General features: G+C 42.0%; 60 protein-coding genes, 3 tRNA genes and 1 other RNA gene (2 of these 64 only partly in view). 2 read left to right on the plus strand and 62 right to left on the minus strand.

Features of this window, described 5'->3' with window-relative positions; genetic code table 11:
- From rplV to TT13_RS00445, 25 genes are all read right to left on the minus strand, one after another.
- On the minus strand, positions 1-45 hold the start of the coding sequence (rplV, locus tag TT13_RS00325) for a 50S ribosomal protein L22 (protein WP_027698125.1). Its footprint begins 303 nt before the window's first position; the window shows 45 of its 348 coding nt (coding positions 1-45); the start codon lies at positions 43-45; its stop codon lies beyond the left edge, outside the window.
- A gap of 17 nt (positions 46-62) precedes the next feature.
- Positions 63-344 carry a 30S ribosomal protein S19 gene (gene rpsS, locus TT13_RS00330; protein ID WP_027698126.1) on the minus strand — a complete coding sequence of 94 codons (282 nt, stop codon included), beginning with the start codon at positions 342-344 and terminating at the stop codon, positions 63-65.
- 60 nt (positions 345-404) lie between these two features.
- Entirely contained in the window at positions 405-1238 is an 834-nt protein-coding gene (rplB, locus tag TT13_RS00335; protein ID WP_027698127.1) for a 50S ribosomal protein L2, read from the minus strand.
- 15 nt (positions 1239-1253) lie between these two features.
- Entirely contained in the window at positions 1254-1541 is a 288-nt protein-coding gene (gene rplW, locus TT13_RS00340; RefSeq protein ID WP_027698128.1) for a 50S ribosomal protein L23, read from the minus strand.
- Entirely contained in the window at positions 1541-2164 is a 624-nt protein-coding gene (gene rplD / locus TT13_RS00345; RefSeq protein WP_027698129.1) for a 50S ribosomal protein L4, read from the minus strand. Before rplD ends, rplW begins: the two co-directional genes overlap by 1 nt.
- 23 nt (positions 2165-2187) lie before the next feature.
- On the minus strand, positions 2188-2814 hold the full coding sequence (gene rplC, locus TT13_RS00350) for a 50S ribosomal protein L3 (protein ID WP_027698130.1): 627 nt from the start codon (positions 2812-2814) through the stop codon (positions 2188-2190).
- A gap of 89 nt (positions 2815-2903) precedes the next feature.
- Positions 2904-3212, minus strand: coding sequence for a 30S ribosomal protein S10 (gene rpsJ, locus TT13_RS00355; protein WP_027698131.1), 309 nt, complete (start codon positions 3210-3212; stop codon positions 2904-2906).
- Positions 3213-3675: 463 nt separating this feature from the next.
- Complete coding sequence (locus TT13_RS00360) at positions 3676-4548, minus strand: DUF975 family protein (RefSeq protein ID WP_082816148.1); 873 nt, start codon at positions 4546-4548, stop codon at positions 3676-3678.
- A gap of 196 nt (positions 4549-4744) precedes the next feature.
- Positions 4745-5770, minus strand: a complete 1026-nt coding sequence (gene tsaD / locus TT13_RS00365; protein ID WP_027698132.1) for a tRNA (adenosine(37)-N6)-threonylcarbamoyltransferase complex transferase subunit TsaD — start codon at positions 5768-5770, stop codon at positions 4745-4747.
- A gap of 4 nt (positions 5771-5774) precedes the next feature.
- Positions 5775-6230, minus strand: a complete 456-nt coding sequence (rimI, locus tag TT13_RS00370) for a ribosomal protein S18-alanine N-acetyltransferase (protein ID WP_045476257.1) — start codon at positions 6228-6230, stop codon at positions 5775-5777.
- The gene (rimI, locus tag TT13_RS00375; RefSeq protein ID WP_242868499.1) at positions 6190-6804 is read right to left on the minus strand and encodes a ribosomal protein S18-alanine N-acetyltransferase; all 615 of its coding nucleotides are present in this window, start codon (positions 6802-6804) and stop codon (positions 6190-6192) included. Before rimI (TT13_RS00375) ends, rimI (TT13_RS00370) begins: the two co-directional genes overlap by 41 nt.
- Positions 6782-7504 (minus strand): tRNA (adenosine(37)-N6)-threonylcarbamoyltransferase complex dimerization subunit type 1 TsaB, encoded by a 723-nt coding sequence (gene tsaB / locus TT13_RS00380; protein WP_027698135.1) that lies wholly within the window; start codon positions 7502-7504, stop codon positions 6782-6784. Before tsaB ends, rimI (TT13_RS00375) begins: the two co-directional genes overlap by 23 nt.
- A 162-nt stretch (positions 7505-7666) precedes the next feature.
- Positions 7667-8659: a UDP-glucose 4-epimerase GalE gene (gene galE / locus TT13_RS00385; RefSeq protein WP_027698136.1), complete on the minus strand. Its 993-nt coding sequence runs from the start codon at positions 8657-8659 to the stop codon at positions 7667-7669.
- An 86-nt stretch (positions 8660-8745) separates the two neighbouring features.
- Complete coding sequence (locus TT13_RS00390) at positions 8746-9489, minus strand: acyl-[acyl-carrier-protein] thioesterase (RefSeq protein ID WP_027698137.1); 744 nt, start codon at positions 9487-9489, stop codon at positions 8746-8748.
- Entirely contained in the window at positions 9489-10367 is an 879-nt protein-coding gene (rsmI, locus tag TT13_RS00395) for a 16S rRNA (cytidine(1402)-2'-O)-methyltransferase (protein WP_027698138.1), read from the minus strand. The genes TT13_RS00390 and rsmI overlap by 1 nt, the downstream gene beginning before the upstream one ends.
- Before the next feature lie 5 nt (positions 10368-10372).
- Positions 10373-11383, minus strand: coding sequence for a DNA polymerase III subunit delta' (gene holB, locus TT13_RS00400; RefSeq protein WP_045476260.1), 1011 nt, complete (start codon positions 11381-11383; stop codon positions 10373-10375).
- A 17-nt stretch (positions 11384-11400) separates the two neighbouring features.
- The gene (locus TT13_RS00405) at positions 11401-11724 is read right to left on the minus strand and encodes a cyclic-di-AMP receptor (protein ID WP_027698140.1); all 324 of its coding nucleotides are present in this window, start codon (positions 11722-11724) and stop codon (positions 11401-11403) included.
- Positions 11721-12389: a dTMP kinase gene (gene tmk, locus TT13_RS00410; RefSeq protein ID WP_027698141.1), complete on the minus strand. Its 669-nt coding sequence runs from the start codon at positions 12387-12389 to the stop codon at positions 11721-11723. Before tmk ends, TT13_RS00405 begins: the two co-directional genes overlap by 4 nt.
- 11 nt (positions 12390-12400) lie before the next feature.
- Complete coding sequence (locus TT13_RS00415; protein WP_027698142.1) at positions 12401-12673, minus strand: DUF2508 family protein; 273 nt, start codon at positions 12671-12673, stop codon at positions 12401-12403.
- Complete coding sequence (gene recR, locus TT13_RS00420) at positions 12673-13272, minus strand: recombination mediator RecR (protein ID WP_027698143.1); 600 nt, start codon at positions 13270-13272, stop codon at positions 12673-12675. The genes TT13_RS00415 and recR overlap by 1 nt, the downstream gene beginning before the upstream one ends.
- Before the next feature lie 18 nt (positions 13273-13290).
- The gene (locus TT13_RS00425; RefSeq protein WP_027698144.1) at positions 13291-13599 is read right to left on the minus strand and encodes a YbaB/EbfC family nucleoid-associated protein; all 309 of its coding nucleotides are present in this window, start codon (positions 13597-13599) and stop codon (positions 13291-13293) included.
- Positions 13600-13611: 12 nt separating this feature from the next.
- Complete coding sequence (dnaX, locus tag TT13_RS00430) at positions 13612-15414, minus strand: DNA polymerase III subunit gamma/tau (protein WP_027698145.1); 1803 nt, start codon at positions 15412-15414, stop codon at positions 13612-13614.
- 133 nt (positions 15415-15547) lie between these two features.
- An RNA gene (gene ffs / locus TT13_RS00435) (signal recognition particle sRNA small type) lies at positions 15548-15629 on the minus strand.
- 51 nt (positions 15630-15680) lie between these two features.
- Complete coding sequence (locus TT13_RS00440; protein WP_278279329.1) at positions 15681-16190, minus strand: nucleoside deaminase; 510 nt, start codon at positions 16188-16190, stop codon at positions 15681-15683.
- Positions 16180-16794, minus strand: coding sequence for a class I SAM-dependent methyltransferase (locus TT13_RS00445; RefSeq protein ID WP_027698147.1), 615 nt, complete (start codon positions 16792-16794; stop codon positions 16180-16182). The genes TT13_RS00440 and TT13_RS00445 overlap by 11 nt, the downstream gene beginning before the upstream one ends.
- A 98-nt stretch (positions 16795-16892) precedes the next feature.
- On the opposite strand from TT13_RS00445, the gene TT13_RS00450 reads away from it, so the two are divergent.
- The gene (locus TT13_RS00450; protein ID WP_027698148.1) at positions 16893-17459 is read left to right on the plus strand and encodes an LOG family protein; all 567 of its coding nucleotides are present in this window, start codon (positions 16893-16895) and stop codon (positions 17457-17459) included.
- 76 nt (positions 17460-17535) lie between these two features.
- On the opposite strand, the gene TT13_RS00455 is transcribed toward TT13_RS00450, so the two are convergent.
- The 3 genes from TT13_RS00455 to TT13_RS00465 all read right to left on the minus strand — a co-directional run bounded on the left by TT13_RS00455 (position 17536) and on the right by TT13_RS00465 (position 19255).
- Positions 17536-17934, minus strand: a complete 399-nt coding sequence (locus tag TT13_RS00455) for a type II toxin-antitoxin system death-on-curing family toxin (protein WP_278279330.1) — start codon at positions 17932-17934, stop codon at positions 17536-17538.
- 6 nt (positions 17935-17940) lie between these two features.
- Entirely contained in the window at positions 17941-18156 is a 216-nt protein-coding gene (locus TT13_RS00460; protein WP_027698150.1) for a hypothetical protein, read from the minus strand.
- Between the two features lie 133 nt (positions 18157-18289).
- Positions 18290-19255, minus strand: a complete 966-nt coding sequence (locus tag TT13_RS00465; RefSeq protein WP_340147916.1) for an alpha/beta hydrolase — start codon at positions 19253-19255, stop codon at positions 18290-18292.
- 134 nt (positions 19256-19389) lie between these two features.
- On the opposite strand from TT13_RS00465, the gene TT13_RS00470 reads away from it, so the two are divergent.
- Entirely contained in the window at positions 19390-21186 is a 1797-nt protein-coding gene (locus TT13_RS00470) for a M3 family oligoendopeptidase (RefSeq protein ID WP_027698152.1), read from the plus strand.
- A 51-nt stretch (positions 21187-21237) separates the two neighbouring features.
- On the opposite strand, the gene TT13_RS00475 is transcribed toward TT13_RS00470, so the two are convergent.
- The 34 genes from TT13_RS00475 to prfA all read right to left on the minus strand — a co-directional run.
- Positions 21238-22083 carry a hypothetical protein gene (locus TT13_RS00475; RefSeq protein WP_027698153.1) on the minus strand — a complete coding sequence of 282 codons (846 nt, stop codon included), beginning with the start codon at positions 22081-22083 and terminating at the stop codon, positions 21238-21240.
- A gap of 1 nt (position 22084) precedes the next feature.
- Positions 22085-22495 (minus strand): helix-turn-helix domain-containing protein, encoded by a 411-nt coding sequence (locus TT13_RS00480; RefSeq protein ID WP_027698154.1) that lies wholly within the window; start codon positions 22493-22495, stop codon positions 22085-22087.
- A gap of 117 nt (positions 22496-22612) precedes the next feature.
- Positions 22613-23458: a methyltransferase domain-containing protein gene (locus TT13_RS00485; protein WP_027698155.1), complete on the minus strand. Its 846-nt coding sequence runs from the start codon at positions 23456-23458 to the stop codon at positions 22613-22615.
- Between the two features lie 99 nt (positions 23459-23557).
- On the minus strand, positions 23558-24535 hold the full coding sequence (locus tag TT13_RS00490; RefSeq protein WP_027698156.1) for a Ppx/GppA family phosphatase: 978 nt from the start codon (positions 24533-24535) through the stop codon (positions 23558-23560).
- 13 nt (positions 24536-24548) lie between these two features.
- Positions 24549-26651 carry an RNA degradosome polyphosphate kinase gene (locus TT13_RS00495; protein ID WP_027698157.1) on the minus strand — a complete coding sequence of 701 codons (2103 nt, stop codon included), beginning with the start codon at positions 26649-26651 and terminating at the stop codon, positions 24549-24551.
- Positions 26651-28138: an HD domain-containing protein gene (locus tag TT13_RS00500; RefSeq protein WP_027698158.1), complete on the minus strand. Its 1488-nt coding sequence runs from the start codon at positions 28136-28138 to the stop codon at positions 26651-26653. Before TT13_RS00500 ends, TT13_RS00495 begins: the two co-directional genes overlap by 1 nt.
- A gap of 157 nt (positions 28139-28295) precedes the next feature.
- On the minus strand, positions 28296-31928 hold the full coding sequence (gene rpoC / locus TT13_RS00505) for a DNA-directed RNA polymerase subunit beta' (protein ID WP_045476354.1): 3633 nt from the start codon (positions 31926-31928) through the stop codon (positions 28296-28298).
- A 160-nt stretch (positions 31929-32088) separates the two neighbouring features.
- Positions 32089-35667, minus strand: coding sequence for a DNA-directed RNA polymerase subunit beta (gene rpoB / locus TT13_RS00510; RefSeq protein ID WP_027698160.1), 3579 nt, complete (start codon positions 35665-35667; stop codon positions 32089-32091).
- A gap of 267 nt (positions 35668-35934) precedes the next feature.
- Positions 35935-38424: an ATP-dependent Clp protease ATP-binding subunit gene (locus tag TT13_RS00515; protein WP_027698161.1), complete on the minus strand. Its 2490-nt coding sequence runs from the start codon at positions 38422-38424 to the stop codon at positions 35935-35937.
- Position 38425: 1 nt separating this feature from the next.
- Entirely contained in the window at positions 38426-38902 is a 477-nt protein-coding gene (locus TT13_RS00520; protein ID WP_027698162.1) for a CtsR family transcriptional regulator, read from the minus strand.
- A 153-nt stretch (positions 38903-39055) separates the two neighbouring features.
- Positions 39056-39129 (minus strand) — tRNA-Arg (locus TT13_RS00525).
- A gap of 33 nt (positions 39130-39162) precedes the next feature.
- Positions 39163-39235, minus strand: a tRNA-Thr gene (locus TT13_RS00530).
- Positions 39236-39239: 4 nt separating this feature from the next.
- Positions 39240-39321: transfer RNA gene (locus TT13_RS00535), tRNA-Leu, on the minus strand.
- Between the two features lie 131 nt (positions 39322-39452).
- Positions 39453-40901: a cardiolipin synthase gene (cls, locus tag TT13_RS00540; RefSeq protein WP_027698163.1), complete on the minus strand. Its 1449-nt coding sequence runs from the start codon at positions 40899-40901 to the stop codon at positions 39453-39455.
- Positions 40902-41056: 155 nt separating this feature from the next.
- Entirely contained in the window at positions 41057-42340 is a 1284-nt protein-coding gene (gene serS / locus TT13_RS00545; RefSeq protein WP_027698164.1) for a serine--tRNA ligase, read from the minus strand.
- Between the two features lie 11 nt (positions 42341-42351).
- Complete coding sequence (locus TT13_RS00550) at positions 42352-42999, minus strand: deoxynucleoside kinase (protein ID WP_027698165.1); 648 nt, start codon at positions 42997-42999, stop codon at positions 42352-42354.
- 129 nt (positions 43000-43128) lie between these two features.
- Complete coding sequence (locus TT13_RS00555) at positions 43129-43500, minus strand: class A sortase (RefSeq protein WP_052348496.1); 372 nt, start codon at positions 43498-43500, stop codon at positions 43129-43131.
- A complete protein-coding gene (locus tag TT13_RS00560; RefSeq protein WP_052348497.1) occupies positions 43497-43808 on the minus strand; it encodes a hypothetical protein in 312 nt (103 codons plus the stop codon). The genes TT13_RS00555 and TT13_RS00560 overlap by 4 nt, the downstream gene beginning before the upstream one ends.
- Before the next feature lie 225 nt (positions 43809-44033).
- On the minus strand, positions 44034-44459 hold the full coding sequence (locus TT13_RS00565; protein WP_027698166.1) for a F0F1 ATP synthase subunit epsilon: 426 nt from the start codon (positions 44457-44459) through the stop codon (positions 44034-44036).
- A gap of 12 nt (positions 44460-44471) precedes the next feature.
- Positions 44472-45869, minus strand: a complete 1398-nt coding sequence (gene atpD / locus TT13_RS00570; RefSeq protein WP_027698167.1) for a F0F1 ATP synthase subunit beta — start codon at positions 45867-45869, stop codon at positions 44472-44474.
- A gap of 47 nt (positions 45870-45916) precedes the next feature.
- Complete coding sequence (locus TT13_RS00575; protein ID WP_027698168.1) at positions 45917-46789, minus strand: F0F1 ATP synthase subunit gamma; 873 nt, start codon at positions 46787-46789, stop codon at positions 45917-45919.
- Positions 46790-46804: 15 nt separating this feature from the next.
- Positions 46805-48316, minus strand: coding sequence for a F0F1 ATP synthase subunit alpha (atpA, locus tag TT13_RS00580; RefSeq protein ID WP_027698169.1), 1512 nt, complete (start codon positions 48314-48316; stop codon positions 46805-46807).
- A gap of 64 nt (positions 48317-48380) precedes the next feature.
- A complete protein-coding gene (gene atpH / locus TT13_RS00585; protein WP_027698170.1) occupies positions 48381-48923 on the minus strand; it encodes an ATP synthase F1 subunit delta in 543 nt (180 codons plus the stop codon).
- A complete protein-coding gene (gene atpF, locus TT13_RS00590) occupies positions 48923-49438 on the minus strand; it encodes a F0F1 ATP synthase subunit B (protein ID WP_027698171.1) in 516 nt (171 codons plus the stop codon). The genes atpH and atpF overlap by 1 nt, the downstream gene beginning before the upstream one ends.
- A 16-nt stretch (positions 49439-49454) precedes the next feature.
- The gene (atpE, locus tag TT13_RS00595; protein ID WP_027698172.1) at positions 49455-49679 is read right to left on the minus strand and encodes a F0F1 ATP synthase subunit C; all 225 of its coding nucleotides are present in this window, start codon (positions 49677-49679) and stop codon (positions 49455-49457) included.
- A 50-nt stretch (positions 49680-49729) separates the two neighbouring features.
- Positions 49730-49954 (minus strand): F0F1 ATP synthase subunit C, encoded by a 225-nt coding sequence (atpE, locus tag TT13_RS00600; protein ID WP_027698173.1) that lies wholly within the window; start codon positions 49952-49954, stop codon positions 49730-49732.
- 33 nt (positions 49955-49987) lie between these two features.
- Positions 49988-50704, minus strand: a complete 717-nt coding sequence (gene atpB, locus TT13_RS00605) for a F0F1 ATP synthase subunit A (RefSeq protein WP_027698174.1) — start codon at positions 50702-50704, stop codon at positions 49988-49990.
- A 364-nt stretch (positions 50705-51068) separates the two neighbouring features.
- Complete coding sequence (locus tag TT13_RS00610; protein WP_027698175.1) at positions 51069-52349, minus strand: solute carrier family 23 protein; 1281 nt, start codon at positions 52347-52349, stop codon at positions 51069-51071.
- Between the two features lie 208 nt (positions 52350-52557).
- Complete coding sequence (locus TT13_RS00615; RefSeq protein WP_242868501.1) at positions 52558-53160, minus strand: NAD(P)H-binding protein; 603 nt, start codon at positions 53158-53160, stop codon at positions 52558-52560.
- Positions 53161-53266: 106 nt separating this feature from the next.
- Positions 53267-53896, minus strand: coding sequence for a uracil phosphoribosyltransferase (gene upp, locus TT13_RS00620; RefSeq protein ID WP_027698176.1), 630 nt, complete (start codon positions 53894-53896; stop codon positions 53267-53269).
- 188 nt (positions 53897-54084) lie between these two features.
- Entirely contained in the window at positions 54085-55335 is a 1251-nt protein-coding gene (gene glyA, locus TT13_RS00625) for a serine hydroxymethyltransferase (RefSeq protein WP_027698177.1), read from the minus strand.
- 20 nt (positions 55336-55355) lie between these two features.
- Positions 55356-56381: an L-threonylcarbamoyladenylate synthase gene (locus tag TT13_RS00630; protein WP_027698178.1), complete on the minus strand. Its 1026-nt coding sequence runs from the start codon at positions 56379-56381 to the stop codon at positions 55356-55358.
- A 2-nt stretch (positions 56382-56383) separates the two neighbouring features.
- A complete protein-coding gene (gene prmC, locus TT13_RS00635; protein ID WP_027698179.1) occupies positions 56384-57241 on the minus strand; it encodes a peptide chain release factor N(5)-glutamine methyltransferase in 858 nt (285 codons plus the stop codon).
- Between the two features lie 4 nt (positions 57242-57245).
- On the minus strand, positions 57246-57671 hold the 3' portion of the coding sequence (prfA, locus tag TT13_RS00640; protein WP_027698180.1) for a peptide chain release factor 1. 660 nt of this gene lie beyond the right edge of the window; only the last 426 of its 1086 coding nucleotides appear in the window; its start codon lies off the right edge, out of view — the gene reads right to left on this strand; its stop codon occupies positions 57246-57248.

The raw sequence follows: 57671 nt of genomic DNA on the forward strand, positions 1-57671 counted from the left end.
AACGATTTTCGCTGTGGCGCGTGCTGACGTGATTTGTTCAGCCATTCTTAGTGCCTCCTAAATTACTTACGCTTAGTCTTTTTGTCATCCGCTGCGTGACCATGGAATGTACGCGTAGGGACGAACTCACCAAGCTTGTGACCAACCATGTCTTCTTGAACTAGAACTGGTACGTGCTTACGACCATCGTAAACTGCAAAAGTCAATCCAATAAAGGTAGGGAAAATCGTTGAACGACGTGACCATGTTTTAATTACTTCTTGCTTACTTGAAGCGTTGGCTTCTTCAACCTTCTTCAACAAGTGAGCGTCAGCAAATGGTCCCTTCTTCAGGCTGCGACCCATAATTGAGTCCTCCTCTCGTTTGCTTGTGTGTTATACACTAAATTACTTGTTTAGACCAGACTACTTGCTCTTACGACCACGAACGATAAACTTCGTTGAACGAGCCTTAACGTTACGAGTCTTCTTACCAGCAGTCTTCTTACCCCATGGTGACATTGGAGATGGACGACCAACTGGGGCCTTTCCTTCACCACCACCGTGTGGGTGATCGTTAGGGTTCATTACAGATCCACGAACGTGTGGACGTTGACCCTTCCAACGCTTACGACCAGCCTTACCCCAGTTGATCAATGAGTGTTGTTCATTTCCAACAACTCCAACTGTGGCGCGGTTGACAGCAAGGATCATACGAACTTCGCCTGATGCCAAGCGAACAAGAACGTACTTTCCTTCCTTACCCAACAATTGAGCTGAAGTTCCAGCAGAACGGACTAATTGTCCACCCTTACCAGGCTTCAATTCGATATTGTGGATTTGAGTTCCATCAGGAATGTTTGCCAATGGCAAAGCGTTTCCGACCTTGATGTCGGCTTCAGGACCAGATTGAACAGTCATTCCGACCTCAAGTCCCTTAGGCGCCAAGATATATGCCTTAACACCATCAGTATATTGCAACAAAGCAATATTTGCTGAACGGTTTGGATCGTATTCGATTGAAACGACTTTGGCTGTAACTTCATCCTTAGTCCGCTTGAAATCGATGATACGGTATTGGCGCTTGTGTCCACCACCACGATGGCGAACAGTCATGTGTCCGTAAGAGTTACGGGCACCAGTGTTTGACTTTGATTCCAACAAGCTCTTTTCGGGCGTCGTCTTTGTGATCTCAGCAAAATCTGAGCCAGTCATGTTACGACGACCGTTAGAGGTTGGCTTATACTTCTTGATAGCCACGCTAATGTCCTCCTATTAGTTTTCGTTGAACAACTGAATGTCCTTTGAAGCGGCAGTCAATTGAACAATTGCCTTCTTACGCTTCTTAGTGTAACCAGAGAAGCGACCTTGGCGCTTCAACTTACCACGTACGTTTGCTGTGTTGATCTTTTCGATTTTAACTTCGAAAATCTCTTCAATAGCGCGCTTAATTTGTGGCTTTGTGGCACGAACATCAACTTCAAACGTGTAACGCTTTTCATCCAAAACGTTCATTGTTTGCTCAGTGATGATCGGGCGCAAAATGATATCGCGTGCGTCCATTATGCCAAAACCTCCTCAACTTGTGCCAAAGCTGATTGTACAACAACCAACTTATCGTTGTTGATTACGTCAAGAACGTTAACACCCTTAGCAGTCATTACAGTAACATTAGTTAAGTTACGTGCTGCCAATGCTGCATTAGCATTGTTATCATCCAAAACGATCAACGTCTTTTCGTTTACATTCAAGTTGTTCAAAACAGCCTTGAAGTCCTTAGTCTTTGGTGCATCGAATGACAAAGCGTCAACCAATACCAAAGCATTGTCCAAAACCTTTTGTGACAATACTGACTTCAATGCCAAACGGTAAACCTTCTTTGGCAACTTGTATGCGTATGAACGTGGTGTAGGTCCGAAGACGATACCACCGCCACGCCATTGTGGTGAACGGATTGAACCTTGGCGGGCACGACCAGTACCCTTTTGACGCCATGGCTTCTTTCCACCACCGCGAACTGCTGAGCGGTTCTTAACGGCATGTGTTCCCTGACGTAGAGATGCACGTTGCATCAATACTGCGTCAGTGATGACATTGTTGTTTGGCTCAATACCGAAGATAGCGTCGTTCAACTCAACTTCGCCGGCGTTTGAACCGTCTTGCTTAAACAAAGCAACCTTAGTCATGTTATTTCCTCCCTTCGTCCTTATTACTTAGCCTTGATAGAGCTCTTAACGGTAACAAGTGACTTGTTGGCACCAGGAACATTTCCCTTAACCAAAATTACGTTGTTTTCAACGTCTACACGTACAACTTGTAAGTTTTGAACAGTACGTTTGTGGTTACCCATGCGTCCAGGCAACTTCTTACCCTTGAAGACGCGGTTGATGATGGCACCCAATGAACCAGGACGACGGTGGTAACGAGAACCGTGCGCCATAGGACCACGTGATTGTCCATCCTTCTTGATGTTACCTTGGTAACCATGACCCTTAGTGATTCCAGTAACGTCAACTGCTTCGCCCTCAGCGAACAAATCAACCTTTACTTCATCCCCAACGTTATATTCTCCTTCAGCGTCGCGAATCTCACGAATGTAGCGCTTAGGGGTCGTGTTTGCCTTTGAGGCGTGACCTTGCTCAGGCTTGTTGCTCAAAACGGCACGCTTGTCTTGGTAACCCAATTGAAGTGCACTGTAACCATCGTTTTCTACTGTTTTAACTTGTAGAACAACGTTGGCAGTTGCTTCAATCACCGTAACCGGGATAAGCTCACCGTTCTCAGTGAATACCTGAGTCATGCCGACTTTGCGGCCTAAGATACCCTTAGTAGTCATGACTATCTCCTTTATAATGGTAAATTTTACTTTTGGTCAGTTAAATGCTTAACCGGGCAAGTTTTCTTGCTGTTGTTGCGTTGTAAAAATTACAACTTGATTTCGATGTCGACACCACTTGGTAATTCAAGCTTTGACAAGGCGTCAACAGTCTTAGCAGTTGGGTTCACGATATCGATCAAACGCTTGTGAGTGCGCATTTCGAATTGCTCACGTGAATCCTTGTGCTTGTGAGGTGAACGCAAAACCGTATAAAGTGTGCGTTCAGTAGGCAAAGGAATTGGACCTGAAATTTCAGCGCCCGTACGCTTTGCTGTCTCAACAATCTTTTCTGCAGATGCATCCAAGATTTGGTGCTCGTAAGCCTTCAAACGGATACGAATCTTCTTATTTGCCATGATAAATCTCCCTTCGTCCATATTGGAATATGAAACTAACTCCGTGGAAACTACCGACGCACCCCAAGAATCCATGGCACTGGTTCTCGTGGCAATGCCGCCGGGTGTGTCGCAACCTCCCACATCAACGCTCGTTGAATAGTGTGCCGTGTGAACTGGTTGTTTGCCCTTCCGGCTCACACGTACTTGAATATATTACCGCGTGGCTGTGGTAATTGCAACCCTTTTGTTCAAGTAATTTACACAAAATCTTCAGAAATTATTGTATAACCGCTTTCATTAATTTATCAAAATTAAACGCCGGGTTTTAGCAATTAATTTCACTGTGGTTTATCCGCTCTATATTAATAGTAGAAAGCCACAGAAAATAACGTTTTAAAACCATTAAAACAAAAATAATAAGCTGAAAGTCTTGGTATCTCAATACCCAAAACTTTCAGCTTATTATTTTTAGTCATATTGTTTATTGTTGTGTCTTATTTGGATATAGGACTTCAACCTTTACAACTTGCTTAATAGGTAAGTCTTTTGTCAATTCAACATAAAAAGCGCCTTGGGCTGCGACTAGATATGGTTGCACCCAGAAGAAATTAATAACTGCGCATACAACAATCACAATCATAGCAACGATAATTCTTACCATCATTGCATCGACAGCTCCTGTCATATTGCTGAAGATTAAGTAAACAATACCTATAGCGCTAGTAATTAAGGTAACTGCTGCAATAGCCATTGGAATCCATAACCACCAAGCAATGCTCAACTGCAACACGAAGAACTGCCACTTATGCCCCTTCATCAACTTACTCGATTGCTTTAAGTAGGCACCAACTCGATCTTGATCGCCTACCTGCCCACGCTCTAGTGCATCTGCACGTAGATACATTGCTTGCGAGTAGCCATAACCTTTAATGATACCTGGGACAATTAATAGCAATGTCCAAAGTGCAGTGTAGATAATTTGCATAAACATCAAGCTAAACATTTTTATGAAACGACCAGAACGATAAAAGGCAAATAAATTAGGCAGAACCTTGGCTGGTTGCTCACCTGTTCTAATCCAATTAACTGTCGCCCAGACCCAAGCGGCCATAAGTAATGCTAAGAAAATTCCCGTAAGGCCTGAAAGAAAACCAGTCTCACCATTGATATGTAATGCTTCTTCCAATACAGCCGCAATTATCTCCGTAATCATTGAAAATACTACCCCGGCAACGAAATAAGCCAAAGTAAACTTAAGCATTGTCTTATAGTTACCCTTTTTCAATAATCCACGGGCTTTTTGCCGAATTGCTTGATTATTTCCCATCGTTTTCACCCCAATTACTTTCTCCATGATTTAAAATCGTAATAACCTATCTGTATTATAACTGAAAACTGTAGTTAAAAATATTGATAAACGCAAAAAAGCAGTCAAAAAATGCCAATTTAGTAACAAATTACTTTTATCGCTACTAGATAGGCAAACATTTGACTGCTTACTTGTATTTATAAGCATGTAACAGATTTTGTGGTTTGACTGACTCCTTGGTTTAATCATCAAGATAGGCAAACTCTAATGTCGGATCTGCATTTAAATCCCAAGTGCCACGAGTACCATGCCGATAAGCAATATCCCCAGCTGCACCAATCATCGCTGCATTATCACCAGCTAGCTCAATCGGTACTGGTAGATAGGTAACTGTTTTAAAATCTGCCAACAAAGTTGTTAAGCCATCACGTAAGCCATGGTTTGCGGCCACCCCACCAGCAACGATAAAACTTTTCACTGGATAAGCATTCAGCGCATGTCTGGTCTTTGTCAATAACACTTCAAGGACCGCTGCTTGAAACGAAGTGGCCAAGTTAGTGTGGTCAATTACTTCGCCCCGTTGGTCAGCATTATGCAACAAATTGATGACGGCACTTTTTAGACCAGAGAAAGAAAAATTGAAATTATCTTCTGATAGCATTGGCCGTGGTAAATGATAGACATCTTGACCTTGATGAGCCATCGTATCAATTGTTTTACCTGATGGATACTTTAAGCCCATTGTTCGACCAACTTTATCATAACTCTCACCAGCCGCATCATCCTGTGTATCACCAATAACTAAGTAATCATACTCGGCCTTCATCAAGACTAACTCAGTGTGCCCACCAGACACCATTAAGGCTAACGCGGGATAAACAATTGGTTTTACAAAATTAGCGGCAGAAATGTGACCGGCCAAGTGAATCACTGGTACCAAAGGTAAATTGTGAGCCCAAGCAATCGTTTTAGCTGCCGTTACACCAATCAGTAAGGCTCCAACTAAACCTGGCCCCTGGGTAACTGCAATTGCCGTTAAATCTGCATAGGTAAGTTGTGCGTCTTCAAGGGCTGCATCCGCTAAAATGGTTACCTGCTCGATATGATGCCGACTCGCGACTTCTGGCACAATTCCACCAAAGCGTTGGTGACTTTTGATTTGAGTTGCTGTTTCTAAGCTGAGAATTTCATGACCATTTTTAACGATTGCTACGCTAGTTTCGTCTGCACTTGATTCAAACGCCATTATTATTCGATTTTCGGTCATTACATCACACCTCTCTTGTTTCTACCGGTAAATATAAATCCATAAGATAAGCATCTTCCTTTGGCTGACTATAATAGTCTTCACGAATATTATAGATGTCAAAACCTAAGCGCTCATACAATCGGTGTGCCCGCTTATTACCATAGCGAACCTCAAGCATTGCACGAGTTCCTTTAGGAAAACGACTAAACCACTCCATTAGAAGCTGTTCAGCCAGATGTTGACCTTGGTAGGTTGGAATAATCGCTACATTGCTAATCGACAATTCATCAATCACCAACGTTCCGCCCACAAAGCCAATCGCTTGGCCGTCAGTCTCTATAATCAAATAATGCGTTAAATTATTTTTTAGATCGTGCTCAAAAATTGCCTTAGTCCAAGGTGAGCCTTGGTAGGCTAGTTTAGCTAATTCATAGAGTTCAGCTGCGGTCGTTTTTGAACGATAACTCACTGTTAACATCTTCGTTACTGTCTCCTAACATCTGTGCCATATCGTAGGCATCCTCACCATTATCCTCATAATATTGCGTCCGTGTCCGAACAATTTCAAAGCCCAAACGCTTATATAGGCTAACTGCACCTTGATTTGAAACGCGAACTTCTAAGGAAACGCGTCGAAACTTAATTTGATGAGCGACCGTCATTACATAGCTCAGTAAAAAAGTACCTAGCCCCCGCTTCTGCCAATCAGGAGCAACCGTGATGTTACTGATATGAACATCTTTAATTCCAGGTCGAAAGCTGGCAATAACATACCCTGCCAAAGAATTTGTTTCTGGTTCACGTAAAAGTATAAACAGTGAGTTATGTGGTTGACTCAATAAATCATAAAAGATTTCTTCTGCCCAAGGCTCATCGCCAGCATAAGCTAAGCGTTCAACCAAAATCATTTCTGCAATATCGTCACGGGTTGCTGGTCGTAGCACAAATTTACGTCCCCGCACTGTAATTTCTTGGTAAAAATCACGGACAATCTCTGGCAATGGTCGGCTAACCCAAGTAAACCAATTCCTAAACTTTTTCCACAAATCCATGATTACTTACCCCAGGATGAGCTTTAGCCCAATCCACTTCTGCCTGTGATAGGCGCAAATACTTTGGTACAAATTGATGTATGTCACTTAGCTCAGTTAAAGGCTTAACTTGCCCTGCCAAAGCTAACAGCTGACTTGCATCTGGCAAATTCTTCTCACTAAAGCCCACATTTGGTAGTGCAGCTTGCAGCTCAGGTGCAAAACGTTGATACTCCCCAACGAAAGTAACTGGTCGCTCAAGCACCTTTAATTCATCAATCAAGTGTTGCAAATTACTATGGTGGTCATTTCCAACTGCTTCAAGCTGTCCATCTAGCCGCTGATAAGTTCCCACATACATATTATCGTTACGTGCATCCATAATCGGTACAATTACAGCCTCAGTATTGATCACATTAGCTGCCAATAAAGCCAAACTCGATACACCAACTAAGCTCAGACCCAGTGTAAAGGCCAAAGTCTTAGCAGTTGTCACTGCAATTCGTAGTCCAGTATATGAACCTGGGCCCTGGCTTACAATGACTTGATTTAGGTCTTGTGGTTGCCAACCGGTACTTTTTAATAGTTCATCCATGAAAGGTAATAGTTGTGTAGAATGATTTTTAGCTTGGTTTGTATTTCTTTGGTCAACTAATTTACCATCTTCGAAAATTGCAACGGAGAGTGGTTGATTTGACGTATCAAACGCAATAATTTTCATAGCATGCTCCTTTTTTGCTAAGTTTGATTTTACACTGCTTTACCTACAGGTTAAAGTCATAAGTTACGGCTTTAAATCCAGCCCTTCTCAAACCCAAATAAAAAGGTTAAGGCAATAATATCAGCTACCTCAACCTTATTTCTTTATTAATTCAATGCAATCTTAACGATCTTCATAGCCATTTGGATGCTTTTGGTGCCAAGTCCAAGCCGTTTTGATGATTTCTTCAACACTTTCGTATTGAGGCTTCCAGTCCAAAACTTCACGAGCCTTGTCAGATGCAGCAACCAATGAATCAGGATCACCAGCGCGTCGTGGACCAACTTCAGCTGGGATTGGTTGCTCAGTTACCTTACGTGCTGCTTCAACCATTTGTTTAACTGAGTAGCCATTAGCCGACCCAAGGTTAAATTGGTCAGAATCATTACCAGCTGCTAAGTAATCTAATGCCAAAATATGAGCATTGGCCAAATCCATAACATGAACATAGTCACGAACATTGAAGCCATCCGGAGTATTGTAATCGTCCCCAAACATCATAATCTTCTCACGCTCACCCAAAGCTGTTTGTAAAATAATAGGCACTAGATGAGTTTCTACCGGATGATCCTCTCCAATCGAACCATCGGCCTTTGCGCCAGCAACGTTGAAGTAACGCAAAGCTACCCACTTTAAGCCATATGCTTCATCAGCCCACTTCATAATATGCTCCATTTGAAGCTTAGACTCACCATATGGGTTAATTGGCTTTTGTGGCGTTGTTTCCTTAATTGGGCTTTCTTCAGGAATACCATAAGTTGCCGCTGTTGATGAAAAGACAATTTGCTTAACGTTGAATTCCAACATTACCTCAAGCAAAGCAATCATTCCAGCTGTATTATTGTCAAAATATTTTAGCGGATCAGCCATTGATTCCGGCACAATTGATGAAGCTGCAAAATGTACAACTTGGTCAATGTGCTCAGTTGCAAAAACTTCCCGCATTGCGGCCTTATCACGAATATCAACTTCGTAAAAAGGTACGCCAGCTGGTACCGCTTTACGATGACCAGTTAAAAGGTTGTCCACTACTACAACATCACGCTTTTCTTGCAAAAGCAAATCAACCATATGTGAACCGATATATCCGGCACCACCCAAAACTAATGTAGCCATGCTAATCCCTCAATTCTTAATCTACTAAAGTTAACTATATCAACATTTTCGTCGACTTTCAAACTAAGTCTAGAAATCGCTTACAACTAGTTAGTGGCTGGTTGCCAGGTAATCTCTGTCTCAGCCGAAATTGCATCGTTTGCCCAAATGCGATGCAAAGTCGTATTACCGATAATTTTCACCTCCGAGCGCACAAATTCGCCTAACCGAATTTCCTGCTCGTATTTGATTTTAATGGCAACCGGCTCATGCTGACTAATAAAATCTGCTCCTAAAACATCCTGCATCCAGTCTGGATACTTTGAATTATTAACATGGCGATTAGAATCAATATCTGAAAAACGGACCGCATACTCTTGTACCCGATCAATTTCCATGTCTGGGGTAATTTTAGCTGGGTCAGCCAGTCGTGGAATTCGTTTGACCTGCTCAGCCTGGTAGGCATCAACCATTGATTGTGGAATCCGTGCAACTTTACGCTTCTCCATGTCGACCATAGTATAAAAAGCGTCAACATCAACTAAAATGTTACCTGCTTGGTCTAAGATACGATAAAGGCGCTTAGCGAAGAAAGGATTAAACTCCTTAGCCATTGTTTGCAAAATGACTTGCTCCCCGTCTTTAGGGCGACGGTTAATTTTCATATCTTCTTGTAAAATAATCCAGCCCAAGCCCTCAGCATGTGTGAACTCTGGTCCAACCCCCAGGTCAATTGACTGCTTAGTTGATGATAAAACAACTAAATTAAAAATCATGGGCAGACTTAACTTTCCAGTCACATCTGCCTCGTAGTAAACCACCTCGTGGTTCATACTATACATTTCTGCCATTATGCTTGTCCCTCTTGGTAATCCAAATATAGTTTCTGCCGGTCAAGTTGTCTTAGCTTAGCAATTTGTTTAACGGCCGCTGTCGTCTTTAAGCCACTATCAACTAACTGTTGCACAGCTTCAAGCGCTGGTAGATCAGCCAATGGATCACTTTGTTTTACATCAACAACTTCATCGTTGCCCGCAACCATAATGACAAATTCCCCACGCACTTCATTTTCATTTACCCATTGTAAAACTTCGGTAAAATCACCCCGGATAAATTCTTCATAGCGCTTGGTCAATTCCCGCGCTAACACAACTTGCCGACTTGCCCCAAAAACTGTCGCCATGTTAGCTAAAGTTTTAGCCAAACGGTGTGGTGCTTCATAGAACAAAATTGTTTGCTTTTGTTGGTTTAACTCGGTTAACTCAGCTAACTGCTCCTTTGGTTTACGTGCTAAAAAACCGTAAAACATGAATGGTTGTGGTGCTAGTCCTGATGCAATCAGCGCCGTAATTCCGGCTGATGCACCTGGTAGTGGCACAACTGGAATATTAACTGCCAAAACAGCTAAGACCAATTCATGCCCAGGGTCCGAGATTGATGGCATCCCCGCATCTGAAACTTGCGCTACATCTTCACCTTTAAGCAATAAAGCCACCAATTCTGGTATACGGCTCTCCTTATTATGTTCATGAAAGGAAATTTGTTTGGTCGTGATTGTAAATTGATTTAGTAACTGTTGAGTATGTCTGGTATCCTCAGCCGCAATAACTTGTACTGCTTTAAGGGTATCAATTGCTCGTACAGTCATATCACCCAAATTACCAATCGGGGTTGGTACTAAGTACAAAGTACCACTCGTATGTTGGGCAAAACTCTTCTGTTGATTCATCTAATCTAAGCTCCTGCTAATTCTAACTGACTCTCCAAAATCAATGCTTCTAGGGTTGTTTGAAAAGAAATATTTCTTTGTAATCTTTGTGGCGCATGCAGGGTAGCGTCCAAAATCTTAACGACCTTAGCCAAGGGTAAGGAAGTTATGATTGTTTGCCATTGCGGATTATCCATGAAACTGCCTTCCGCTGGGCCGTCGACTTTCATCAGTAAAATATCTCGCCAAGCCTGACCTAAAATGGCTAACAAAGTATCCTGCTCTACGTTTCCCTTAGCTAAAGGTAACAATTCAACTTGAACCATTACAAACGCATCACTTTGTCCTTGGATAATCGCTGCAACTAACTTTTTGATTGCTGCAACGCTTTGCATAAACCAATCATCCACTAACCAAGTTGCTGCTAAATCTAGATTATCAGTTAATTGTTGCGCTAAGCCAGCTAATTCTGGTGAATAGCTCAATTCTAATAAAGCGGCTTTCATCTGAGCGGGGGCTAAGCTTGGAATCTCAATGACCTGCGTTCTCGAAATAATCGTTGGTAAGATTTGAGCCTTATTCTCCGTCAACAAAATTGCTGTTTGCTCGGCACTTGGCTCTTCAATAAATTTAAGCAAGCCATTTGCTGCACTGGTCGTTAAACGGTCTGCATCATGGATGATAAAGACCTTATGATGACCTTCAATTGGCGTTTTAGAAAATTCATCGCGTAGAAAACGAACTTGTTCAACTTTAATAGTCTTACCTTCTGCATGAATATTAATTACATCTGGATGTTCATGATTTGCAATTCGTCGACACTGATCGCAATCGCCATCAGGCTGACCCGTCTGGCTGATATTTGGGCACAGTAAGCGCATTGCCAGCCAATCAACTAATTCGCTTTGTCCACGACCATTGGGGCCACTAAACAGATAGGCATGTGCCAAACGATTATGACTTGCCGCCTGACTAAGTTGTGCTAATAATCGTGGTTGCTTATTTGTTGCTTGTTCAATGATTTCTTTTGCTTTCATATCCACGGCAGCCACTTTTAAAAATGATAAAAGGCAGCTACATCTTGCACAAAGACGGTCGCCCCACCAATTTGAACTTCAACTGGCATACTAGCATCAAAAGTCATATCCAAATTAACCGTTGGAGTCATAATTTGTTTTCTAGTCTGCGCAGTTGTTTTTATAATATCCAAAACTGCTGCTACTTGGTCATCTTCAACCCCAATCATGAAGGTTGTATTACCTGAACGTAAAAAGCCACCTGATGAACGCAAACGTGTTGCTTGAATATTAGCTTGTACAAACTTATCACTCAACTGATTAACATCTTTATCCTGCACAATCGCTGTAACCATTTTCATAAGTTTTCCTCACTTTCGGGTAAATCTAATACGTCAACTAAGGTCAACCATACATCATTAATCACTTGTTCTAAGGGCTGGCTGGCATCAATCATCACAAACCTATTTGGTTGCTGTGCGGCTAACTCATGATAGGCTGCCGAAACACGTCGATGAAAATCAATGCCATCCAAATCTAAACGATTAATTTCATTTTTTCGATGGGTCATAATTCGGTCTAAGCCAACTTGTGGATCTAAATCCAAATAAATTGTCCGATCAGGATATAAGCCTTGAATTGCATAGTCATTAATTTTTGCTATGTTATCAATACCTAATCCCCGACCACCACCTTGATATGCAATTGAGCTGTCAACATAGCGGTCAGAAATAACAACTTTACCGGCCGCTAAAGCAGGCTTAATCGTGCTTTCAACGTGCTGACGACGTGAGGCCGCATATAAGAGCGCCTCAGTCCAAGGGTCCATCATTCCAATATATGCTGGATCTAAAACAACATCACGAATTCGTTCCGCAATGGCATTCTCCTTACCACCAGGTTCACGGGTAAGAACTAATTGTTCCTGCAAATATGGTTGCAAACGTGGCAGAATCGCCTTTAGAACCGAGGTCTTACCAGCACCTTCAGGGCCTTCAAATGAAATGAATATTCCTTTTTTTTGCATGTTGCCCCCTGTTAATACCGATTACTACTCTCAAAAGCACGTTGCAAGTTACCTGATACGCCCTGCTCACGCGCCGCTCTTAGTAAAAAGAAATACTTTTGTTTAATGATATTGGTCTGTGCCTTAATCATTCTTGGATCTACATCGCCTTCTAGCATCGCTTTTTCTGAAATGCGAGCTTTAGCCAAATCTTCTTTTTTTAACTCAATCAAATTTACTAAGTCATCAGGAATCGTCTTTAATTCGCTATGTCCCTTAGGTTTATTGAGTGAAAATAATCCCATTATAATAACGTCCTTCCCTCGACAGCCTTAATCAAGGTAATCTGGTCTGCATAGTCAATATCTGATCCAACAGATAACCCGGTTGCTAATCGAGATACTCTGATACCAGCTGGCTTTAACAAACGTGATAAGTACATCGCAGTTGCTTCACCTTCAGCATTTGCATTAGTCGCAACAATAATTTCTTCAATTTCGTCATGACTTTGTAGACGTTTCACCAGGGTATCAATGTTTATATCATCAGGCCCTTTACCATTTAATGGTGATAAAACGCCGTGTAAAACATGGTATAAGCCACGGTATTCACCAGCGTTCTCAATTGCCATTAAATCCTTTACTTCTTCCACAACAATAATCGTCGACTGATCTCGATCGGGGTCAGCACAGATTGCACAGGGGTCAGTTTCCGTAAAATTGCCACAAATTGAGCAAAAATGTAAATCACGTTTTACTGAGATTAGTGCTTGCGCAAAACCAGTTACGTCTTGCTCGGCCATCTCCATCGTGTGAATGGCTAAGCGTGTTGCTGATTTAATCCCAATTCCTGGTAACTTTGTATAGCTATCAATCAAACGGGCAATAGGTTCCGGATACTGCATAGCTACCTCTTTTCTCTTTTAAAATGGCATGTTAGGCATATATTGACCTAGCCGCTTTGATGAATCAGCATCAATTTTTTGCAAGGCATCATTCACTGCGGCAATTGTCATGTCGGCTAAAGTATCAGGATCATCAGCATCAACAACTCCAGCTGCAAACCGCAAATCCTTCAAAACACGATCACCAGTGAAGGTTGCAATCACTGTATCTTCAGGTGCATGGCCTACGTATTCACTCTGGGCGATTTGTGCTTGCTCTGTTTCAACATTTTCCTGCATCTTCTTAACTTGCTTCATCATTTGTTGCATATTTTGATTACCAAACATTTTATTACTCCCTTATTCCTCTGTTATTTCAACTAAATCACTACCAAAAATATCCAGCGCCTTAGTAACGATTGGCGGTGCTGGTTTAGCCTCGTCTTTTTCATCAGTAACCGTGGCAAAATCGTGTTCAACAGCCTGATTGGCTGCTGGTTCAACTGAATTTTTCTTGCGCTCCGCCACAAATTTTGCACGTAATTGTGGCCAATCTTCTTGATTAATCATTACTAATTGTCGTTCAGCCTTTGACTGCGTCATCGTCTGTAACTTCGTAACTAGAATGTTTTGCATCTCAATGTTTTTTAAAGCATTCGCCCGAATGACATCATAATCAAAGGCCAATAAGACGCCGTCAGGACTAGCGGCTAATGGCTGCGCGACATTTAACATCGCTTGTTGTGGTACATCCAAACTAGCCAATAAATCTGACCAAACTGCTCGGACACGCTGTAAGTCGCCCTTGGTTGCCTGAGCTAAAAGATTAAATACTGCAACTTGATCCGCACTAGCCTTTGGGACCGTCTGTCGTACTGGGCTTGCTTGTGGTGCCGTTGAAGCTGGTACAGTTTCAGTCTGTACTAGGCTCGGCTGGCTAACTGGCTTGGCCGATTCACTCTCAGCTGGCTGACCTTGTACATTAGCTGTATTACTGCTATTTAACTTTACTGGTGCTGTTGGCTCACTCACTGAGCGTTTAGCTACTTGCACCGCATGTTGACTAACTACTTGGCTGACCTGCGTTAATTGGCTTGGCTGACTAAGCTTTACAGTCAGCACTTCTAAATAGATACTTGGCCGATTCGTATAGCGTAATTGCTGTTGCGTTTCATTTAAAGTATCAATCATGCGATACCAAGTGGTTGGCTCATTCCCCTGCGCCAGAACTTTGAACTCTTCATCCGGAACTAAGGATACAAGCTCGGGCGCCTCAGTGTATAACAACAAATCACGAGCGTAAGAAATCAAGTCTTCAACAAACCGATTTGCATCTTTACCAGCGCGAAGGACCTCAGCCAGCTTCGCTAATGCCTGTGGTACATCTTGTTTAACAGTCGCCGATATATACTGTCCCAACAACGTCTGTGTGACTGAACCGGTAACCAAAAGTGCATTTTCTAGGGTTACATGCCCATCACCAAAGGAAAGTGTCTGATCAAGAATACTCAAAGCATCCCGCATTCCACCATCAGCGGCATTGGCAATTACACGTAACGCTGCTTCATCAAAGGTGTCGCCACGTTGCGTCAAAATATAGCTCATGCGAGCATAAGCATCTTCGGCACTAATCCTTTTGAAGTCAAAGCGTTGCGTTCGTGAAATTATCGTCGCTGGGATTTTTTGTGGTTCAGTTGTTGCCAAAATGAAAATAACATTTGCTGGTGGCTCTTCCAACGTCTTTAGCAAAGCGTTAAAGGCACCAGTCGACAGCATATGAACCTCATCAATGATATAGACTTTATACTTTGCCATCGTTGGCGCGTAATTGACATCTTCACGAATATCACGGATTTGCTCGACACTATTATTTGATGCTGCATCTAACTCCATCACATCGCCAATCGTGCCATTATCAATCGCTTGACAAATTTCACATGTATTATCAGGTTCACCGTCAATTGGGTTTAGACAGTTGACTGCCTTAGCAAAAATTTTTGCTGCTGAGGTCTTACCAGTTCCACGAGGGCCATTAAATAGATAAGCATGAGAGGTTTGTCCTGTCATAATTGCATTTTTCAAGGTTTTTGTGATTACCTCTTGGCCAATCATATCGCTGAACTTCTGTGGTCGCCAAGTCCGATATAACGCTTGATATGCCATCTATTTCCACCTCCTCGTTTTTTCATTATCTTAATTAAAAATTGTTTACTTTCAATTTTAACAGATTTAATTACTTTTTTTACAATAAAAAACCGCCAACCAGTCTGCACTAGTCAACGGTATTTATCTACATAAAGGTGAGGCACAATATACGGTCTCCTTAGTGCTGCTGCCTTCCGACCCTGACACGGTTCGGGGTGCATACTTGCCTCGATGAATAGTATACCAGAAATCTTTACTAACTGCCAAGCATTTCCAAAATAGACCTACTCAGCTTTATTTTGCGCTGCTTTGGCAGCTTTCTTAGCTTGCCGTACAGCTCGGAAAAAGTCTTTTAGCAATGTCTGGGCAGCTTCTGCTTGCACACCCGGATGTACATGTACTTGGTGGTTTAATCTTTCATCCTCCAATAATGTATACAAAGAACGCACCGCTCCCGCCTTGGGGTCAGCGGCTCCATAGTATACATCTGCAATCCGCGTCTGTTGAATTATACCAGCACACATAATGCAAGGTTCTAAGGTTACAAATAACTGTGCCCCCGGTAGTCGCCAAGAACCTAGTTGGCGATTAGCTTCAGTAATTGCAATAAATTCCGCATGTTGCGAGGCATCTTCCAAGCGCTCACGCATGTTAAAGCCTCGGCCAACAATTTCACCTTCATAAACTACCACCGCACCAATGGGTACCTCCCCCAAAGCACCGGCCTTACGCGCTTCAAGCATGGCTTCGCTCATGAAATAATCAATTTGCTCTGCTGTTAGTTCATTGCCCAAGATAGGTACTCTCCAAGATATAGTAGCCTTTATCTTTAGCAATCACTTCAACATTGCCAAAGGTATCTGCCATTAACACTTTGGCCGATGGTGCCCCCTGCTTTTTTTGCAAAACAACTGTCAACGTCCCATTTGGCACTAAGTGGTCAGCCGCTTGTGCGAGCATATCAGATACAATCTGTTTACCTGCTCTGACTGGTGGGTTAGTTAAAATAGCAGCATACTTAGCATTCCCCAACGCCTGATACCGATCTGACTGAATTACCTTAATCTGGTCAGCAACCCCATTTTGTAATGCATTCCGCTCACTCAATTCGGCTGCCCGTTGGTTAATCTCTGCAGCAACAAAATGCCGGTCCGGCAATAGCTTTGCCAAAGAAATGGCCACTGGTCCATAACCAGCACCAAGATCTAAAATCTCACCAGCTGGGACCTTTTTATAATCAAAGGCCGTTAGCATCACCCGCGTACCGTAATCAACGGTCGTTTTGGAAAAAACCCCCGCATCGGTCGTAAATTTCAAGTTATTATCAAACAAAGGAAAATCCCAAGTATGTTCATCATGCGCGGTAGTTGGCGCGCTAGTATAGTAGTGTTCGGCCATCATTCACCTCATTCTTAATTATCTTCTTTAAACCTAAGTTATTTATCTTTATTTATTGTAAACTAGGCAAGTAAGAAAGAAAAGTTAGGAAGAGAAAGATGAAAGAACAAACAATTGGTGTATTCATGGGTGCCCATGATGGTGCAAACCCTGATTTTAAAGTTGCCGCCCAAGCGGTTGGCCGGCTAATTGCTACTAATGGTTATAATCTAGTCTATGGCGGATCAGCCACTGGTTTAATGGGTACAGTTGCTAAAACCGCCAAAGAACATGGTGCTTACGTAATTGGGATTCACCCAGATAATTTAATCCCTGAACAAGCCGGTCCTGATTTGGCTGACGAATATATTCCCGTACCTGATATGGATACGCGCAAGCGTTTAATGTTTGACCGTGCTGATGCCTTCTTATTTTTGGCTGGTGGACTCGGTACTTTAGAAGAGCTTGGCCAAGTCCTTTCTTGGACCAAGCTTGGTATGTATGACAAACCGATCGTCCTACTAAATACTGACCATTTTTACGACAGTCTTGCACAATGGCTAGAACATTCGGCCATTGAAGGCTTCGAAGATTTTATTGATATTAACCAGTATGCTTTAATTTCCGACCCGGAAACTGCTTTTGCCCACTTAACAAAAGAACTAGCTAAAACTAAACATGCCTAAATTAAAAAGCGCTAAGTCGGCTCAACTTAGCGCTTATTTTTTATTTAAAATTAACATTAAATTGGCTTTAATCTACTTATTTATGCACCGCTTCAAGCCACTTAGCAATCTCCAGCATTGTGTCTTCATTATCCGGTGAATTTGTAATTGCTAAAACAAATTCGTCAGCATTATTTATAAAATTAACATCCTCGACTAGATAACCATTTAGTCTCAAGAAATATAATGCCGCTTGAATTGCAGTTCGTTTATTTCCATCGACAAAAACGTGTTTCTTAGTAATTTTTTGTAAAATAAAGGCCGCTTTCAACCAAATTGTTTCATATAATTCATGTCCAAAGACAACTTGCTGTGGTTGATTCAAAACAACTTCTAGTGCTGATTCGGATTGAACACCATAATTTACACCAGCTACCATAGTTACAACATAGCGATTAATTTCTAATATCTCTGGCCTCGATAAATACCTAATCACTGTTTATCACTTATCCTTCAATTTTTTCATTAGGGGCGTAAATTGGTCCATAAATGCGTGAATATCGTCAATTTCAGCATGTTCTAGGTTATCAACTCGTTTTAAAACAATGTTTCCTTGTGCGTCTAAGTACGGCTCAAATTCAACATTTTCTGGAACGTTAAGTGAACTTGGGATGGTCACAACAATGGCATTTGCAACCTTTCGACTTTTAACTACCATAATAACTACCTCCTTCGTTTGTATATACATAAGTATACACTTTAAAAATCAGTTTGTCCTGCAATAAAGTTGGGTATCCACTTCTTAATAACCACTAAAAAGCGCTAAGTTTGCTTAACTTAGCGCTTATTTTTTATTTAAAATATTTATCCATAAAGGCTTCGATCTTATGTTCATAACCAACTGGGTCGGTCGCATAAGATTGGACGTGCTTGGCTCCTGGCACAATCCATTTTTCCTTAGGACCACGACTAGCCGCATACACTTGATTTATAAAACGTGTTGGTACAAAGTCATCTGCACCACCATGAATAAACAGCATTGGTCGCTTGTTATTATGCAAAAGCTTAACTGCATCAGCTTGACCATAAGAATAACCAGCAAAGACCTTTGAATAAGCTGATACAACCGGAATTAGCACATTGCTCAACCATTTCGGCATCCCATACATTGAACCAGCTTGATACTTTAGTTCGGCATCAACTGAACTATAACCTGCATCCTCAATAAAAGTCTTAACTTGCTTTGGTGGATTCATCCCCGACAGCATCATAGTTGTGGCACCACCCATTGAAGCACCCATCACAGCAATCTGACTATTTTGACCATTACGCTGAATTACTTGGTTAATCCAACCCAGATAATCCTTAGCATCTAAATAACCATAGCCGATGTACTTACCACCTGATTTACCAGCAGCTCGATCATCAGGCATTAGCACATTGTACCCAAGTTTATGGAAAAGTGTACCATAAGGCGCCATGGCCCGGTGGTCAACTCCAAAACCGTGAATCACTACCACAGTTTTATTTGTTACCGTTTGCGCTGGTAAATAATAACCAACTAATTTTGTTCCATCTTTTGCCTTCATTTGCCACTCAGTTAATTTAGGCTGTTGTAAGAAAGCCTCTTGTTCTTGATATAGAACTGCATCCTTACTTAATTCAGTTCCTTTGATAAAACTTTTATTTTCACGAACTTCGGCAACTTTAAAGAAATAACCCCCAGCCGCAATCGTTACCACAACTACCAAGGTCACTACTGAACCAATAACCATCCAGATACGCTTTTTCTTCGTCCACCTTTGCTTTTCTTTCACCACACTTGGCTCCTCATTCTTTAGCTTCAAAGTAATTATTATAACCTATTTTTACACATTTGCATGATTTGTTCAAAAAATATTAGATAAAGCAAAATGCTATACTATTAAAAACGTCCTCTGGAGGTAAAAAAATGACCTATTCACAAAATTGGAACTTAGACCGGATCTATCCTGGTGGTATTGACTCACCTGCACTCGCCGAAAAATTAACGACCCTAACCAAGCAAATTACTGCTTTTAATCAACAGGCTACAAGCTCGGATGAACTGAATTTTGATGATTTAGTTACTCTAACCAAAGATGCTCAAATCATTCAAAGCGGATTAAGCACCGCGGGTTTATTTGTTAATGCTTTAGCGGCAGCTGATTATGGTAATGATCGTTATCAACCTTATCAAAACCAAATTGCAAAATTATCCGCTGACTATCAAACTCCTTTGAATAATTTTGCAAAATTGTTAGCCCAACTAAGTGCTAGCGATTTTGCAACTTTCCAAGCCCTTCCCGCTGTTCAACCCGTTGCTTTTCATCTTAACGAATTACGTCAAGGTGCTAAGCGCTTGCTTGACCCTACGACGGAAGACCTTTTGAATCAATATCAACTTGATGGCCTTAAAGCATGGTCAAAACACTATGATACAATTGCCGGCGGGCTGAAACTCACCTTTGTTGATGAACATGGTCAGGACGTTACCTTATCAGCCGGGCAGGCCCTAAATCAGATTGAAGATTATCCCGACCACATAGTCCGGCAACGAATTATGCAAGCCTTTGAAACAATGTGGGGCGATGCTGAGAAGCTTTCGGCTGATACAATTAATCATTTGGCCGGTGCGCGTTTAACAGAACAAGCAGCACACGGCTATCAAGACCACCTGGCTGAACCCTTGGAACTAAACCGGATGAGTCGACAAACTTTAACTACCATGTGGCAAGTTGTTGATGCTAACAAGGGGATGTTTGACGCTTACTTTGATCGTAAAAAGGCTCTCTTAGGCTTAACTAAACTAGGCTGGCAGGATCAAAATGCGCCAATTACCCAGTTGGGTGATTATCAACCACAAACAATCAGTTACACCACAGCAGCTAACTTTATCATTAGTAACTTTGGCAAATATTCACCTAAGATGGCTACCTTTGCCAAGCAGGCTTTTGAAAATGGCTGGATTGAAGCGGAAAACCGGCCCGGCAAGACACCTGGTGCTTGGATGGAAAGTGTTCCTGATATTCATGAATCAAGAATTATTACTACTTTTACTGGTTCGGTTAACGATACGGCAACCATTGCTCACGAGTTAGGGCACGCCTTCCACTCAAGTGTTCTGACCGATTTACCTCTCTGGCGCGACCAATACGCCATGAATGTGGCTGAAACCGCCTCTACTTTTGCTGAGATGCTAATTGCTGATGCCAACGTTCAAGCGGCTAAATCAAATGCTGAAAAAGTTGTCTTACTAGATGCTAAGCTGACTAACCCGGTCGCAATGTTTTTAAACATTCGTGCCCGCTTCCTCTTTGAAGATGCCTTCTATCGAGAACGTAAAAATGGTTTTGTACCAGCCGAACGGCTAAATGAGTTAATGGTTGCCGCTGAACAAACAGCCTTTAATCAACAGTTAGACGAATGGCATCCCCATTTCTGGACATCAAAACTCCACTTCTACATTGATGATGTACCTTTCTATAACTTCCCTTATACTTTTGGCTACCTCTTCTCAACTGGTATTTACGCTTGGGCGCAAACCCAGCCGGACTTTGAAACAGCTTATATCGCCTTATTACGTGATAGTGCTAATATGACCAGTGAAGCCCTTGCTCAAAAACACCTTGGCGTTGATCTAACCCAACCTGACTTCTGGCAGAGTGCTGCGGACCTAGTTAAAACTGATATTGATGAATTCCTTGCCCTCTCGACTGAATTCATCTAACTACACCAAAATAAAAATGGAGCTAGTAGCAATTGCTACTAGCTCCATTTTTTAGTTTAGCCCGGTTAAAAGGTAGGCTTGTTCATCAATTAAATCAAAGCTCTTAAGGTAGCGATTAACTTGTGTAATCGGTTCTAATTGGCTTTTCTGCCAAAAAGCAGCCGAATTAGTCGCCCCATCTTTTTCGCCAATAATAATAATTTTAATCGCTGGTTTAAGTTGCAAAGCTTGCTTTATAACTTCTAAATCAAGGGTATTTGTATCTGGCGCCCAAGAGATAATCAGATAATCAACCTGTGGCAAATACTTTGCTAATGCTGCCAAGGCATCTATATTTTGAACTGCTGTGACCGGCTCCGCCTTAGTTGGGTCTGGTTGTAAGCGCCAATCTTCATTATCCGTTGCAATCACTACTTGCGCTGGATTTACTGCCTGTAAGCCCGCAGTAAGATAGCCATGACCCGCCATAACCTCTAAGACTGCTGCACCAGCTGTATATTCACTCAGGGCATTAATGAAGGGGCTTGAAACATAACTATACATTGAAAAACTTTCAATCAAGGCATCACGAAAATGCCGTAACAAGAAATCAATCTGTTCCAGTCCTTCAGCCAGCTGCGCCCATAGTTCATTACCTTTTGCTGGTTGATGTGGATAGCGTTGTAAGACATAAGCTTGACTGGCGGCAATCATATCATCTGTCAGCATTAATTCAGGTAATTGTGCCGGTAAATAGCCAGCTGCTAATGCTTGCATGGCAGTAAGCACCTGTTCTAACAAATTGGCTACTGCCTTAATTGGGGTAAATTGGGCTTGATAAGCTAAGAGCTCAGCAAAATATTCATTTTGGCTGAGCTCAATTGACTTACCAGTAATTTTAATCAACTGGTTTTTCATATTAGAATAGTTCTTCCTGATGGTCAATCTTAATGTCTTCTTTTGACATCATGGTTGCCATATTTTTTTCGTTAAAGTAAGCATTGATGTATTGGAAAATATCAAACCGTTCTTGATCACTCAAAGGAACTCCGTTAAAGTCAATTTCTTTACGGGATAAGAAGAGCAAGGAAAGGTCTGTTTTTTCAGTATTTGCGCGACCAACCAAAAAATCCAATGACACATCAAAATAATCGGCTAATTTACGTACCTCAATATATGACGGTGAACGGTCACCACGCTCCCAATTTCCGATCTGCGCAGCTGTATTTGGTTTTTGACCGGGTTCACGTTTCTTATTCAACGCAATCGCCAAAGTCTCTAGGGTAATATTGCGACCCTTCCTTAATTCACGCAAGCGATCTGGGAACATTGGACTCACTCCATTTCAGTCTTAATTGCAACTTTTCATACCAAGTCACCTATAAGTCATTTTAACGGAAATCCCAGCGCTTTTCCATACTAAATGCTGATTAAAGTGCAGGATAACCTAAGGAACAACCAATAATTCTACATCAACGGTAATTTGTGCTAGTGGTTGGGCTTTAGCAGCTTCCTGCGCTTCAGGTCGTGCCCCCCAGTGTAGTGGTGTCATCTCGAGTAAATCCTGATAACGTTCACTTGGAATATCCCAAACATATTGAACACTCTGTCGCTTTGCAGCTGGATATTGCGCCATAAAGCGCTCAACAACCTTGGCATTGCTATATGTATGATTAGGATGCCCGACCGGATACAGTTTCTCTCTTAATTCTCGCAAATAACCAGCCGCTGGCACCACCTTAATTAAGCGTCCAGTTGGCTTGAGGACTCGTTTAAATTCATCATAGGCACTAGGTGAAAAGAACTCGATTACCGCATCAAAAGTTTGATCATTAAAAGGTAATTTAGCTAAATCAGCAACCGCAAAGAAAGCATTTGTATCAAGTTGGCTTGCCAAATTAATACCAGCCTTAGAAATATCAAAGCCTATCCCAACATCAGCTAACTGGCGCTTTGCTAAGAGCCGACTAAAAGGCGTTCCCTCACCAGTACCCACATCTAAGATACTTTGCGCTGCCTGTGGTAGATTTGCAGCCACCCCGGCAATAATACCATCAAAAAGGCCAGCCGTTAAAACTCGGCGGCGGGCGGCTAACATCGCATCATCATATTCAGTATTTACGCTATGATTCAAAAAGGTTAAAGTCCCTTTTTTATTCATATCAATTTGATGATGATTGGCACAAACTAAGCTAGTGCCTTCAACTGCCACATAGGGCTCCATACATACGGTACAACGAAACATCGCCAACTCTTGCTTAACAAAAGCCAGCCCTTTTTCAATTTTTTTCATCTTTAACTCATTTTCATCTAAATTTTAAAACCCGGTGCTAGCCCCAAAGCTAACACCGGGTAAAGTACTCTTATCATAACACGCTAATGAGTATGTCTCCTAATGCCGATCATCATCAATCGTCATGTTTTCAGGTGTCGGTGGTACCAAAGTATGCTTTGTGTGCTCTGCGATAAATTCAAAGACCAAGCCCTCACGTAAACCAGCTTGTGAGAAGGTAACTTGACCACTAGCAATATATCGTAGAATCATTAGCAATGGCAACATGCCACCCACAATAATATCAGCCCGCTCCTTACCAAGTCCCGGTACCTTACGACGCTCATTTAAATTCTTACCTAAAATTCGGTAAAAAATATCATTTAGATCTGCACTGGTTAGAATATAACCATGAATTGGCAAATCCATCATTTGACGTTCCCGCCGTGAGATTTTAGCAAAGGTTCGGTTCGAGCCACCTAGGGCAACAATTGGCAAGTCCCGCGTAAATTGTAACCAAGGAATATTGTTAAGTTGCGTTTCAACTGCCAACATTGCTTTAAACAAGCTGGCCGCCGTGACCACATCCTTTTCGAGATAAGCTTCTGTCAGATTAACAGCCCCTATTGGGATTGAAACCGCTTGTTGCATAACTCGATCCTTGACCCAAACTAGTTCAACTGAGCCACCACCCGTATCAATAATCACCGTATCTTGCACTGGTAGTGTATTGATAATTGCCAAATAATCATAGTGTGCTTCTTCAATTCCAGCCAATACCCGCAACTTTAATCCGGTTACCTTAGCCATCTTATCAATAAAAGCCGCTTGGTTATTTGCCTGCCGTACAGCGGCAGTAGCAGTGGCGATAATTTCATCAACGTTAAATTCTTTAGCGGTCGCCTTAAATTCATTCATAACCTTTAAAGTACGGTCAATTGCATCGGGCTGTAAAATTTTATCAGCCCCCATGCCCTCTGATAGACGTACCATTGATTGCTCTCGTCGTAAGACTTGATAGGAAGCGTCTTCTTTAATTTCACTAATTGTCATGCGAGTTGAGTTAGAACCCAAATCCATAATTGCAATAACTGTCATCAATAATCCCCCCTTAGAGTGGTCGATTCATTGGTTCAAAAGCATTGCGCACTGATGATAGTTTTTGCTGCTCACTTTGCAATGCTGATTTAGCTAGACTTTGTTCGATAAATTCCGCTTGGGCATTTAACGCCTCCGTATTGCGCCGGTTCTGTTTAACCCAAGTATCATCGCTTTGCAACACGCGAGTCTTAATGTTATCTTCCCACAATTGATCGAAGATTGTCACTACCCTTTTAGCTAAATCGTTATCTAAAATTGGGAACATCAACTCAATTCTACGTGACAAGTTACGTGACATTAAATCAGCTGATGACAAAAAGACCTCCTGTTGCCCATCAATTTCGAAGATATAGATTCGACTATGCTCTAAGAACCGCCCCACAATTGAATGCACAGCGATGTACTCACTTACTTTAGGTAGGCCAGGTTTTAGCATAGTAATCCCACGGATAATTAACTCTAATGGTACCCCATCGGCACTTGCTTTAAATAACTCATCCATAATTAACTTATCTGATAGTGAATTTGCTTTAAAACGGACCTTTACATTTTGACCACGCTTAGCCGCCAAACGGGCGCGCTCTAACCGTTCAATCAAAGCCTCGCGAATTCCGTCCGGTGACATATAGAGTTCATTAAAATAATCTGGATCTGAATAGCCAGTCAATACGTTAAATACCGAGGCCACATCTCGTCCAATATCAGCATTAGTGGTCAATAGGCCTAAGTCGGTATAGAAATGTGCGGTAGTATCATTATAATTTCCTGTACCCAGATGAACATAACGCTTAATATCATCGCCCTCATTACGCACGATTAACGTTGCTTTAGCGTGTACTTTCAGTCCCTTTAAGCCGTAAATTACATGAACGCCTTGCTCTTCTAATTCCTGCGCCCAGTGTACATTATTTTCTTCGTCAAAACGGGCTTTAACTTCAACTAAAGCAGTCACTTGTTTACCAGCGCGAGCGGCATCACCTAAAGCTTTGATGATTGGTGAATTACCGGAAACTCGGTATAAGGTCATCTTAATTGCCAAAACATTTGCGTCAGCTGCTGCTCCTTGAATTAAATTAAGCACTGGTTGAAAACTATCATAGGGGTGATGTAATAAGACATCATCTTCCGCAATCGTTTCAAAAATATTTTGAACACTTAAGCGATCGTCCATATATTCCTTAAAGGGGATAAAACGAGCAGCTGGATTTTGTCCAAACTTAACCAAATCAGCTAAAAAGCTCAAATCAACTGGACCATCAACACTATACAAGCGATTCTGTGAAATTCCTAAAGCAGCGGCTAAACGTTCAACAACTTTCTTCGTCATGCCCTTTTCATGGACCAAACGAATTACAACCCCACGTTCACGTTCGAACAAACGTTGTTGTACCTCGGCCAACATGTTAGGGCCATCATCATCGGCCACATCTAATTCCATATCCCGCAAAATATGGAAAGCCGAAACAGCCTTCACCGTATGCCCCAAGAAGAGTTCATCAATAAAGGTCTTAATCAACTCCTCTAAAAGAATATACTGCCCACTTGATTCTGGAATTGCGATTACCCGCGGTAAAATATCTGGTACCTGAACAATCGCTAAACGACCTTGACCAGTCTTTTCTAAGCGCACTGCCAAATTAATACTTTCCGATGCTAAGAAAGGAAAGGGGCGAGTTTGATCATCAGCCATTGGAGTCAAAATTGGAAAGACTGAGGTATGGAAATAAGCCGCTAACTCACTCTTTTGCGCTTCACTTAATTCATTAGCCGTGAGCAGGGTCAATTTCTCATCTGCCAAGGCTGGTAAAATCGCCTTTTTAAGCAATTTGTACTGGGCGGCAATTTGTTTTTCTGCCAAGCTCAAAATCACTTTTAATTGTTCTTCTGGCGTCAGACCTGTTACGTCAACCTTATCTTTAACATGGCGCAACTGATAAAGTGACGCCACCCGCACTTGAAACCATTCATCCAAATTTGATTGGGTGATTGCCAAAAAACGTGCACGTTCATATAACGGATTATTCTCGTCCCGCGCTTCTTCAAGGACTCGATCGTTAAAGGCTAACCAACTCACCTCACGATTCGTATAATTACTCTGCTCAACTTCGCTCATTATTCAAGTCCCTTCCGCTTTAGTATAATTTGTCGACCAAAAATTTGCTCAAAAAGATTAGCCTTTTCTTCAAAAGTCCACTGCTCTAAATACAACTTTTCAGAACTATAGCCAACTAATTCAATGGTTGGCTTTTTCATCGAAATGGTAATTTTGCTGATTTTTTGTAGCCGGCTATCATCTAGGGCATCAGCTAAGCGTAATAGCGCAGCCAATTTTATCACTTCAATTTGCTCGACAGCACTTAAATTAGTTGCAAAATCAATGCCATCTTTGGGTAATTCATAAGAATGATAATGTGCAATCAGAGCAACCATTTGAATTTCCGTTGGTGTTAAGCCATCAATCTCATCTGCCAAGATAATCGTTTCTGAATTTTCATAGTGATGATAGGCATTTAAATAAGAACCAACGTCGTGAACTAAAGCCGCCACCTGTAATAAGAGCCGACTACGTTTACTCAAGCCATGCAATGTCCGCATTCGGTCAAAGAGTTGTTCAGCAAAGTGGAGAACCGCTTCTTGATGTTTTGGTTCAACTTGAAAACGTTGGCTCAATTCATAAGCGTGCACTAAAATCTCATCACCAGACAATTGTTCAGTTTCTTCCATGATAATTCCAGGCAAAATATGTTGTCTACTAATCCCAATCTGCGCCGCCCCAGTAACTTGCATAAAGTTTTCCAGCAAAATTAGTTCTGGCATAATAATGTCAGTTTGATTTATATTAAACCCATATTTATCTAACCATTTTTGCGTTGGGTCATTCAAAAGCGCCTGATTGTGCATCAAAAAGTCCGCTGCTTTAACTAGGGGTGCACCTAAGGTATGCTCCAAAACCGTTGAGCCGGCTACTAATAGCAGATCCGCCGCTTCAATTTTTGGTAGTAAATAGTTATAATCCGCCAGCTTACTATTAACAAACTCGCGCACGAGCCCTTCCAAATCAACAATTTCATCATCTAAATCTGCTAATTGGCTGGCCAAACGAATCGGTCCTAAGTTAATATTGCGGGTAAATTGTAGGCGCCCATCAACATAATAACCTAAGGACAAACGACCGGAACTAAGTGACATCAAGCAGACCCGGGCTTGTTCTTTGGGAAAGTTTTGATCACCGTAACGCATTGCGACTTGACCATAATAAGCCTCTTGGCTTGCACTTAACCACTTAACAACTAACCCGGTTGCATGTTGAATGCGCGCTGAAATATAGACTGCGTTTTGAGCACTAGCAAGTGAGTATGCACCCCAAACTTTGAACGTTTCGACATCATAATCCGCTAATAACTGTTGAAATCTTAAAATCATTTCAATTAACTGATTGATTTGTTCATCATCAACCACACCATCTGTATATAAATCATTATCAGCAATCAGTGAGCGATGGACCTTTTCAATTACTTTACCAGTTTTGCGATTAACAATTTGCAAATCAACACTGGTTGACCCAATTAGTGCGACTCCTAATAGTATTTTTTTTGCCATGCCCAATGCCTCCAGCGACCCCATGTTATCAATCTCTTTTTTATACTAAAATACTCCTTCGTTTAAGGTATGTCCATATTGTAAAAAAGCTGCTAAGATTTCAAAAAAAGCCAGCTTGATTAAAATTTAATCAAGCTGGCTTTTAAATAAACCAATATTATAGATTCATTGAACTTTCAATATCGGCAATTGATGGAATCTTTGTGCCCTCATCAGATGAGGTAACAACTGGATCCGCAACAACTTTATCCATGATTTGTTGATATTCCTTCATACCAGTTCCGGCAGGAATCAACTTACCAATAATAACATTCTCTTTAAGTCCGACCAATGGATCGTGCTTTCCGCGAATGGCAGCATCGGTCAAGACACGTGTTGTCTCCTGGAACGATGCGGCAGATAGGAATGAAGAAGTCTCCAATGAAGCCTTCGTAATTCCAAGCAAAACTGGGCGGGCAGTCGCTGGCAACTTACCATTTAGCAATGATTGCTCATTTGCATCACGGAATTCTGCAATATCCATCAAGGCACCAGGCAACAATTCAGTTTCACCTGGATCCATTACGCGAACCTTACGGAGCATTTGACGGGCCATAACCTCAATATGCTTATCTGAAATCTCGATACCTTGCAAACGATAAACTTGTTGGATTGAACGCACAATATAGTTTTCAGTTGCCAAAGTATCACGCACTTGAATCAATTCCTTAGGATCGATTGAACCATCGTTCAAAGCTTCACCACGGTGAATACGCTCACCTTCACCAACTGTCATACGAGCAGTTAGTGGCAAAGTATATGTCCGTGTATCAGTCTCACCTTGAATGGTAACTTCTTTGGTCCGCTCAGCTGGATTTTCTTCGATTGAAGTAATCTCACCAGTAACCTCAGTAATATCAGCACGTCCCTTAGGATTACGTGCTTCAAAAATTTCTTGCACACGAGGAAGTCCCATTGTGATATCGCTACCACCGGCAACACCACCCGTGTGGAAGTTACGCATTGTCAATTGAGTTCCGGGCTCACCGATTGATTGAGCAGCAACTGTACCAACAGCTTCACCAACTTCAACCTCATCACCAGTAGCCAAGTTACGACCGTAGTCCATAACACAGACACCGTGTTCAGTATTACAAGTGAAGACAGAACGAATATTAACTGTTTCAACACCAGCCTCGACGATTGCCTTAGCCTTGTCTTCATCAATCATTTCGTTGTGAGCGACAATTACTTCACCATTTGCTGGGTTAATAACAGCCTTTTGAGCATAACGACCAAGGATACGATCATATAGCTTCTCGACAACTTCATTACCGTTCATAATTGCTGATACGTCCAAACCACGATCGGTACCACAATCAATCTCACGAATGATAACGTCTTGAGCAACGTCAACCAAACGACGGGTTAAGTAACCTGAATCGGCCGTTTTCAAGGCCGTATCAGTCATTCCTTTACGAGCTCCATGGGTTGAGAAGAACATCTCCAACACAGATAGACCCTCACGGAAGTTGGCAATGATTGGCAATTCCATGATCTTACCATTAGGCGCAGCCATCAAGCCACGCATACCAGCAAGTTGCGTAAAGTTTGAAATATTTCCACGAGCTCCTGAATCAGACATCATAAAGATGTTGTTATCAGGTTCAAAGTGGCTGATTAGTTGTGCAGTAATATCGTCCTTGGCTTTGTTCCAAATATCGATAACACGCTCATAACGCTCAGCATCAGTAATCAAACCGCGACGGAATTGCTTAGTAATCGTTGCAACCTGCTTGTGGGCAGCTTCAACAATTTCAGGCTTTTCCTTAAGGTCAGTTACATCGGCAACTCCGACTGTCAAACCAGACTTAGTTGACTCTTCGTAACCAAGGTCCTTCATCCGATCCAACAACAATGAAGTCTCGGTAACCTTATAAATCTTATAAACTGCAGCGATAATATCTGACAAGTAACCCTTCTTGAAAGGTAATACGATTGGTGTATTAGCAAAGTGTTCCTTAATATCAGTACCAGGCTCCAAGAAGAAGCGGTCATCAATTTGACGCAAATTATCATCAGTTGGCTCGTTTAGATATGGGAAATCAGCTGGCAAAATATCATTAAAGATCAACTTACCAACGGTTGTCGTCATAATCCGTGAACGTTGCTCAGCTGTGAAAGGCTTCTCAGCTGGGAATGATGCAGTTTGGATTCCAATACGAGTGTGCAAATGTACATACTTGTTTTGGAAAGCCGTCCGAACCTCATTAAGGTCCTTAAAGATCATTCCTTCACCTTCACGACCAGCTTCTTCAGTCGTTAGGTAGTAATTACCGATAACCATGTCTTGTGAAGGCGCAACAATTGGCTTTCCATCCTTAGGTGCCAAGATGTGACCGGCAGCTAACATCAAAAGACGTGCTTCTGCTTGGGCTTCATCAGACAATGGCAAGTGAATGGCCATTTGGTCACCATCGAAATCGGCATTATATGCTTCAGTAACCAATGGGTGTAGACGCATGGCCTTACCTGAAACCAAAACTGGCTCAAAGGCTTGAATACCAAGACGGTGAAGCGTAGGGGCACGGTTCAATAGAACTGGGTGTTCCTTAACAACATCTTCCAAGACATCCATTACGTCATCATCACGGCGATCAATCTTACGCTTAGCAGCTCGAATGTTACCAGCTAAATCACGGGCAACTAACTCCTTCATGATGAATGGCCGGAACAATTCCATCGCCATTTGACGTGGCAAGCCCATTTGGTTCATCTTCAAGAAAGGACCAACATCAATAACTGAACGACCAGAATAATCAACACGCTTTCCTAGCAAGTTTTGACGGAAACGTCCTTGCTTACCCTTTAGCATGTGTGACAAAGACTTTAGTGGACGGTTACCAGGACCAGTAACTGGACGACCACGACGGCCATTATCAACTAAGGCATCAACCGCTTCTTGCAGCATCCGCTTTTCGTTTTGCACGATAATACCTGGGGCATTTAACTCAAGCAAACGCTTCAAACGATTATTACGGTTAATTACTCGACGGTACAAATCATTCAAATCAGAGGTAGCAAAACGACCACCTTCCAATTGAACCATTGGTCGCAAATCTGGTGGAATAACCGGAATAACATCCATGACCATCCAAGCTGGCTTATTACCAGACTTAACGAAAGCCTCAATAATATCCAAACGGCGAATTGCGCGTACCCGCTTTTGACCAGTTGCTTCTCGCAACTCAGCCTTTAGTTCATCAACTTGGCTCTCCAAGTCAACATTATCTAGCAAAGCCTTAACAGCCTCGGCACCCATACCAGCTTCAAATTTTGAACCATATTCAGCTTTCAACTCACGATATTCGCGTTCTGAAAGTAATTGTTTCTCAACGACTGGCATCATTGCTTCTGGGTCAACATAAGTTACTACGTATGATGCAAAATAGATAATCTCTTCAAGTGAACGTGGTGACATGTCCAAAACCAATCCCATCCGTGATGGAATTCCCTTGAAATACCAGATATGTGAAACTGGTGCGGCCAATTCAATGTGACCCATGCGCTCACGTCGTACTTTAGCTGAAGTTACCTCAACTCCACAACGATCACAAACAATACCCTTATACCGAATCCGCTTATACTTTCCACAAGCACATTCGTAGTCCTTTGTAGGACCAAAGATTCGTTCATCAAACAATCCGTCCTTTTCAGGCTTTAAGGTACGGTAATTGATAGTCTCAGGCTTTTTAACTTCACCATAAGACCAAGAGCGAATCTTGTCTGGACTTGCTAGACCGATTTGCATGCTTTCAAACTTATTGACATCAATCAACGGCTTGACCCCTTTCGTGCTTCCTCTATCTTCGACTACATCAACCTAAACGAGTGTTGATTAGTCATGATAAAAATCTTAACCAATCAACACCCGCCTAGGCGAGTGTAGTATTTACTGTTTATTTTTAATCTTAATCTTCTAGCTTAATTACAGGCTCAGCAGCTGGCTTCTCTGCTTCATCCTTGTTGAAAGCTTCAGCCTTAGTAATTGCTACTTCTGGATTATCAACTGAATCGTCGTCATCCATATCACGTAGTTCAATTTCACGCTCTTCAACGTCCAAGACCTTCATGTCCAAACCAAGGGCTTGTAATTCCTTAACCAAAACACGGAATGATTCTGGCACACCAGGCTTAGGAATTTGTTCACCCTTAACAATTGCTTCATAAGTTCTCACACGTCCTACAACGTCATCAGACTTATAAGTCAAGATTTCTTGCAAGGTATGTGCAGCACCATAAGCTTCAAGGGCCCAAACTTCCATTTCACCGAAACGCTGACCACCGAATTGCGCTTTACCACCCAAAGGTTGTTGCGTAACAAGTGAGTAAGGTCCGATTGAACGGGCGTGAATCTTATCTTCGGCCATGTGGGCTAGCTTCATGTAGTGCATGATTCCAACTGCCACACGCTTATCGAAGGCTTCACCAGTCCGGCCATCGTACAAAACAGACTTACCATCAGCTGGCAAACCGGCTTCGTTAATGGCATTCCAGATATCAGTATCACGCGCACCATCAAAGACTGGTGATGCGATATGAATACCAAGCTCACGGGCAGCCATTCCCAAATGTAATTCAAGTACTTGTCCGATATTCATACGTGAAGGCACACCCATTGGTGACAACATAATGTCGATTGGGGTTCCATCAGGCATGAATGGCATGTCCTCAGAAGGCACGATTACTGATACCGTACCCTTGTTACCATGACGTCCGGCCATCTTATCACCAACTTGAATCTTACGACGTTGTGCGATATAAACCCGAACCATCATGTTAACGCCTGGTGACAATTCATCCCCATTTTCACGTGTAAAGATACGAACATCTTGAACGACACCGCCACCACCGTGTGGAACACGGAGTGAAGTATCACGAACTTCGCGGGCCTTTTCACCAAAGATTGCGTGCAATAGACGCTCTTCGGCAGAAAGTTCTGTCACACCCTTTGGTGTAACCTTACCAACTAGAATATCGCCATCTTCAACTTCGGCACCAATCCGGATAACACCACGTTCATCAAGATTCTTCAATTGGTCTTCACCAGTATTTGGAATCTCACGGGTAAACTCTTCAGGGCCAAGCTTTGTATCACGTGCCTCAGTTTCATACTCTTCAATATGAATTGACGTATAAACATCTTCACGAATCAAACGCTCATTAATAATGATGGCATCTTCGAAGTTATATCCTTGCCAAGTCATGAAGGCAATCAATGGGTTTTGCCCTAGGGCCAACTCACCTTGCTCCATTGATGGTCCATCAGCCAATACTTCATCAGCATCAACTAGGTCACCAACCTTGACGATTGGACGTTGGTTATAGTTCTTTCCAGCATTTGAACGACGGAACTTCATTAGGTTGTACTTATCAAGTGAACCATCTTCACGGCGTACGCGAATTTGACGACCGTCAACATACTCAACGGTACCAGGATATTGCGCAATAATTGCAACACCAGCATCGTGGGCTGCCTTATACTCAATTCCAGTTCCAATCAATGGTGCATGTGGATCAATCAATGGTACCGCTTGACGTTGCATGTTGGCTCCCATCAAGGCACGATTAGAATCATCGTTTTCCAAGAAAGGAATTGCTGCAGTGGCAACCGCAACCATTTGCTTAGGTGAAACATCCATGTAATCAACTTGGTCAATTGCAACTTCGATGTTGTCATCACCATGTCGAGCCAAGACCGTTTCAGTTGCGAATGAACCATCTTCATTCAAAACTGAGTTTCCTTGAGCCACGATGTAATTATCTTCTTCATCAGCAGTTAGGTAATCAATCTTACCAGTAACCTTATGTGTATCCCAGTCAACACGACGGTATGGTGTCTCAATGAAACCATACTTGTTGACGCGACCATAAGTTGCCAATGAGTTAATCAAACCGATATTAGGTCCTTCAGGTGTTTCAATTGGGTCCATCCGACCATAGTGGGTATAGTGCACGTCTCGGACTTCATATCCGGCACGGTCACGAGTCAAACCACCAGGTCCAAGGGCTGATAGACGACGCTTATTAGTCAACTCACCCAAAGGATTAGTTTGATCCATGAACTGTGATAGTTGTGATGAACCGAAGAATTCCTTAACCGCAGCAACAATTGGTCGAATGTTAATCAATTGTTGTGGTGTAACTGTCTCAGCATCTTGAATTGACATCCGCTCACGCACAACTCGTTCCATACGGCTCAAACCAATACGGAAAGTGTTTTGCAAAAGCTCACCAACACGACGAATTCGACGATTACCCAAGTGATCAATATCATCAGTTGAACCAATTCCTAGTTGTAAGTTCAAGAAATAATTCAGACCAGCGATAATATCTGAAGGGTGGATTGTCCGGTTCTTATCAGAAATGTGACCATTACCAATGATAGGCAAAGTCTTTTCTGGGTCTTCTGGACTTTCAACCAAAATCGTTTGCAAAACCATTGGTTCTGTTACGACAGCTTGGTCGTTTGGCGTATAAGTGACCGTCTTAAAGTCTTCACGATCCAAATAAGGTGCCAAATCACCCATAACCTTCTTATCAATTAGTGTACCCTTGGTAGCAATTACTTCACCAGTCTCAGGATCAGCTAAAGTCTCACCCAAAGTTTGACCCAACAAACGAGTCTTCAATGATAGCTTCTTGTTGAGCTTGTAGCGACCAACTGGAGCCAAATCATAACGCTTTGGGTCAAAGAAACGGGCCGTCAATAAGGCACGTGATGAATCAGCTGTCTTAGGTTCACCAGGTCGTAGACGCTCGTAAATATCTTTCAAGGCTTCTTCTGTACGTGAGTCAGTTGGATCCTTATGCACATCTTTTTCCATTGTAAGATTCAATGAGTCATAGTTCTCACCCAACATTTGTAGGACTTCAGAATCTGATTCATAACCTAATGCACGCACAAGTTCAGTTGCTGGCAACTTACGAGTCCGGTCGATTCGCACATAACTCAAGCCCTTAGCATCTGTTTCAAATTCCAACCAAGCTCCCCGGTTTGGAATGAAAGTTGTGCCATATGAAGGGCGACCATTCTTATCTAATTCTTCGCTGTAATAAACCCCAGGTGAACGAACAAGTTGTGAAACAATTACTCGTTCCGCACCGTTGATGATAAATGTACCTGATGGTGTCATCAAAGGGAAATCCCCAAAGAATACATCTTGTGACTTGATTTCACCAGTCTCTTGGTTCGTCAAACGCAAAGTAACGTGTAATGGTGCTGAATAGTTAGCATCATGGTTACGCGCTTCTTCAACACTGTATTTTGGTTCTTGCAATTTGTAATCAACAAATTCTAATGATAACTTTCCTTGGAAGTCTTCGATTGGCAAGATGTCCATGAACACCTCACGTAATCCTTCATCCAAAAAGCCGTTGTATGAGTCCGTTTGGATCTCAATCAAGTTAGGCAGATCAAGGACTTCCTTGATGCGTGCATAACTGCGACGAGTACGGTGCTTACCGTATTTAACTAGCGTACCTACCAAGTTTTCCACCTCACTTTGATTTGGCGCAAACTGTGCATGCGGTTATATTACAGTTTACTAACAATTGTGTTACAAACACCTATATTAACCGTTTTTTAACTGCAAAAAAGACAACAGCACCCTCTCAATGAAAATCCCGTCGTCCTTCTATGCAGGCATTCAGGGACAATATTTCCTGTCTGCCGTTGTCTTATACACAATTAAACTAATTAATAGTTTAACTTATAAATTATAAATAATCAACCCTTTTTGCTAAATTAAACTATTTTATTCAACAGGCTCAGGAACCTCAGTTGCCTTGGCTTTTACCGCAACTGTGATTTCACCAGCCTTAGCGCCGATGGTTACCACATCGTTAGTTGTAATCTTACCTTCTAGTAATTCTTCACTCAAACGATCTTCAATCTTCCTTTGCAAGGCACGGCGAATTGGTCGCGCACCATACTCTGGATCAAATCCAGCTTCAGCAACTACATCAATGGCTGCCGCCGTAATTTTAACTGTAAAGTCTTGTTCACCAATGCGACCCAAGACCGACTTAGCCATCAACTTAACAATTTGATGTAGTTCAGGCTTGGTTAATGACCTGAAGACCACAATTTCGTCAATCCGGTTAATAAACTCTGGTCGGAAAGTATCCCGCAAACTCTTACGTACAATTGAATTCATTGCATCATAGTCATCCACGTTGTTTTTAGCACCAAAACCAACCGACTTCTCATCACGTAGCCTAGTTGCCCCAAGATTTGAGGTCATAATGATAATCGTATTACGAAAATCAATCTTACGGCCTTTAGCATCTGTTAGATAACCATCATCAAAGACTTGCAAAAGCAAATTAAAAATGTCGGGATGTGCCTTTTCCGCTTCATCAAGTAGGATAACTGAATATGGATTACGACGAACTTTTTCAGTCAATTGACCACCTTCATCATAGCCGACATAACCAGGTGCTGAACCAATTAAGCGACTCGTTGAGTATGATTCCATAAACTCAGACATATCAACCCGAATCATATTATCTTCAGAACCAAAGACTGCCTCAGCCAACGCCTTAGCTAGCTCTGTTTTACCAACACCGGTTGGTCCTAAGAACATAAAGGTTCCAATTGGTCGCTTAGGGTCTTTAAGGCCTGAACGTGCACGACGAATCGAACGGGCAATTGCTGAGATTGCTTCTTCTTGACCAACAACCCGCTTATGCAACGTTGCTTCTAACCTCAGCAAGCGTTCTTGCTCGTTCTTTTCCAACTGTGCAAGCGGAATACCAGTTTGCTCAGCAACTACTTCATCAATATCTCGTGGCGTCACCGCAAGGTCATAACTGCGCTCACCAGTTTGTTCAGCATTTTTCTCAGCTAAATACTTATCAAGCTTCTTTTTTTGTGTCAGTTCTTTTTTACGCAACTGAGCTGCAAGTTCAAAGTCAAGTTGTTCAATGGCTGCATCCTTCTCAGCTCGCAAACTCGCTAGCTTCTCTTCAAGTCGTCCAACAGTTGTTGGCTTACCAGACTTATCAATCCGAATTCGGGCAGCCGTTTCATCCATAATATCAATTGCTTTATCTGGTAAGAACCGATCCGTAATATAGCGTACAGATAACTTAACTGCCTCCACAATTGCATCATCAGTAATTGCTACATGATGATGTTCTTCATAACGACCCTTTAGCCCCTTTAGAATTTCGATTGCATCTGCTTCATTTGGTTCATTAATTTGCACTTGCGCAAAGCGTCGTTCTAAAGCTGCATCAGTTTCGATATACTTTTGGTACTCATCCAAGGTAGTTGCACCAATTGTTTGCAACTCACCTCGTGCCAAAGCCGGCTTCAATATATTTGATGCATCAATTGCACCTTCAGCACCACCGGCGCCAATTAATGTGTGCAATTCATCAATGAAAAGAATTACATTCCCATCGTTATAAATTTCCTCAATCACCTTCTTAAGACGATCTTCAAATTCGCCACGATACTTAGTCCCGGCAACCAAGGTTCCCATGTCCAGCATCATCAGGCGCTTCTGGCTCAAATCAACTGGCACTTCACCTGCAACAATCTTTTGTGCCAAACCTTCAGCAATCGCCGTCTTACCAACACCTGGCTCACCAATCAAGACCGGATTATTTTTCGTCCGTCGTGAAAGAATTTGAATAACCCGCTTAACTTCCGCTGATCGTCCAATCACTGGGTCCATCCGATGTTCTCTGGCTTGTTGCGTCAAATCACGTGCCAAGCTATCAAGAGTTGGCGTTCCTACGGTATTATCTTGCTTGCGGCCATTACGACGTTCATCCTTACGTCGTTGTTGTTCACTAATACCTAGCTTACGTAAAATCCGCACACGCACTTCGCGTGGATGCACATCAAGGGCATTTAAAATGCGACCAGCAAGAATATTTTCATCAGCTAATAGCGCCAATAAGATATGTTCAGTTCCAATTGATGCTACCTGCATTCGTCTTGCCTCTTCAGCGGCATTGTTCAAAACTTCTGCCGCTTTAGGTGAATAAGGCAAGTAAGCTGAACGCTCGCTGCGAGTCAGTGAACCAAAACCAGTAAACCGGACGATTTCATCACGAATTGCTTCAGCCGTCAAACCAAACTCAAGCAAAGTTTTGCTGGCAATCCCATCAGTTTCTAAAATCAAAGCACTCAAAATATGTTCAGTACCAACTGCTTGGTGTTGAAAATATTTAGCTTGCTCTTGAGCTAACAACAGAACATTTTTACCACTTGGGGTATATTGATTATCCATATTACGCTCCCTCATTTTCTAGGCGGAGTCGATGCAGCACTTGTCGAATCATTCGACTACGCATCTGATTCTCAGAAGTAACATCACCCAAAGCCAGGGTGGCTTGAGAAATCATCAGTGCCATCAAGACAACTTCGCGTGGCGAAAGTAAGTTTTCACGGCCCAAAGTCTCTAAAATGTCATTAGCTGCACGCTCAGTTAAAGTAAAATCAAAGCAATTCAAAAGCTCTTCTAAGATTAATGTATCCTCACGGAGGGTAAAGCGACCAATTCGAATATAGCCACCGCCGCCACGCTTAGACTCAACTAAATAACCTTTTTGAATTGTAAAACGAGTCTTTATCACATAATTAATCTGTGAAGGCACCACATTAAAACGTTCAGCGATTTCAGTTCGCCGTATTTCAACCTGCTGCGCCTGAGTTAGAATTTGCTTTAAATATGCCTCAATGTCATCAGACATATTCTTCTCCGACATAATCCAGCACCTCCTTTGACCAATGTTGACTTAATTATATAGATAATGGTCACAAATGCCAAGATTCTAAACTCAATCCATCCTCAAACGCAGGTGCCAGCAAAGACAAAAAATGCCATTAAGTCATAAAACTTAATAGCATTTCATATGTGATGCACCTAGCAGGAGTCGAACCTGCAACCTTCTGATTCGTAGTCAGACACTCTATCCAATTGCGCTATAGGTGCATATCAATTTAATCTTGACTGTTATCCAGTCAATGCCGTTTACTGGATTCGAACCAGCGACCCCTTCATTACTAGTGAAGTGCTCTGCCAACTGAGCTAAAACGGCATTATGCAGATGACAGGAATCGAACCTGCACGCCCGAAGGCACTGGAACCTAAATCCAGCGCGTCTGCCAGTTCCGCCACATCTGCATCTGTCTTAAACGTTTTCGTTTGAAACAACTTTTATATAATATCAAGTAGGCACAACTCTGTCAACACTTTTACCCAAAAAGTTTCATATATAGTTAAATGATTGTGTATTCGGCTAAAAATCGGTCATTTTACATGATTGGCGCCAAAAGACGTGAGAAATTTTGCTTAAATTTTAGCCAATAGGACTGATTTTCAAAATATTCCTTCGACAACTCAGTTGATTGTAATAAATCATTTTCGAAAATCGCCTCCAGTTCAGCCGCCAAATTATGGTCATACATAAAAGCATTTACCTCAAAATTGAGGGTAAATGAACGAATATCCATATTAGCCGTACCAACTGAAGCAATCTTACCATCAATAACCAAGGTCTTAGCGTGAATAAAGCCGTGATTGTAAGTGTACACTTTTGCGCCGGCCACGACCATTTCACGAGCAAAGTGTTGCGTAGCTCGATAAACAAAGGCATGATCAGGCATCGCTGGTATCATCAACTGGACTTCAATTCCTGCACGAATCGCGACTCTCAGAGCATCAATAATTGATTGGTTGGGAATAAAGTATGGTGTCTGAATAAGAATTCGTTTTCGAGCCATGGTAATCATCCGTAAATAACCCTCAAAAATCTGATTGTCATCCGTATCCGGCCCTGAGGAAACGATTTGCATGGCACTCATCCCCTTCTTCAAGACACTTGGAAAGAAAGCCGGACTAAAATCAAGCTTTTCATGACGCGAGGTAGCATTCCAATCCATAAAGAAGCGACTCTGCATCGCTAAGACGGCATCACCCTCAACTCTTAAGTGAGTATCGCGCCAATAACCAAATTTCTTACTTTTACCTACATACTGGTCGCCGACATTAAAGCCACCAACATAGCCTGTATTCCCATCAATGATTACTAATTTTCGATGGTCGTGGTTATTGATATTCAAAGAAATCGGTTGCCAGCGTGGTTTTAAGAAAGCCTCTACGTGACCGCCTGCGGCGCGCAGTGGCGCATACAAATGGTCATGGCGGCCACCTGAACCACTCAAATCATATATAACACGCACCTGAACTCCAGCCTTAGCGCGCTCGACTAGAATGTCCACTAATTGCTGACCCAAATTATCATCATAAATTGTATAGTACTCAATGTTAATGTGATTCTGAGCTTGGCGTAAATCTGCAAAGAGCTTCTTAAATTTAGCTTCCCCATCAGTAAAAATTTCGACCTGATTATGTCGAGTAACAATCGCTTCATCGTTAGTCAAAAATAATTTTATGAAAGGCGTAATTTCATCATTGACACCATCATCTTGATAGGCTTTCGCCAACCGGTCTTGATTACTAACAATTTGTTCAATTCCCAGTGCTTCTTGCGTTTTTAAATCAAAGATTCGCCGATTTGTTAATTTACGCCCGAAAAAGAAATAAATTGTAAACCCCAAGATTGGAAACATAATCAAAACTAGCAGCCAAGCCCAAACAGTAGCAATATCGCGCGTAGCATCACGAAAAACGGTAACTACTGCCCCAACTGTATTTACTAAAAATACGACGAAAATAAACCACCAAAATAGTTCTACTGTCATTTAGCAACTCCCCATAAATCTTCTCACTCTTTAATTTTACCCAACCCTGCTAATAAAAAACCACGCTAACTATAGTCTCCTAACTAAGGCCTACCAAGTAATGGTTACCCTTAATAACTATCGCAGCATGGTTTTGAATAGTGTGTCTTGTTAGCTTACAAGCTATCCTCAGGCACAATTTTATCGGCACCAAAGTATGGTCGCAAAGCGGTTGGAATCGTTACAGTTCCATCAGCATTTTGATAGTTTTCCAAAATAGCAGCAACAGTACGACCAACTGCTAAGCCAGAACCATTCAGAGTATGAACAAACTGTAAGTTTCCTTCATCATCTCGATATTGGATTCGTGCTCGACGTGCTTGGAAACTTTCCGTATTTGAAACGGATGAAATTTCACGATAAATATCTTGTTCCGGCATCCAAACTTCTAGATCATAAGTCTTGGCTGCTGAGAAGCCCATATCCCCAGTTGATAGGGTAATTACATGGTATGGTAAATCTAATTTTTGCAAAATGTTCTCGGCATTCTTAGTCATTTCTTCCAAAGCTGCATATGATTGCTCTGGCTTAGTAAACTTAACCATCTCCACCTTATTAAATTGGTGCATCCGGATAAGTCCACGTGTGTCACGTCCAGCTGAACCAGCCTCTTGTCTAAATGATGGTGATACAGCAGTAACTGAGTATGGTAGCTTTTCTGCATCAATTATTTCTTCACGGAAATAATTTGTCAAAGGTACTTCTGCTGTTGGAATTAACGTCATTGCATCGTTAGTTCCAACACGGTAGGCATCGTCCATAAACTTTGGATATTGACCGGTACCAAACATAGCGGCATCTTTAACCATGTAAGGAGTAATCATCTCCTTATAGCCTTCTTTATAATGCTCATCAAGCATGAAATTGTAAACCGCACGTTCTAAGCGGGCACCTTGACCAACATAATAAACAAAACGGGCACCAGCAACCTTAGCCCCACGTTCCCAGTCTAAGATTCCCAGGTCCTCACCTAATTCATAGTGGGCCTTGGGTTGGAAAGTAAAGCTAGGAATTTCACCCCACTTACGCTCTTCGTGATTAGATGCTTCATCAGGTCCAACTGGAATTGATGGATTTGGTAAGTTTGGTAGGTGTAATTGGCGATCCAACAAATCTGCATCAATCACCTCAAGCTCTTCATCAAGGCGCTTGATTTCAGCCGCAGCTGTCTGCATTTGTGCAATCACATCAGAAGCATCTTCTTTAGCCCGCTTCTTTAACCCAATTTCTTCAGATACTTGATTTCGGCGTGCCTTAAGTTCTTCGACCTGTACCAACAATTGGCGGCGCTTGACATCTAGAGCCAATAGCTCATCAATTGTCTCAGCTGCAACCCCACGGCCAGCCAAACGATCCTTGACAGAAGCTGTCTCTGTCCGGATTAATTTCATATCAATCATCTAAAAACCTCCTACTTCAAACCTAATTCTTTTACTTTTTGATCAATCAGAGTCAAAACCTTTTCAGCCGCCTCAGTATCTTCGACAAAATCATAGGCATCGCCATCAATCATCAACTTAGGTGATTGATTGTAAGCCTCAAACCACTGACTATAACGATTGTTTAATAACTTATAATAATCGTATAGGCCGCTGTCATGATCAACTTGTTCAAATTCGCGACCCCGCTTTTTGATTCGATTTAACATCGTATCAAAACTAACATGGATATAGACTAACAAATCTGGTGTCTTCAAGACCGCTTCATCTGAGAAATCAACTTGCTCCATCATGTTATCCAAAAGATCACGATAAATATCAACTTCAACCTCAGTTGCTTGACCCTGAGCGGCAACAGTCTGGAACAATAGCAAATCTTCATAAATTGAACGATCAATGATATTCAATTGACTCCCCTGGGCGTCACGAATATTATCCATACGCTTGTTTAAAAAGTAATTTTGTAGCAAAAATCCGTACTTTTTTTGATTCTCATAAAAAAGTGGCAAGATTGGATTATCATCCACGGACTCGTAATATGCGTTACTACCAAAATGTGCTGCTAATAAATCTGTGAGGCTGGTTTTCCCCGCGCCAATTGTCCCCGACAAAACAATCATTTCATTTCCCGCCTTTTTTCAATTTCATATTCTTTATTCTAGCAAAAATTGCCCTAACTTACACTGTCAAATTAGAGCAAACCGCTGGACTAAATTTTATTAACTCACTAAATGACGTCTTACCTAGTTTTAATTTCCGAAATAAGCCGCTGTTTTTTGATTAAAACTTTCAACCTTAATTAAATCACCAACCACCACAATCCGCTTGGTTGCACCAGCATCTAAGCAGGTCAACAAAGTCACTTGACGTTTATTTTCATGTTGATTCAAAACTGTCAAATCATACTGACTTACATTGTTAATTTGATCAACTTGATACACATATACCGCTTGGCGATCAGTTAAATAAATCCGCTGACCTAAACGAGCATGAATCAAAGGACTAAAAAGAGTTTTACCATCTGATTGGCCCATTTCATTAAAAACATTATGACTTGCAAGTGCATAATTGCCCTGTCCCATTACTTGATTTGCTTGTAAGGTTCCAGCACCGTACATCATTTCATCAAAACGACGCCTTTAAAAATCGGCAAACTAATCTTCAAAGCTGGAACCGCAATTCCACCAATCACAGGATAACGGGTCTTATCAAAAACATGCTTAGCCATTTGCGTTGTGCTCGGTACTTTGACACTGTTGTAATCAAAATTACCCGCTTTTTGATTATTTAACTTATAAAGTTTAGCACTCTCATTTTTAACACCATACTTAGCGCTCTCATAATTAGTGACCCAACTAAGGATTTGGGTGTTAGAAATTAAAATTAAACCAATCAATAATAACACTAGTGCTAAAATTCTTCTTTTCAATACTCTCTTCTCCACAATCATTCAACATTCGTTAATATCAAGATTAATATAATACTAATTATATATTAGAAACCCAAATACTTTTAATTGCAACCTATTTGTTTACAAATTACCAGCCTCGCAAAAAGTTCCAATGACCAGGTTTAGCGCGCAAAAAAGGCCGAGATAATCATCTCGGCCTTATAAGTCACAAAATATTAAGTGATTGGAAAATTAATCCCAACTTTATTTTCCGCTCTCGCTATTCACGGCATTGATACGGTTTACAGCCCGCATTAATGCTGCTTCAGCACGGATCTTATCGCGACTCTCTTGTTCGTTCTTTAAGTGACGTTCAGCTCGCTCACGAGCGGCCTCAGCACGATTCAAGTCAATATCTTCAACACATTCGGCGCTTTCAACCAAAACTGTTAAAGTATTATTTGAAAATTCTGCAAAGCCACCACTAACCGCAACAACTTCATCAAAGTTATTGTTGTCGTCAACAATATGAACCTCACTCACTTGCAAAGCTGCTACGATTGGCGAATGATTTGCCATCACTCCGACAACGCCACCAGTTGTGTGTAACATAACTAGAGTTGCTGTCTCGTAAGAAAAAACCTCACCATTTGGCGTATCAACTGTTACTTTTAGGCTGTGTTCATCCATGACGCGACCTCACTATTGAGCCATTGTCTTGGCCTTCTCAACTGCTTGTTCAATAACACCAACATTTCGGAAAGCATCTTCTGGCAAATCATCATATTTACCGTCCAAAATCCCCTTGAATGAACGTACCGTATCAGCGACCGGTACATACTCACCCTTTAAGCCAGTGAAAGTTTCAGCAACTGAGAATGGTTGTGACAAGAAGAATTGAATACGACGAGCACGGTTAACAACCGTCTTCTCTTCATCAGACAATTCATCCATACCCAAAATTGAGATAATGTCTTGTAGCTCACGGTAACGTTGCAAAGTACGTTGTACTTCAGTTGCAACTTCGTAATGCTCTTGACCAATAACTTCAGGTGTTAATGCTGTTGACGTTGATGCCAAAGGATCCACGGCTGGGTAGATACCTTGTTGCGTCAAGGCACGCTCAAGATTAGTTGTTGCATCCAAGTGCGCGAAAGTCGTTGCAGGAGCAGGATCAGTATAATCATCGGCTGGCACATAGACCGCTTGGATTGATGTAACTGAACCCTTTTGCGTTGACGTAATACGCTCTTGTAGTTGACCCATTTCAGTTGCCAAGGTTGGTTGATAACCAACGGCTGAAGGAATACGGCCTAGCAAGGCTGAAACCTCTGAACCAGCTTGTGTGAAACGGAAGATGTTGTCGATGAACAACAGAACATCTTGACCATTGACATCACGGAAGTGCTCAGCGATTGTTAAACCAGTCAAGGCTACTCGCATACGTGCTCCAGGAGGCTCATTCATTTGACCATAAACCATGGCCGTCTGCTTTAGCACGCCTGAATCCTTCATTTCATGATACATATCGTTACCTTCACGGGTACGTTCTCCGACACCTGTGAAGACAGAAATACCATCATGTCCTTGTGCGATGTTGTGAATCAATTCTTGAATCAACACCGTCTTACCAACTCCGGCACCACCAAACAATCCGATCTTTCCACCACGGACGTATGGGGCTAGCAAGTCAATAACTTTAATTCCAGTTTCTAGAATCTCTGTCTTGGTAGCTAATTGATCATAGGCAGGTGCATCACGGTGAATTGGATCACGTTCTACATCTACTAATTCTTCACCACCATCAACGGGGTTTCCCAAAACATTGAACACACGACCCAAAGTCGCCTCTCCAACAGGGACAGAGATTGGGGCGCCAGTGTCTTCAACGGCCATGCCGCGTTGCAATCCATCAGTTGAGTCCATGGCGATTGTACGAACAATCCCATCACCCAAGGTCAATGAAACCTCAACCGTCAACTGACCTTGATCACCCTTATCGATGATCAAAGCACTATTGATGGCAGGAATTTGACCATCTAATGGGAAGGCAACGTCGACAACTGGCCCAATGACTTGAACAACTTGTCCGGTACTCATTGTCGTTTCCTTCCTTCATTTCCAACTATAAATGTGGTTAGCTAGGCTTAATCAAGCGCTGCCATACCACCTGTAATTTCTGTAATTTCCGTCGTAATCGCACTTTGACGCGCACGGTTGAACTTTAAATTCAATGAATCAATCAGTTCTTTGGCATTGTCGGTCGCTGACCGCATTGCGTTAGCAGATGCCGCGTGCTCGGCAGTCTTAGCATCTAAGATTGCCCCAAAAATCAATGATTCAGCATATTGTGGCAAAACCACAGCTAAAATTGCTTCTGGTGATGGCTCGATTTCATATTCAGGCATAACCTTGGTTTCATCCACGGTTAGACCTTCAGTTTGTACGGGCAACATCTTCTCAGCACGGAATTCATTTGCAATCCGTGAAACAAAGTGGTTATACATAACTGATAACTCATCAAAGACTTCATTATCATACATGCTCGTAACGGTCTTAACGATATCCTTAGCCTCATCAAAGGTTGGAATATCAGCAACACCACGATACTCATAAGCGACTTCAAAACCGCGCTTCTTAAAGAAGTCAGCACCGTTACCACCAACGGCCAAAATAACAACATTTTCTGCTGTTAATTGTCGGTCAGTAATTTCTTGCATAACGGCTTTCAAAACTTGTGAGTTATAACCACCCACCAAACCACGATCAGAAGTGATTACTAAGTAACCAACTTTCTTTACCGGACGTTGCTCAAGCATTGAGCCTGCTCCTGAGATTCCTGCATTTGCCAAATGGGCAACAACATCATGAAGATGCTTTGCATAAGAATCAAAGGAACCACCGGAACGGCCAATTTGTCCCAACTTTGCAGTTGAAACCATTTGCATGGCCGAAGTGATTTGACGCGTCTTTTTTGTCGAGGTAATACGGCGTTGAATGTCTTGCAATGAAGCAGCCATCAGCCCCTCCTCTTATTATTCGGCACTTGCAGCAAAGGTCGCCTTAAACTCTGAAATAGCTGGATTCATAGCATCTGCTTCAGGTAGGTTCTTCGTGCTTACAATTGTCTCTAACAAATCATTATGTGATGCGCGTACAGCTTGGATCATTTCTGACTCAAAACGCAAAATATCTTCAACCGCAACATCATCCATAAAGCCACGTGTCAAAGCATACAATGACAAGACTTGCTCTTCAACAGGCAATGGCTTGTGCAATGGTTGCTTCAAAACTTCAACTGTACGACGACCACGGGCCAACTTAGCTTGCGTTGCTGCATCCAAGTCAGAACCGAATTGCGCAAATGATTCCAATTCGCGATATGAAGCCAAATCCAAACGCAAAGTTCCAGCAACCTTCTTCATTGCCTTGATTTGTGCATCACCACCAACACGAGAAACGGAAGTTCCGGCGTCGATTGCGGGACGAATACCAGCATAGAATGAATCAGCATCCAAGAAGATCTGACCATCGGTAATTGAAATAACATTGGTTGGAATGTAGGCTGAAACATCACCGGCTTGCGTCTCAATGATTGGCAAAGCAGTCATTGATCCACCACCAAGCTCATCAGATAGCTTGGCTGCACGCTCGAGCAAACGAGAGTGCAAGTAGAAGACGTCACCAGGATATGCTTCACGTCCAGGCGGACGACGAAGAATCAAAGACAGCTCACGGTAAGCAGTTGCTTGCTTTGACAAATCATCATAGACAATCAAAACATGCTTACCATTGAACATAAACTCTTCACCCATAGCTGCTCCAGCATAAGGTGCTAGATACAACAATGGAGCTGGTTCAGCAGCACTAGCTGAAACGACGATGGTATAATCCAAAGCACCCATTTGGCGCAAAGTTTCAACCTGTGTACGTACAGTTGATGCTTTTTGTCCGATTGCAACATAAATTACAATCATATCTTGATCCTTTTGGTTCAAGATTGTATCAATCGCAACTGAAGTCTTTCCAGTCTTACGATCACCGATAATCAACTCACGTTGACCACGACCGATTGGAACCAACGCATCAACGGCCTTCAAACCAGTTTGTAGTGGTTCAAAGACTGACTTACGTTGCATAACTCCAGGTGCTTTAACTTCAACAGGACGAGTATTTGTAGTCTCAATTGGGCCAAGGCCATCAATAGGTTGACCCAAGGCATTAACAACACGTCCAATCAATCCCTCACCAACAGGCACTTCCATGATTCGGCCAGTACGCTTAACGATGTCACCTTCGTGAATATCATCGTACTCACCCATGATGACGATACCGACATCATTAGATTCAAGGTTTTGTGCCATACCATATACGCCATTTGAAAACTCAATCAACTCACCGGCTAGGGCATTGTCCAAGCCAGTCACACGAGCCACACCATCACCAATATAGGTAACAGATCCGGTCTCTTGTACAGTCAATTCGTCTTGATAATTGGCTAATTGGTTTTTGATAAGAGAACTGATTTCTTCAGCTTTGATGCTCATTTCAGCAGTTCCTCTTTCTTAGACTGTGCATTGATTTCGCACATTTTTTCTGATTTGTTGATTACTAGCGGATGATACTTTGACGAATAGCAGCCAACTTGGTTGCTAATGATCCATCCAAAATTTGATTGTCAGCATAAGTAATTACGCCACCAATAATTGATTCATCAACAGTTTGACTCAGCTCAATCTCTTTAGCTGCAAAACGTTGCATTAGTTGTGTTTTAAACTTATCAACTTGCTCATCGCTCATCGCAATGGCAGTTGTCACACTAACTTTCAACTTTCCTGCAGCTTTATTAACAAGCTTCTCATAATCTGTAATGATATCTGGCAATAGATCAAAACGACGATAGTCAAAAGTCATTTGGAGCAAGTTTTGAACAAGTTGGCTTGCTGATTGCTTCATAACATTCAACAAATCAATTTTACCTTGTTCAGAAATCCGCTCTGAATCAATTGCCTTAGTCAACTCTGGATTATCTTGAAAAACAGCCTGTAGTGCTGTCAATTCAGCCAAGGTTGCTTGATCAAGATCTGAATCATGGGTTAGTTCGAACAAAGCTTTAGCGTAGCGACCAGCAATTGTTGCTTGGTTTACTGCCATTACTTGTCTCCTAATCCTTCAACATAGGCATCAATTAATGCCTTTTGATCCTCTAACTTTAGTTCTTTTTGGATAATCTTTTGCGCAATTGTTACAGATAACTCTGCTACTTCATTTTTCACGCTAGACATCGCCTCAACACGCTCTTGCTCGATTTGAGCAGTAGCAGTTGCCTTGATTGCTTTAGCTGAAGTATTTGCATCTGAAACGATTTGATCACGTTGCAAACCAGCTGCAGTCTTTGCATCAGCGATAATGCCGTTAGCATCTGACCGTGCAGCTTGTAATTGCTCTTGCCGTTGACTAGCAAGATCTTGCGCTTTTTGACGGGCGTCTTCAGCGCTATCCAAGTCGTGCGCGATTTTATCGGCACGATCTTGCATCATCTTGCTAACTGGCTTCCAGGCGTAGTGCTTCAATAGAAGCAACAAAACTACCATCGCAACCAATAAGAACAACATATTACCCAAAGCCAACTGTTCGCTAGCACCAGCTAGAAATAAATTATTAAACATAAGTTGGCTCCTCTTATTACCTATTCAACAACATGAAGGCAACTGCAATTGCAATAATCGGTACGGCCTCGACTAGACCAACACCAATAAACATATTGCTACGCAACTTCCCCTCTAATTCAGGGTTTTGCGCTGTACCTTCAATCATGGCGTTAATAACTAAACCGTTTCCGATACCCGCACCAATTGCGGCACCGGCAGCGGCAAGACCTACACCGATAGTTGCTACATCAATATGCATCGTAAACCCTCCACATTATTTGTTGTGCGTTAAAGTAGTTAAAAACTAGCTTAACGTCCCAACAACATGAAGGCGATGGCAATAGCAATAATAGGAACGGCTTCGACCAAACCAACACCAATGAACATGTTAGAACGTAACTTACCTTCTAATTCAGGTTGGCGAGCCATACCAGAAATCATGCTTGAAATAACTAAACCATTACCAATACCCGCACCAATTGCGGCACCGGCAGCAGCCATACCGACACCGATAGTTGCTACATCAATAGACATAGGAAAATTCCTCCAAAATTTTATAAACAAATATTATTCTTCGACTTCAGTCTTTTCAGCCACATAAACCATAGTCAATGTAGTGAAAACGAAGGCCTGAATAGCTCCGATAAACAATGAAAATGCTTGCCAAGCAAGCGTTAATACGAATGCTGGAACCATTGTGACAATCCCATGCGAAGTAGCTAGTTGCCATAGCAACGTAAGCACCATTTCACCGGCAAAAATATTACCGAATAGACGCAATCCGAGTGTCAAAAAGCTCGTGAATTGCTCGATAAGATTTAATGGAAGTAAAACTGCGAATGGCTTTAAATAAACTGATTTAAAGTAATTTTTAAAGCCGAGCTTTTGAACCCCCAAGAAATGCGCCAATCCAATCGAAATTAACGCCAAAGTCATTGTCACCACTGGATTAGCAGTAGCTGATCGTAGATAGGTTATCCCACCAACGGAAACTGAAAATGCTAACCCTAGCTGATTGGCAACGAAAATAAACATAAACAATGAGAAAGCATAGAATTTCAAGCCGCGTCCAGTTGCATTTGGCAACTGCTGATCGACGATCCCATTTGTGAAATCGACAATCCACTCAAGTACATTCTGCTTGCCCTTTGGTTTAAGTTGTAGTCGCCGTGACATCCAAACTGCTAACACGAAAACAATTGTCATCGCGACTAGGGTTGAGATAATCATTGACCAATCGAACGTCAGACCCGCAAAGCTAAATGTTGCGGTCTTTTCTCCCACAAGGCTCACCTCTTTCCTTTCTATAGAATTGCGGCAGTGCGCCGAAGAACACCAGACCGACTTTTAATTATCACCCTCATATATTACACCTTTTGCATATAATTTCAACGATTAAAATCGGCAATTCTGTTTATTGTTATCGGATATAAGGTCAGTGATTATCTATATCCGCATATGTTAATCTACTAATCGTAGTTTTTTATTAATTGATTTTACTAAGATTTAATTTTATAGGAATTCCAATTAAAAATTTGCAGGCCAAAAAAACGATTAAGTCAGAGTTGACTTAATCGTTTTAAATTTTATTTTATTGATTCAAGATCATAAAATTATTTTTTATTGCTAGTGCTAAAAACAATTTAATTTACCGTTCTGAAGCCGCTTTTTCTGGCAATACTAAGTTTAAGACAATCGCCAAAATTGTCGCAATCGCTGCCCCTGAGAATTGAACAATATGTGCACCCGAACCAACTTGTAAGAAGGTATTACCGATTCCAATTACTAATACTGGCGAGGCAATCATCATATTACGCTTCACGTTAAAATCAACATGGCGTTCAATCATAATCCGCATCCCAGATGAAGCAATCACACCAAAAAGCAAGAATGATACCCCACCGATGACGGCACCGGGAATTGATTGGATTAACGCCGATAATTTACCAACAAAAGAGAAAATAATGGCAAAAATAGCAGCACCAATCAACACATACACCGAGTGTACCTTCGTGATGGCCATTACACCAATATTTTCACCATATGATGTTACGGCTGGGCCACCAACTAAACCAGCAAAGAGCGAAGCTGCTCCATCACCGGCCAAGGTCCGGTGCAGACCAGGATCTTTGATAAAATCACGACCAGTTAATTCATCCAAAACCATCAAATGACCAAGGTGTTCTGAAATTGTAACCAATGCCAATGGTGCCATTACCAGCACCGCACCCCAATCAAAATGTACTGAATAATTAACAAAAGGAATATCAAAAGCTGGCAACGCAAACCAGTGAGCCTGCATAACTGGTGTAAAATCGACCAAACCAAACAAAACTGCGGTAATATAACCAGCCACAATCCCCAATAAAATTGGAATTAAGCCAATGAAGCCACGCAAAGTCATATTAAATAGAATCGTAAATGCCAAGGTAATCAAGGCTACCGTAAAGACCCGGATGTCATATTTACCATTTAGTAAAGTAGCATCTTGGGCTGCCGAACCAGCTAATGATAGACCAATCACCATAATAACTGGTCCAACAACAATTGGTGGCAACAATTTTTCAATCCAATCGGTTCCAATCACCCCAACAATTGCCGCCACAATCATATAAATTACACCAACTGAGAGCACACCAGTTGCGACGCCCGGATAGCCAGTTGTTTTCATTAAGGCCATCATTGGGACAATGAAGGCAAAAGACGAACCCATATAAGCAGGTATTTTCTTCTTAGTAATTAAGATGTGGAGCAAAGTTCCCACACCCGATGAAAACAATGCAATCCCTGGGTTCAAGCCAACCAACAATGGTACCAAAACGGTTGACCCAAACATTGAAAACATGTGCTGCAATGATAAGCCAACCCATTGACCAAAACTTGGTCGTTCGTCTACATCTAAAACAATATCCCGCCGTAACTGCTCCATATTACCAATACTCCTTTAATCCTTACCCTAGTAAAACAAAAAAATGGCCTGATATAAAATCAGCCCATCTGCTCAAAGTCATTTTTTCCTAGTCTTAATCAAATTAAAGTTTAAACCTAGTATCTGATGCTTTGAGGTCTCACAGGGCCTCTTTAAAACTCTAATGTATTATGCACGCTTATCAGTTAATTAGCAAGCATTTCACCAACTAAAGTGATTGCAGCGCCTGCTTGATTGGTTGCTCACCATCAGTCATTGTAAAGACCTGACGATAAGTCTTAGGTTCATTCAAAGTAGCCACCAATACAGCTGCTACATTATCAATTGAATTATTGGCAGCCTTCGCTGGGTTAAGAGTAATCTTACCTGTCCCTGGCTCTTCAGTTAAGGATCCTGGTTGCACAATCGTGTAGTTCAGCTTTGTTTGGTTAATCAACCATTCATCCGCAAAGAACTTCGCAATATAATAATCACCCAATGTATCTGGCCAAAGACTAGGTTCAGTCGCATTAAAACTTGATAGCATAATATAACGCTCAATCCCCAATGCTTCTGCTGCTTGAGCTAATTTAACTGCTCCATACGCATCAACTTGTAACAAATTTTGTCCCCGTGAACCAGCCACTTGGAAAACCGCATCCAAGTCATGCCCTGCTAAAGCAGCTTGCATAGTAGGTAGATCATCAGTCAAACTAACTGCCAAAGTTGGTACCGTTAAATCAGCATGCTCTTTATGTGTACCAGCAAAAACTGTATGCCCAGCTGCTGTTAATAACAGCAACAACCTTCCGGCCAACACGACCACTTGCACCCATCACTAAAATATTCATCACAAGGCCTCCCCATCAATTGAATAAATCTTATACCACATCAACAATCAATTGCTTAAAGCGTCTATCACAAAACCAACTGGGTGCTTAATGCGTCCCAAACAATCGATCGCCAGCATCCCCAAGACCAGGAATAATATAACCATGCTCATTCAAGCCTTGATCCAAGCCAGCAGTAAAAATATCTACATCCGCATGTGCGGCTTGTACAGCTTCAACCCCTTCGGGTGCAGCCACTAGCGTAATTAACTTTATCTTAGTTGCGCCACGCTTTTTTAGTGCATCAATCGCCATAATTGCAGAACCACCAGTTGCTAACATTGGATCAACCACAAAAACATCACGCTGCTCAATATCTTCAGGCAACTTAACAAAGTATTCCACTGGCTCGAGAGTCTCCTCGTCACGGTACATTCCGATATGACCAATCCGGGCGGCTGGAATCAACTTCATCATGCCATCAACCATTCCTAAGCCAGCTCGTAAAATTGGCACAATTGCCAACTTCTTACCAGCTAATTGCTTTTGAACCGTCTTAGCGACTGGTGTCTCGATTTCAACATCTTCCACAGGTAAAGTCCGAGTAACCTCATACGCCATTAGTGATGCAATCTCGTCAACAATCTCGCGAAAGACCTTGGTACCGGTGTCTTTTTGTCGGATAATTGTCAACTTATGTTGAATCAATGGGTGGTCGAAAACTGTTAACTTGCTCATATTTATCTCCTTATTAGCTGCTCGCCGGCAGACCTTCAATAACACTTCATACAATTATAAAACAAAATAGCAATTTCTGCTGGCTTTTATATTAAGACGCTTAACTTAATAAATTTTAATCAATAAAAAAGGCGCAAGACTTAGCTTAACCCTTGAGGTAAGAATGTTTTGCAACCTTTATCTTCTATTTATTCGGCGTGTTCAATCTTTGCGAGTGGAAATGCCCGCGTCAAAGCTAGCACTTCTTCGCGAATTTTAGTTAATTCGTCTTCATTATCATGATTAGCTAAAGTCCGCAAAATTAGTTGTGCAACTTGTTGAGCCTGCGCTTCTTTAAAGCCACGTGTTGTAATCGCTGGTGTTCCAATGCGAATTCCAGAAGTAATAAATGGACTTCTTGGCTCATTTGGAATTGCCTCTTTATTAGTTGTAATCATCACTGAATCCAACAAAATTTGGGCTTCTTTACCAGTTAAACCAGTTTTGGTTAGGTCCAAATTGAAAAGATGATTATCAGTTCCACCCGAAACTACCCGCACCAAGTCGGAATTTTCAAAAACCGCTGCCATTGCGGCTGCATTGGCAATCACTTGTTTTCCATAAGCTTTGAAAGATGGTTGCAAGGCTTCGTATAAAGCCACTGCTTTACCCGCAATTACATGTTCTAGTGGCCCACCTTGGGTACCTGGGAAAATAGCTGAGTTCAACTTTTTTGCTAGGCTAGCTTTGGCCAGAATCATTCCACCACGAGGGCCACGTAAAGTCTTATGCGTTGTTGTCGTTACAACGTCAGCATAAGGAACTGGCGAAGGGTGCACTCCTGCTGCCACCAAACCAGCAATATGTGCCATATCAATCATCAAATAGGCCCCAGCTGAATCAGCAATTGCGCGTAACCGTGGAAAATCAATAAAGCGTGAATAAGCCGAAGCTCCTGCCACAATCAGCTTAGGTTGGTACTCTTTTGCTAACCGCGCAATTTCATCATAATCAATCAATTCAGCATCGTTGAGTCCATATGCATGAAAATTGTACATCTTACCAGAAAAATTAACTGGTGAGCCGTGTGTTAGGTGTCCACCAGCATTTAAATCCATACCTAAGACATGATCTCCCACCTCTAATAGTGCTGCATAAACCGCTGCATTGGCTTGTGAGCCAGAATGTGGTTGCACATTAGCATAATCGGCACCAAATAGTTCTTTAGCCCGCTCAATTGCTAACATCTCAACTTGATCAACAAATTGTGTCCCACCATAATATCGTTTGCCAGGATACCCTTCGGCATACTTGTTAGTTAAGATACTACCTTGCGCCATTCTAACGCCCTTAGAAACAATGTTTTCTGAGGCAATCAGTTCAATATTTTCTTCTTGCCGGTTCGCTTCACGATCAATCGCTGCCCAAAGTTCTGGATCATATTCCCGATAATTTACCATTCCTCATCCTCCGCAATCAACTAGTCAAAAAGTTCGTTTACCCAATGTCCCCCTGAAGCCTTACCAAGTCGGTTATTGTAGGCTGCGTTTTGTGCAATATCTGGTAGCGCCGTTACCAAAATCGTAGTAACTTCGGCCCAGTCATCAAAGCGTCTTAAGCCGGCAAACAAGTTTGCGGCGGCCGTATCTTCATTTGCACCTAAAGACCAAACAAAATCCATACCACTTAATTGATGTTTTGCAATCTGATTGTTAGTCAACATTAAGCCAACTGGTTCCAACCGTCCTTGTGCCCAAACAATCGCAGCAGTCCAATCATCATCAGCCACCATATAGACTGCCTTATCTGGTGCATAGTGTCGGTATTTCATTCCAGGTGCTTTTGGCGCTTCATCAGCACTAACGTGTTTTAGTTCTGAATCAATTGTAACGCCCAAAACCGCTTCAAGTTGTGCTGGTGTAATTTTACCGGGACGCAAAACAGCTGGTTGCTCGGTCGACAAATCAATTACCGTTGACTCAACCCCAATCTTAGTTGCTCCATCATCAAGGACACCTGCTATTTTACCATGTAAATCATGAAAAACGTGTTGGGCAGTCGTTGGACTAGGCTTACCTGATGTGTTAGCCGAAGGGCCTACTAGTGGTGTATCCGTTAGGCGAATTAACTCACGTGTCAAATCATTATCTGGCATTCTTACTGCCACAGTATCCAAACCACCGGTCACAGTCGCAGAAACTGTATCTGGCTTCACCGGTAAAATCATTGTCAAAGGGCCTGGCCAAAAGGCAGCCATTAATTTTTCAGCCCAAGTATTCACTAGGGCAACCCGACCAACTTGTTCGATATCAGCAACATGCACAATTAAAGGATTATCTGACGGACGTCCCTTAGCTGCGTATACCTTACTAACAGCAGTATCATTAAAGGCATCCGCACCTAAACCGTACACTGTCTCACTCGGAAAAGCGACTAAAGCCCCTCGTTTAATGGCCTTTACTGCCGCAGCTAGTTCACTTTTATCCCATATCTTTGTCTGTACCATTTTTACCTCCGTGATACTTTAATCATCCGATCATGCCCGCTCATATCTTGTCGTAATTCAACGGATACATCTGGCAAGTCAGCAAAAAGCTTTTGGAGTGCTGGTCCTTGTTGATAGCCAATTTCAAAGTAGGCACTACCTGCTAAACTCAAATGGTTTAGCAAGTCAGTAGCAATTCTTTTATATAGTGCTAATCCCTCATCATCAGCAAATAAAGCCAAATCTGGTTCAAACAGAAGAACTGAATCATCCATCTCATTCCGTTCAGCTTCACTTATATAAGGCGGGTTAGACACAATTACGTCAAAGGTCCCATCAAGTTTTGCAAATAAATCTGATTCGATAAAATCAACATCCAACGCATACTGCGTGGCATTAATTTGTGCTAATTCTAAGGCATCCGCTGATATATCACTAGCAGTTACTTGCCAGGTTGGTTTTTCAGCCGCTAATGTTAAAGCGATTGCTCCAGAACCCGTACCAATATCAAGGATACTTACTGATTCATGCTTAGCGTAATCGGTTAAAATCCATTCAACTAATTCTTCAGTTTCCTGACGTGGAATCAGCACACGCCGATCAACCGCAAACTCACGTCCATAAAAGGCTGCATGACCAAGCGCATACTGGACTGGTTGTCCACCCTTAATTGCACGAATCGCAACCATGAAGCGTAACCGCTTCTCATCTTCTAAAATCGTGTACAAATTATTTGCTAACTGACTATAATTCCAAGCCATCATCCCCGTCAGCAGGTAATCAATTTGTGCCAACCGCTCAGTCTTATCATGAATATAGGGCTCCAATTGCCAATCGCCCCAATCACGGACTGCTTCAATTGTCCATTGTTCATCCATCATTATACTAACCTTGTTTTAGTGCTTCGAGTTTTGCGGTTTGATCAGCGATAACAAGGGCATCAATCACATCACCTAGTTCACCATTCATGATTCGATCCAATTTGTTTAATGAGAGGCCAATTCGGTGATCAGTCACCCGATTTTGTGGATAGTTATAAGTCCGGATACGTTCGGAACGATCCCCAGTTCCAACTGCCGTCTTACGTTGCTCAGCATACTCAGCTTCATTTTGTGAAGCATAGTAATCATACACACGAGTCTTCAGAATTTCTAAAGCCTTCGCCCGATTTTGTTGTTGTGAACGTTCATCTTGCATCGCAACAACAATTCCAGTTGGTAAGTGGGTCATACGAACCGCTGATGAAGTCTTATTAATATGCTGACCACCGGCACCAGATGAACGGTACACATCAACACGCAAGTCTTTATC

This window comes from Weissella oryzae SG25, assembly GCF_000691805.2.
Taxonomy (GTDB): domain Bacteria; phylum Bacillota; class Bacilli; order Lactobacillales; family Lactobacillaceae; genus Weissella; species Weissella oryzae.

Coding starts and splice junctions, on each gene's coding strand:
- TT13_RS00480 (WP_027698154.1), bottom strand. CDS start 22,495: ATGTTCCCAGATCGCTTGCGTGAATTAAGGAAGGGTCGCAATATTACC.
- upp (WP_027698176.1), bottom strand. CDS start 53,896: ATGAGCAAGTTAACAGTTTTCGACCACCCATTGATTCAACATAAGTTG.
- TT13_RS00390 (WP_027698137.1), bottom strand. CDS start 9,489: ATGGCAGAAATGTATAGTATGAACCACGAGGTGGTTTACTACGAGGCA.
- TT13_RS00460 (WP_027698150.1), bottom strand. CDS start 18,156: ATGGTAGTTAAAAGTCGAAAGGTTGCAAATGCCATTGTTGTGACCATC.
- galE (WP_027698136.1), bottom strand. CDS start 8,659: ATGGCTACATTAGTTTTGGGTGGTGCCGGATATATCGGTTCACATATG.
- TT13_RS00470 (WP_027698152.1), top strand. CDS start 19,390: ATGACCTATTCACAAAATTGGAACTTAGACCGGATCTATCCTGGTGGT.
- rpsJ (WP_027698131.1), bottom strand. CDS start 3,212: ATGGCAAATAAGAAGATTCGTATCCGTTTGAAGGCTTACGAGCACCAA.
- TT13_RS00520 (WP_027698162.1), bottom strand. CDS start 38,902: ATGTCGGAGAAGAATATGTCTGATGACATTGAGGCATATTTAAAGCAA.
- rpsS (WP_027698126.1), bottom strand. CDS start 344: ATGGGTCGCAGCCTGAAGAAGGGACCATTTGCTGACGCTCACTTGTTG.
- TT13_RS00445 (WP_027698147.1), bottom strand. CDS start 16,794: ATGGCCGAACACTACTATACTAGCGCGCCAACTACCGCGCATGATGAA.
- atpD (WP_027698167.1), bottom strand. CDS start 45,869: ATGAGTACCGGACAAGTTGTTCAAGTCATTGGGCCAGTTGTCGACGTT.
- atpE (WP_027698172.1), bottom strand. CDS start 49,679: ATGCATATTGATGTAGCAACTATCGGTGTAGGTCTTGCCGCTGCCGGT.
- atpH (WP_027698170.1), bottom strand. CDS start 48,923: ATGGCAGTAAACCAAGCAACAATTGCTGGTCGCTACGCTAAAGCTTTG.
- TT13_RS00630 (WP_027698178.1), bottom strand. CDS start 56,381: ATGGTACAGACAAAGATATGGGATAAAAGTGAACTAGCTGCGGCAGTA.
- serS (WP_027698164.1), bottom strand. CDS start 42,340: ATGATTGATATGAAATTAATCCGGACAGAGACAGCTTCTGTCAAGGAT.
- TT13_RS00425 (WP_027698144.1), bottom strand. CDS start 13,599: ATGTTTGGTAATCAAAATATGCAACAAATGATGAAGCAAGTTAAGAAG.
- rsmI (WP_027698138.1), bottom strand. CDS start 10,367: ATGAATCAACAGAAGAGTTTTGCCCAACATACGAGTGGTACTTTGTAC.
- TT13_RS00405 (WP_027698140.1), bottom strand. CDS start 11,724: ATGAAAATGGTTACAGCGATTGTGCAGGATAAAGATGTTAATCAGTTG.
- TT13_RS00415 (WP_027698142.1), bottom strand. CDS start 12,673: ATGGGATTATTTTCACTCAATAAACCTAAGGGACATAGCGAATTAAAG.
- TT13_RS00495 (WP_027698157.1), bottom strand. CDS start 26,651: ATGAGCGAAGTTGAGCAGAGTAATTATACGAATCGTGAGGTGAGTTGG.
- prmC (WP_027698179.1), bottom strand. CDS start 57,241: ATGATGGATGAACAATGGACAATTGAAGCAGTCCGTGATTGGGGCGAT.
- rplD (WP_027698129.1), bottom strand. CDS start 2,164: ATGACTAAGGTTGCTTTGTTTAAGCAAGACGGTTCAAACGCCGGCGAA.
- atpF (WP_027698171.1), bottom strand. CDS start 49,438: ATGTTTAATAATTTATTTCTAGCTGGTGCTAGCGAACAGTTGGCTTTG.
- TT13_RS00575 (WP_027698168.1), bottom strand. CDS start 46,789: ATGGCTGCTTCATTGCAAGACATTCAACGCCGTATTACCTCGACAAAA.
- rimI (WP_045476257.1), bottom strand. CDS start 6,230: ATGTTAACAGTGAGTTATCGTTCAAAAACGACCGCAGCTGAACTCTAT.
- TT13_RS00485 (WP_027698155.1), bottom strand. CDS start 23,458: ATGAAAAAAATTGAAAAAGGGCTGGCTTTTGTTAAGCAAGAGTTGGCG.
- cls (WP_027698163.1), bottom strand. CDS start 40,901: ATGACAGTAGAACTATTTTGGTGGTTTATTTTCGTCGTATTTTTAGTA.
- holB (WP_045476260.1), bottom strand. CDS start 11,383: ATGAAAGCAAAAGAAATCATTGAACAAGCAACAAATAAGCAACCACGA.
- TT13_RS00360 (WP_082816148.1), bottom strand. CDS start 4,548: ATGGAGAAAGTAATTGGGGTGAAAACGATGGGAAATAATCAAGCAATT.
- rplC (WP_027698130.1), bottom strand. CDS start 2,814: ATGACTACTAAGGGTATCTTAGGCCGCAAAGTCGGCATGACTCAGGTA.
- TT13_RS00555 (WP_052348496.1), bottom strand. CDS start 43,500: ATGATGTACGGTGCTGGAACCTTACAAGCAAATCAAGTAATGGGACAG.
- TT13_RS00515 (WP_027698161.1), bottom strand. CDS start 38,424: ATGGATAATCAATATACCCCAAGTGGTAAAAATGTTCTGTTGTTAGCT.
- dnaX (WP_027698145.1), bottom strand. CDS start 15,414: ATGGCATATCAAGCGTTATATCGGACTTGGCGACCACAGAAGTTCAGC.
- atpA (WP_027698169.1), bottom strand. CDS start 48,316: ATGAGCATCAAAGCTGAAGAAATCAGTTCTCTTATCAAAAACCAATTA.
- rimI (WP_242868499.1), bottom strand. CDS start 6,804: ATGGATTTGTGGAAAAAGTTTAGGAATTGGTTTACTTGGGTTAGCCGA.
- rplW (WP_027698128.1), bottom strand. CDS start 1,541: ATGGACGCACGCGATATCATTTTGCGCCCGATCATCACTGAGCAAACA.
- TT13_RS00550 (WP_027698165.1), bottom strand. CDS start 42,999: ATGATTGTTTTGTCGGGGACAATTGGCGCGGGGAAAACCAGCCTCACA.
- tsaB (WP_027698135.1), bottom strand. CDS start 7,504: ATGAAAATTATTGCGTTTGATACGTCAAATCAACCACTCTCCGTTGCA.
- TT13_RS00490 (WP_027698156.1), bottom strand. CDS start 24,535: ATGACAGTTATTGCAATTATGGATTTGGGTTCTAACTCAACTCGCATG.
- rpoC (WP_045476354.1), bottom strand. CDS start 31,928: ATGCAAATCGGTCTAGCAAGTCCAGACAAGATTCGCTCTTGGTCTTAT.
- recR (WP_027698143.1), bottom strand. CDS start 13,272: ATGCAGTATCCGGAACCTATTGCCCGTTTGATTGATAGCTATACAAAG.
- tsaD (WP_027698132.1), bottom strand. CDS start 5,770: ATGACCGAAAATCGAATAATAATGGCGTTTGAATCAAGTGCAGACGAA.
- atpE (WP_027698173.1), bottom strand. CDS start 49,954: ATGTCTATTGATGTAGCAACTATCGGTGTCGGTATGGCTGCTGCCGGT.
- TT13_RS00500 (WP_027698158.1), bottom strand. CDS start 28,138: ATGGCAAAAAAAATACTATTAGGAGTCGCACTAATTGGGTCAACCAGT.
- glyA (WP_027698177.1), bottom strand. CDS start 55,335: ATGGTAAATTATCGGGAATATGATCCAGAACTTTGGGCAGCGATTGAT.
- TT13_RS00610 (WP_027698175.1), bottom strand. CDS start 52,349: ATGGAGCAGTTACGGCGGGATATTGTTTTAGATGTAGACGAACGACCA.
- tmk (WP_027698141.1), bottom strand. CDS start 12,389: ATGCAAAAAAAAGGAATATTCATTTCATTTGAAGGCCCTGAAGGTGCT.
- TT13_RS00450 (WP_027698148.1), top strand. CDS start 16,893: ATGAAAGAACAAACAATTGGTGTATTCATGGGTGCCCATGATGGTGCA.
- TT13_RS00565 (WP_027698166.1), bottom strand. CDS start 44,459: ATGGATGAACACAGCCTAAAAGTAACAGTTGATACGCCAAATGGTGAG.
- TT13_RS00475 (WP_027698153.1), bottom strand. CDS start 22,083: ATGAAAAACCAGTTGATTAAAATTACTGGTAAGTCAATTGAGCTCAGC.